The 45557-nt window shown below is 39.0% G+C and carries 55 protein-coding genes, 1 rRNA gene, 7 pseudogenes and 1 riboswitch; of the genes and pseudogenes, 28 read left to right on the top strand and 35 right to left on the bottom strand.

The genetic code is table 11. From position 1 onward, the window contains the following. On the bottom strand, positions 1-348 hold a 348-nt coding region (locus NLX67_RS17235), incomplete at its 3' end, for a hypothetical protein (protein ID WP_254312722.1). 274 nt (positions 349-622) lie between these two features. On the opposite strand from NLX67_RS17235, the gene NLX67_RS22895 reads away from it, so the two are divergent. Together NLX67_RS22895 and NLX67_RS17230 are read left to right on the top strand one after the other, a co-directional pair. Further along, positions 623-757, top strand: coding sequence for a hypothetical protein (locus NLX67_RS22895; RefSeq protein WP_256519954.1), 135 nt, complete (start codon positions 623-625; stop codon positions 755-757). Positions 758-1167: 410 nt separating this feature from the next. Continuing rightward, positions 1168-1635 (top strand): MerR family transcriptional regulator, encoded by a 468-nt coding sequence (locus tag NLX67_RS17230; RefSeq protein WP_254312721.1) that lies wholly within the window; start codon positions 1168-1170, stop codon positions 1633-1635. A 114-nt stretch (positions 1636-1749) separates the two neighbouring features. On the opposite strand, the gene NLX67_RS17225 is transcribed toward NLX67_RS17230, so the two are convergent. Both NLX67_RS17225 and NLX67_RS17220 read right to left on the bottom strand, forming a co-directional pair. Further along, positions 1750-2484: a hypothetical protein gene (locus NLX67_RS17225; protein WP_254312720.1), complete on the bottom strand. Its 735-nt coding sequence runs from the start codon at positions 2482-2484 to the stop codon at positions 1750-1752. Between the two features lie 1267 nt (positions 2485-3751). Then, the gene (locus NLX67_RS17220; RefSeq protein ID WP_254312719.1) at positions 3752-4000 is read right to left on the bottom strand and encodes a hypothetical protein; all 249 of its coding nucleotides are present in this window, start codon (positions 3998-4000) and stop codon (positions 3752-3754) included. A gap of 298 nt (positions 4001-4298) precedes the next feature. On the opposite strand from NLX67_RS17220, the gene NLX67_RS17215 reads away from it, so the two are divergent. The 7 genes and pseudogenes from NLX67_RS17215 (at position 4299) to NLX67_RS17185 (ending at position 9997) form a co-directional block, all read left to right on the top strand. Further along, positions 4299-4997 (top strand): hypothetical protein, encoded by a 699-nt coding sequence (locus NLX67_RS17215; RefSeq protein WP_254312718.1) that lies wholly within the window; start codon positions 4299-4301, stop codon positions 4995-4997. Between the two features lie 435 nt (positions 4998-5432). Beyond that, a complete protein-coding gene (locus tag NLX67_RS17210; RefSeq protein WP_254312717.1) occupies positions 5433-5582 on the top strand; it encodes a hypothetical protein in 150 nt (49 codons plus the stop codon). 108 nt (positions 5583-5690) lie between these two features. Further along, positions 5691-6818: a replication-relaxation family protein gene (locus tag NLX67_RS17205; RefSeq protein WP_254312716.1), complete on the top strand. Its 1128-nt coding sequence runs from the start codon at positions 5691-5693 to the stop codon at positions 6816-6818. 921 nt (positions 6819-7739) lie between these two features. Beyond that, positions 7740-8081 carry a hypothetical protein gene (locus NLX67_RS17200; protein ID WP_254312715.1) on the top strand — a complete coding sequence of 114 codons (342 nt, stop codon included), beginning with the start codon at positions 7740-7742 and terminating at the stop codon, positions 8079-8081. Positions 8082-8182: 101 nt separating this feature from the next. Beyond that, entirely contained in the window at positions 8183-8413 is a 231-nt protein-coding gene (locus NLX67_RS17195; protein ID WP_254312714.1) for a helix-turn-helix domain-containing protein, read from the top strand. A 148-nt stretch (positions 8414-8561) separates the two neighbouring features. Beyond that, positions 8562-9690: pseudogene (locus NLX67_RS17190) on the top strand (IS3 family transposase). 118 nt (positions 9691-9808) lie between these two features. Then, positions 9809-9997, top strand: coding sequence for a hypothetical protein (locus tag NLX67_RS17185; RefSeq protein WP_254312713.1), 189 nt, complete (start codon positions 9809-9811; stop codon positions 9995-9997). 154 nt (positions 9998-10151) lie between these two features. On the opposite strand, the gene NLX67_RS17180 is transcribed toward NLX67_RS17185, so the two are convergent. The 5 genes and pseudogenes from NLX67_RS17180 to NLX67_RS17160 form a co-directional block, all read right to left on the bottom strand. Next, positions 10152-10517, bottom strand: coding sequence for a PilZ domain-containing protein (locus NLX67_RS17180; protein ID WP_254312712.1), 366 nt, complete (start codon positions 10515-10517; stop codon positions 10152-10154). Between the two features lie 253 nt (positions 10518-10770). Then, positions 10771-11178, bottom strand: a complete 408-nt coding sequence (locus tag NLX67_RS17175) for a peptidoglycan-binding domain-containing protein (RefSeq protein ID WP_309143147.1) — start codon at positions 11176-11178, stop codon at positions 10771-10773. 47 nt (positions 11179-11225) lie between these two features. Beyond that, a pseudogene (locus NLX67_RS17170) lies at positions 11226-11624 on the bottom strand (M15 family metallopeptidase); the annotation flags it as partial. Next, positions 11621-12130, bottom strand: coding sequence for a phage holin family protein (locus NLX67_RS17165; RefSeq protein WP_254312709.1), 510 nt, complete (start codon positions 12128-12130; stop codon positions 11621-11623). The pseudogene NLX67_RS17170 and the gene NLX67_RS17165, both read right to left, overlap by 4 nt. A 38-nt stretch (positions 12131-12168) precedes the next feature. Next, positions 12169-12777: a DUF2213 domain-containing protein gene (locus NLX67_RS17160; RefSeq protein WP_254312708.1), complete on the bottom strand. Its 609-nt coding sequence runs from the start codon at positions 12775-12777 to the stop codon at positions 12169-12171. A gap of 182 nt (positions 12778-12959) precedes the next feature. Here NLX67_RS17160 and NLX67_RS17155 point away from each other — a divergent pair, with 182 nt between their 5' ends. Further along, entirely contained in the window at positions 12960-14048 is a 1089-nt protein-coding gene (locus NLX67_RS17155) for an ATP-binding protein (RefSeq protein WP_254312707.1), read from the top strand. Positions 14049-14054: 6 nt separating this feature from the next. Here the strand turns inward: NLX67_RS17155 and NLX67_RS17150 are convergent, their stop codons facing one another. The 3 genes from NLX67_RS17150 to NLX67_RS17135 form a co-directional block, all read right to left on the bottom strand. Continuing rightward, entirely contained in the window at positions 14055-14660 is a 606-nt protein-coding gene (locus NLX67_RS17150; protein ID WP_375143404.1) for a phage terminase large subunit, read from the bottom strand. Then, positions 14660-15433, bottom strand: coding sequence for a phage terminase small subunit (gene terS, locus NLX67_RS17140; RefSeq protein WP_254312706.1), 774 nt, complete (start codon positions 15431-15433; stop codon positions 14660-14662). Before terS ends, NLX67_RS17150 begins: the two co-directional genes overlap by 1 nt. A 74-nt stretch (positions 15434-15507) precedes the next feature. Further along, positions 15508-15759, bottom strand: a complete 252-nt coding sequence (locus NLX67_RS17135; protein ID WP_254312705.1) for a hypothetical protein — start codon at positions 15757-15759, stop codon at positions 15508-15510. A 120-nt stretch (positions 15760-15879) separates the two neighbouring features. Here NLX67_RS17135 and NLX67_RS17130 point away from each other — a divergent pair, with 120 nt between their 5' ends. Then, positions 15880-16050, top strand: a complete 171-nt coding sequence (locus tag NLX67_RS17130; RefSeq protein ID WP_254312704.1) for a DUF8096 family protein — start codon at positions 15880-15882, stop codon at positions 16048-16050. A 372-nt stretch (positions 16051-16422) separates the two neighbouring features. On the opposite strand, the gene NLX67_RS17125 is transcribed toward NLX67_RS17130, so the two are convergent. The 5 genes from NLX67_RS17125 to NLX67_RS17105 all read right to left on the bottom strand — a co-directional run bounded on the left by NLX67_RS17125 (position 16423) and on the right by NLX67_RS17105 (position 19231). Then, positions 16423-16992 carry a DNA-binding protein gene (locus NLX67_RS17125; RefSeq protein WP_254312703.1) on the bottom strand — a complete coding sequence of 190 codons (570 nt, stop codon included), beginning with the start codon at positions 16990-16992 and terminating at the stop codon, positions 16423-16425. A 2-nt stretch (positions 16993-16994) separates the two neighbouring features. Further along, positions 16995-17318, bottom strand: coding sequence for a hypothetical protein (locus tag NLX67_RS17120; RefSeq protein ID WP_254312702.1), 324 nt, complete (start codon positions 17316-17318; stop codon positions 16995-16997). A gap of 51 nt (positions 17319-17369) precedes the next feature. Beyond that, positions 17370-17456: riboswitch (cyclic di-GMP riboswitch) on the bottom strand. Positions 17457-17611: 155 nt separating this feature from the next. Then, positions 17612-18103 (bottom strand): sigma factor-like helix-turn-helix DNA-binding protein, encoded by a 492-nt coding sequence (locus NLX67_RS17115; protein ID WP_254312701.1) that lies wholly within the window; start codon positions 18101-18103, stop codon positions 17612-17614. A 14-nt stretch (positions 18104-18117) separates the two neighbouring features. After that, complete coding sequence (locus tag NLX67_RS17110; RefSeq protein WP_309143146.1) at positions 18118-18264, bottom strand: hypothetical protein; 147 nt, start codon at positions 18262-18264, stop codon at positions 18118-18120. 151 nt (positions 18265-18415) lie between these two features. Next, positions 18416-19231, bottom strand: coding sequence for a DUF5677 domain-containing protein (locus NLX67_RS17105; protein ID WP_254312699.1), 816 nt, complete (start codon positions 19229-19231; stop codon positions 18416-18418). 393 nt (positions 19232-19624) lie between these two features. Between NLX67_RS17105 and NLX67_RS17095 the strand changes: the two genes are divergently transcribed. Next, positions 19625-19792, top strand: a complete 168-nt coding sequence (locus NLX67_RS17095) for an aspartyl-phosphate phosphatase Spo0E family protein (protein WP_254312698.1) — start codon at positions 19625-19627, stop codon at positions 19790-19792. Positions 19793-19931: 139 nt separating this feature from the next. Here the strand turns inward: NLX67_RS17095 and NLX67_RS17090 are convergent, their stop codons facing one another. From NLX67_RS17090 to NLX67_RS17075, 4 genes are all read right to left on the bottom strand, one after another. After that, entirely contained in the window at positions 19932-20222 is a 291-nt protein-coding gene (locus tag NLX67_RS17090) for a hypothetical protein (RefSeq protein WP_254312697.1), read from the bottom strand. After that, complete coding sequence (locus NLX67_RS17085) at positions 20201-20524, bottom strand: IDEAL domain-containing protein (RefSeq protein WP_254312696.1); 324 nt, start codon at positions 20522-20524, stop codon at positions 20201-20203. The genes NLX67_RS17090 and NLX67_RS17085 overlap by 22 nt, the downstream gene beginning before the upstream one ends. 13 nt (positions 20525-20537) lie before the next feature. Then, the gene (locus NLX67_RS17080; RefSeq protein ID WP_254312695.1) at positions 20538-20972 is read right to left on the bottom strand and encodes a hypothetical protein; all 435 of its coding nucleotides are present in this window, start codon (positions 20970-20972) and stop codon (positions 20538-20540) included. Between the two features lie 645 nt (positions 20973-21617). Continuing rightward, positions 21618-22127, bottom strand: coding sequence for a hypothetical protein (locus NLX67_RS17075; protein WP_254312694.1), 510 nt, complete (start codon positions 22125-22127; stop codon positions 21618-21620). A gap of 167 nt (positions 22128-22294) precedes the next feature. Here NLX67_RS17075 and NLX67_RS17070 point away from each other — a divergent pair, with 167 nt between their 5' ends. After that, positions 22295-22486: a hypothetical protein gene (locus NLX67_RS17070; RefSeq protein WP_254312693.1), complete on the top strand. Its 192-nt coding sequence runs from the start codon at positions 22295-22297 to the stop codon at positions 22484-22486. 377 nt (positions 22487-22863) lie between these two features. Here NLX67_RS17070 and NLX67_RS22890 read toward each other — a convergent pair whose 3' ends face one another. The 6 genes from NLX67_RS22890 to NLX67_RS17045 all read right to left on the bottom strand — a co-directional run bounded on the left by NLX67_RS22890 (position 22864) and on the right by NLX67_RS17045 (position 25299). Continuing rightward, positions 22864-22986, bottom strand: a complete 123-nt coding sequence (locus NLX67_RS22890) for a hypothetical protein (protein WP_256519951.1) — start codon at positions 22984-22986, stop codon at positions 22864-22866. Positions 22987-23360: 374 nt separating this feature from the next. Then, on the bottom strand, positions 23361-23537 hold the full coding sequence (locus NLX67_RS17065) for a hypothetical protein (RefSeq protein WP_254312692.1): 177 nt from the start codon (positions 23535-23537) through the stop codon (positions 23361-23363). A 132-nt stretch (positions 23538-23669) separates the two neighbouring features. Further along, positions 23670-23891 carry a hypothetical protein gene (locus NLX67_RS17060; protein ID WP_254312691.1) on the bottom strand — a complete coding sequence of 74 codons (222 nt, stop codon included), beginning with the start codon at positions 23889-23891 and terminating at the stop codon, positions 23670-23672. A gap of 22 nt (positions 23892-23913) precedes the next feature. Beyond that, positions 23914-24072 carry a hypothetical protein gene (locus NLX67_RS17055; RefSeq protein WP_254312690.1) on the bottom strand — a complete coding sequence of 53 codons (159 nt, stop codon included), beginning with the start codon at positions 24070-24072 and terminating at the stop codon, positions 23914-23916. 249 nt (positions 24073-24321) lie between these two features. Then, positions 24322-24840, bottom strand: a complete 519-nt coding sequence (locus NLX67_RS17050) for a helix-turn-helix domain-containing protein (RefSeq protein WP_254312689.1) — start codon at positions 24838-24840, stop codon at positions 24322-24324. A gap of 216 nt (positions 24841-25056) precedes the next feature. Then, positions 25057-25299, bottom strand: a complete 243-nt coding sequence (locus NLX67_RS17045) for a helix-turn-helix domain-containing protein (protein WP_254312688.1) — start codon at positions 25297-25299, stop codon at positions 25057-25059. Positions 25300-25431: 132 nt separating this feature from the next. Between NLX67_RS17045 and NLX67_RS17040 the strand changes: the two genes are divergently transcribed. From NLX67_RS17040 to NLX67_RS17030, 3 genes are all read left to right on the top strand, one after another. Beyond that, on the top strand, positions 25432-25797 hold the full coding sequence (locus NLX67_RS17040) for a helix-turn-helix domain-containing protein (protein WP_254312687.1): 366 nt from the start codon (positions 25432-25434) through the stop codon (positions 25795-25797). A 67-nt stretch (positions 25798-25864) separates the two neighbouring features. Then, the gene (locus NLX67_RS17035) at positions 25865-26434 is read left to right on the top strand and encodes an NUDIX hydrolase (protein ID WP_254312686.1); all 570 of its coding nucleotides are present in this window, start codon (positions 25865-25867) and stop codon (positions 26432-26434) included. Positions 26435-26673: 239 nt separating this feature from the next. Beyond that, positions 26674-27261 carry an MEDS domain-containing protein gene (locus tag NLX67_RS17030; protein WP_254312685.1) on the top strand — a complete coding sequence of 196 codons (588 nt, stop codon included), beginning with the start codon at positions 26674-26676 and terminating at the stop codon, positions 27259-27261. Between the two features lie 402 nt (positions 27262-27663). Here NLX67_RS17030 and NLX67_RS17025 read toward each other — a convergent pair whose 3' ends face one another. Further along, positions 27664-28125: a hypothetical protein gene (locus NLX67_RS17025; RefSeq protein ID WP_254312684.1), complete on the bottom strand. Its 462-nt coding sequence runs from the start codon at positions 28123-28125 to the stop codon at positions 27664-27666. A 297-nt stretch (positions 28126-28422) separates the two neighbouring features. Between NLX67_RS17025 and NLX67_RS17020 the strand changes: the two are divergent. Together NLX67_RS17020 and NLX67_RS17015 are read left to right on the top strand one after the other, a co-directional pair. Next, a pseudogene (locus NLX67_RS17020) lies at positions 28423-28920 on the top strand (ImmA/IrrE family metallo-endopeptidase). A gap of 102 nt (positions 28921-29022) precedes the next feature. Further along, positions 29023-30051 carry a zinc-binding alcohol dehydrogenase family protein gene (locus NLX67_RS17015; protein ID WP_254312683.1) on the top strand — a complete coding sequence of 343 codons (1029 nt, stop codon included), beginning with the start codon at positions 29023-29025 and terminating at the stop codon, positions 30049-30051. A 553-nt stretch (positions 30052-30604) separates the two neighbouring features. On the opposite strand, the gene NLX67_RS17010 is transcribed toward NLX67_RS17015, so the two are convergent. Beyond that, positions 30605-31387: an SDR family NAD(P)-dependent oxidoreductase gene (locus NLX67_RS17010; RefSeq protein ID WP_254312682.1), complete on the bottom strand. Its 783-nt coding sequence runs from the start codon at positions 31385-31387 to the stop codon at positions 30605-30607. A 621-nt stretch (positions 31388-32008) separates the two neighbouring features. On the opposite strand from NLX67_RS17010, the gene NLX67_RS17005 reads away from it, so the two are divergent. Further along, complete coding sequence (locus NLX67_RS17005) at positions 32009-33307, top strand: ATP-binding protein (protein ID WP_254312681.1); 1299 nt, start codon at positions 32009-32011, stop codon at positions 33305-33307. 149 nt (positions 33308-33456) lie between these two features. Next, positions 33457-33726: pseudogene (locus NLX67_RS17000) on the top strand (ImmA/IrrE family metallo-endopeptidase); the annotation flags it as partial. Positions 33727-34042: 316 nt separating this feature from the next. Here the strand turns inward: NLX67_RS17000 and NLX67_RS16995 are convergent. Beyond that, positions 34043-34183: a hypothetical protein gene (locus NLX67_RS16995; protein ID WP_254312679.1), complete on the bottom strand. Its 141-nt coding sequence runs from the start codon at positions 34181-34183 to the stop codon at positions 34043-34045. Positions 34184-34204: 21 nt separating this feature from the next. Continuing rightward, the gene (locus tag NLX67_RS16990) at positions 34205-35914 is read right to left on the bottom strand and encodes a sensor histidine kinase (protein WP_254312678.1); all 1710 of its coding nucleotides are present in this window, start codon (positions 35912-35914) and stop codon (positions 34205-34207) included. Between the two features lie 644 nt (positions 35915-36558). On the opposite strand from NLX67_RS16990, the gene NLX67_RS16985 reads away from it, so the two are divergent. After that, complete coding sequence (locus NLX67_RS16985) at positions 36559-37857, top strand: ATP-binding protein (RefSeq protein WP_254312677.1); 1299 nt, start codon at positions 36559-36561, stop codon at positions 37855-37857. Between the two features lie 156 nt (positions 37858-38013). Beyond that, positions 38014-38187 (top strand): hypothetical protein, encoded by a 174-nt coding sequence (locus tag NLX67_RS16980; RefSeq protein ID WP_254312676.1) that lies wholly within the window; start codon positions 38014-38016, stop codon positions 38185-38187. Between the two features lie 94 nt (positions 38188-38281). Here NLX67_RS16980 and NLX67_RS16975 read toward each other — a convergent pair whose 3' ends face one another. After that, positions 38282-38461 carry an aspartyl-phosphate phosphatase Spo0E family protein gene (locus NLX67_RS16975; RefSeq protein WP_254312675.1) on the bottom strand — a complete coding sequence of 60 codons (180 nt, stop codon included), beginning with the start codon at positions 38459-38461 and terminating at the stop codon, positions 38282-38284. Between the two features lie 573 nt (positions 38462-39034). On the opposite strand from NLX67_RS16975, the pseudogene NLX67_RS23265 reads away from it, so the two are divergent. From NLX67_RS23265 to NLX67_RS22880, 3 genes and pseudogenes are all read left to right on the top strand, one after another. Then, positions 39035-39316, top strand: a pseudogene (locus NLX67_RS23265) (Arm DNA-binding domain-containing protein); the annotation flags it as partial. A gap of 51 nt (positions 39317-39367) precedes the next feature. Beyond that, positions 39368-40498 (top strand): IS200/IS605 family element RNA-guided endonuclease TnpB, encoded by a 1131-nt coding sequence (gene tnpB / locus NLX67_RS16970; protein WP_309143144.1) that lies wholly within the window; start codon positions 39368-39370, stop codon positions 40496-40498. Positions 40499-40658: 160 nt separating this feature from the next. Next, positions 40659-41204: pseudogene (locus NLX67_RS22880) on the top strand (tyrosine-type recombinase/integrase); the annotation flags it as partial. On the opposite strand, the gene NLX67_RS16960 reads toward NLX67_RS22880, so the two are convergent. After that, on the bottom strand, positions 41112-42209 hold the full coding sequence (locus NLX67_RS16960) for an MBL fold metallo-hydrolase (RefSeq protein WP_254312673.1): 1098 nt from the start codon (positions 42207-42209) through the stop codon (positions 41112-41114). The pseudogene NLX67_RS22880 and the gene NLX67_RS16960 overlap by 93 nt on opposite strands. Positions 42210-42374: 165 nt before the next feature. Here NLX67_RS16960 and NLX67_RS16955 point away from each other — a divergent pair. Continuing rightward, positions 42375-42497, top strand: a pseudogene (locus NLX67_RS16955) (IS1595 family transposase); the annotation flags it as partial. A 25-nt stretch (positions 42498-42522) separates the two neighbouring features. Here the strand turns inward: NLX67_RS16955 and NLX67_RS16950 are convergent. Then, positions 42523-42738, bottom strand: a complete 216-nt coding sequence (locus NLX67_RS16950) for a DUF6366 family protein (RefSeq protein WP_254312672.1) — start codon at positions 42736-42738, stop codon at positions 42523-42525. Positions 42739-42968: 230 nt separating this feature from the next. Then, positions 42969-43463: a hypothetical protein gene (locus NLX67_RS16945; protein WP_254312671.1), complete on the bottom strand. Its 495-nt coding sequence runs from the start codon at positions 43461-43463 to the stop codon at positions 42969-42971. Positions 43464-43720: 257 nt separating this feature from the next. On the opposite strand from NLX67_RS16945, the gene NLX67_RS16940 reads away from it, so the two are divergent. Together NLX67_RS16940 and NLX67_RS16935 are read left to right on the top strand one after the other, a co-directional pair. Next, positions 43721-44011 (top strand): Arm DNA-binding domain-containing protein, encoded by a 291-nt coding sequence (locus NLX67_RS16940; protein ID WP_254312670.1) that lies wholly within the window; start codon positions 43721-43723, stop codon positions 44009-44011. Positions 44012-44423: 412 nt separating this feature from the next. Beyond that, the gene (locus NLX67_RS16935) at positions 44424-45038 is read left to right on the top strand and encodes a restriction endonuclease (RefSeq protein ID WP_254312669.1); all 615 of its coding nucleotides are present in this window, start codon (positions 44424-44426) and stop codon (positions 45036-45038) included. A gap of 446 nt (positions 45039-45484) precedes the next feature. On the opposite strand, the gene rrf is transcribed toward NLX67_RS16935, so the two are convergent. After that, positions 45485-45557 (bottom strand): 5S ribosomal RNA (gene rrf / locus NLX67_RS23450); the annotation flags it as partial.

The raw sequence follows: 45557 nt of genomic DNA, 5'->3' as shown, positions 1-45557 counted from the left end.
AGGGTGATGCCGCATGTTCTCATGTTCTTGATTAGGGTGATGCCACATGTTAGCATGTTCTTGATTAGGGTGATGCCACATGTTAGCATGTTCTTGATTAGGGTGATGCCACATGTTAGCATGTTCTTGATTAGGATGATGCCACATGTTCTCATGTTCTTGATTAGGGTGATGCCACATGTTAGCATGTTCGCGATTAGGGCGATGCCACCAATTATTGGCATATTCACGATTAGGGTGGTGCCACCAATTATTATCACCCCAGTACTGTGTTGGTGGGACTTGCTGGCCTTGAACTGGCATAGATGATGGGTAAGGGAGCATTCCAGGCATATAATGAAGATACAATTTTATCATTCTCCTCTACATATTAGTCATGCCTTCATGATATGCCTCTGAATTAAAAGTGTATAAGCAAACGCATTAGAAGAAAAAGCCTATATATACAAGCCCTCCAGAAAAGATTCTCTCAAAATTCCCGAGATAAAAAGGTTGTCGCCAGCTTTTGGGTTGTCCATTACCAGATTTTTATTCTGATTAATGATCAAAAATATTATTCCGAATCGAGATAAAAGAAAGCTTGTCTGCTTTCGTAGAATCATTACTGTAGGAGGCGGATGCGATGAAAATAAAAGAGCTGCTTGAACTGACGCAGCGTGAAGGATTTATGTTGTATTCGATGTTGGGTTTTTTATTTGTTCTTATTGAAATCTTGCCCGCATTAGAAAAGAAAAATGAAGCAGCTACATTAGATTAGGCTGCTTCATTCTTTAGAGCTTTATCAATTGGTCAGGAAAGTGTTTGGTTCTCATAAAAAATTTTGCGTAAAAGTGTACTAATACACAACGTTGTTAGAAAGAAAGGCACTTAATACAGTACAGTGGCTGTTCTTCTGTATTAACTCTTGTGCTAGTTAAAACTCATAAATAGCGACAAATTTAGTCAAAGGACATTTGTTTCTATTCACCGAACTTAAAACATACGTGAACAACATACTTGGAAACCTGATCGAAAACTGCCACACACCTTTAGAATAGCGTCATATTAAGCTTTTTGTCAGGAACATACGTTGAAACGTATCTTGAAAGGATGATTAAAATCGCAAATCAAACACAAGATCAACGTGCTGAAAACCTAAGTGAAAACCTGGAGGAAATGCGCTTAACGGTGAAAGAAGCGGCTAAGTATGTAAATGAAAGTCCTGGTGTTGTCCGAAATTGGTTGAGGGAATTGAAGCCATACATTCCTACTGTTCAAGGGGAAAATGGGTACCACTACTTTGATAAGCCAGCATTAGAAAGGCTCATGCTGATCCGCCAATTAAACAGGGACCAGAACTATTCCATCAAGCAGATCGAATATTACTTTGCTACGGGTGAACTGAAAATTGAACCCGAGCCCATGGAAGAAAATTCATCGGATGATATGAGGAAGGATTTAGATACCATTTTGGAGCGGCTGAAACGGCAGGAGCAATTCAATCAGGCATTAGTGATCAAATTAGATGAACAGCAGCATTACATCAAAGAATCGCTCAATAAGCGAGATCAGCTTTTACTTGAATCACTTAAAAACACGCAAGAAGCCAAGAAAGCTGAAGTTAAAAAGAAACGTTTTTTTGGATGGTTTAATTAAAAGAACAAAACATACCTCCAAACCTAAATGAAACCGACCACATAGGTTTGGATAGTGCTATAAACTATACTTTTCAACAAAAAAAGCCTCAATTTTAATAATTGAGGCTTCACTTTATTTTGCTTTAGCTAAGACCAAATTCTTCCGTGCTTTTAGGCTTTTTTTATAAGGTGACTTGGTTTGTGTTCCACTAACCAGTCCAACTGGTTTAACTGGTTTCAGCAAATCCTCAAAGGAACGTCCATTAAGTAGTGCTTCAGCCTTCCTTTTCGCTCTTTGATACTTAACTTCATCCCGATTTAAGCGGTTGTACCAAGTTTTGACCATCTTTTTCATTTCTTCAGCTTCATCATATTGATCGGTTTTCTTCACACTGGTGTGCCGGCTGAACAGATTGTCACGTAATTGGTATGCGAAAGACGCATAGAGCCCAGAAGAAGTTTCAAGTCGCCCTAATGATTCTTCCATTAAGCGATTATATTTTTTAAATGATCTAGAATGCTTTACTAATCGTCTCCAGGCATTTGGATATTTCATGCGCGCATAAAATGGAAGGATTAATCTGACACGGTGATCGTCTTTTGCTTTTTCCAATAATGCTTGTAAAGTTGGAGACTGCATACGGCTTAGGTATTCAGTTTGATTTACCACCAGTTGTACTAAAGAACGATCAGTTGTCATGATCTTCACACCCTTTCGCGTTTTAAATTGCTCATGTTTCTCTAATACCTCATCTAATGTCTCATATTGAAGGGAATTACCTATTAAATCGGGCAACAAATATTCATATTCTGCCCGTAGTTTGTTTAAATCAACACTATCAAGGATTCCGGAACGAACCAAATCCATTGTGCCTTTAGGTCTTGATGAGAATAGTTTACTTAATATTATATCCTATGCACTGGCGATATACCTGTTATGCTAGCGAAGGGATACGTTAATAAATCTAAACGTTCTACAAACTCTTCCTTTGGGGAAGCTGCATTATTCCCTGTATGTCTGCGTTTAAAATAGTCTTTAGGTCAAGGGATTAGAACCTGTGTGAATACCTATTGGAAAGAAGCCACATAGGTTTGAAATTAGGCTTCTGTAGTAGTGTTAATAATTCGTATATGGGGATTTAATTAACGGATAAAGAGAGAGTTAAGCCATAGTGGATTACTTCATTCCATACGTACTTTTTCATGGAAAGCCAGCTTAATTTGTATTCCATTCTTAACCCTGAATATAGCTGCAGGGGTAAGAAATTAATTCGAATTCCCGTTGTGCCCTCTCATGCATCTGGCCCAATGCAGATAGATTTCCATTTTTTGCCAAACTATAATTGTGGAAAATGACGTATTTGCCGAACCGATCTCGCATCTCATCAATTGTTTCATCTCTACAAGGGAGCCTACCACCACATTCAACTCAAAGCCTCAGGGAAATCCGCCGGGAAAATTCTGACGGTATCTATGTTTATGTTCTTCATTATCCTGCATCTTACCGTTTCTATCATAAATAAAATTAAGCAAAGGCAGTTATATAAAATCAACCTTCATACGTGATTTGTTATCCATAGAAGATATGCTTATTTAATAGCAAACTCCGAATAAAATAGGGTATTTTAATCGGAAAGGAGCTTCTAATGTTTACTTCTCAAATTTTTAATCCTTTGTTCAATCTGTTTTTGTCTTTCTTCTGGGGTTATGACTTTTGGGTTCGTCTTTACTAATCCTTGCTTAGCTTGTAAGCGTGCGTTTTCAATCAGTTTAGAGTGTAAATCTCGATGGTCAGCCACCTCAAAAAAACCCCTTCGTCCCTTAGAATTGTCTTTCGCATGACGTTTAGATGTATTATTCTTCTTCAAAGGATTTTATCAAATCTATAAACAAAAAAACTAATCACAAAACTGTGTGAGAGCTGTCATCAAGTAAAATGGGCTCAACTTTAAAGAAGACGATTAATTTTTCATGCAGGAAACCCCTCTTTTTCAAATCAGCTTTTGAGTAACCTCTTTTAACTAAGAAGAAACTAACCAAAATATGCAGCCTAACATGCTTTGTCTACTCCCTTCACTCTAACTGAAAATGACTATTTTCTAAGGATCTTACTATATTCTCGTTAATTTAGGTAGTCATCTAGCAAAGCCTGATAAAGCTGTTCCCTCCGTAAATCCTACTTTAAAGGCTGTTAGCATTGCCTCATTGCAGGCTTCTTCAACAAGTTTCCTCGCCTCCTCAAGTTCAGCCGCTTTATTCTTTAGTAGTAATCCATCGAATGATTTGACCACATCGGCAATTAGTTCATCAGACAAATCCGACTCACGGCTTTCCATTCTCATCCGCATAAAAACATTTAAATTATTGGCGAAATCCTTAGTCAATTACAGCACACCCTTCAGTATATCCTATAAAGATGACTATAGTCTTCTTTATGATGATAACATAACTCATTTTCGCAGATTATAGTTAATATTTTTAACATGGCCTCCCTTTGTAGTGCTTACAAGAACTAAATTGAAACTGAGTTCAAAATTTTTCTAAGCAAGTACAAATTAAAAAATTTTTCATTCTTCATTTTTTGTCAGTTACATGCTTTGTAATGGGATTTAAACTGAATACAAACTTAATGAGATCAGATTAATACTCGATCTTTTTATGTGAAAAAAGGAGGAAAATATTTTGAATAACGATACTATTTATAAAGATGATGACGATTTTTTGTGGACAAAAAGAGATCCTAACAATCTAGAATCTCTACCCATCTATCCCCCTGCTACCACTTACTCCCAACTTAATGATCGGTATAACCAATTAATAGATTTAATTAAGTCAATTGATGAGGTCCAGGCAGGTACGATAAAAGAATTGTTTCAAATTAAGCCTATTTTAGAGGATATTTTAATGAAATCTTCGGAATATCAAACAGACATGGAGGAAATAAAAACGAAAGGGCCTCAAATGAGTGCTCAACATATCGACTTTTATACAAAAATGGAATTGAATTTTAACTTTCCTTATATGAAGAAAACCCGGGAAAATAAACGGAGTTATTATGAAGCAATCCGGACAGTATACAGCCGATTTATGACTGGTGAATTGGACAGGCAGCTAGAACATGAGCCTGTCGCAAGATACCCAAAATCGTTTGTTCTGATTGTGCATTATTTTAAAGGAAATAGGATTCAGGATTTGGACAATCACTTTTCCTCATTCGTCTTTAATGTCTTGCGCTATAAGAATTTAATAGAAGATGACTCATGGATGAATATGTCATATATGGAAAAAGGACTTCCGGCTGAAGAAGGAAAGACAGAGCTTTATATTTGTAATCAATCAGATGGAATTGATTTATTTGAAACATTAAAACTAGGTCAGTGATGACAAGAAAGGGGTGTTTTCCTCTTTTCTTTTAAGATAATAACATATCGAATGGATATGAAAATATCCCTAAAATTTAGGTGGATTCTTATGGCTAACCGATAGGCTTTTTTTTGAAGAGCGGTTTAGCCATAAGAAATCCTTTACGGAATGGATATGATAAATCCTATTATATCAAGCCTACAGCTTGAATTTTTAGTAATAAGCTTTTACTACACCGGATTAGATATGAAAAACTCCTTATAAATACCAGTATATAAGGGTTTTGGTGAAAAAATCCGAATGAAGCCCAAAGGAATAAGTATAGAGTGAGTTACCTCCAGTGACGAGGGATATACGGTTTTTATGCTATGTTCGAAAAATGGGTAAGGTTGTGGCGTTTTTAAGATTCGTTCGTAAGTAGGAACACATAAAGGGATCGAAGAGATAGGAGTTTTGAGGGAGTGGAAAGAACGCTTCAGCGTGAATGGAACGAGGGAAATGCGACTGGAAGAAAAAAGTACAAAATATCATGGGGATTGGGGCGTTGATGGTGAAATAGCAGTTGGAGATAAGCGGTATCTTGAGTTGATGCTGCTGGTCTAGTGAAGGAATGAAATCCTGAGAAAGTGGAAAGAGAGCTTGCTCGACTGGAACGCAGGAAGGATTTCATGAGTGAATGGATAGTAAAAGGATAAAAGGGAGGAAATAAGGATGGATTTCATTGATGGACGGGGCAAAAAGACAAAATATAATGTTGAAGAGATTTTAATAGATATATACCGGATGCGGGCCTTAACCATCGGACAGATTGCTGATGTATTTTTTGGCGGCAGAAAGCATTATGTGTATAAAAAGCTGAAAAGGATGCAGGAAGATGGGTTAATTGCCGATATGCCGCATCATGAAAAAGGTGGACGGTTGATCCAAAAACTCTATTATGTAACGAACAAGGGCATTGACTTGTTGGAACAGAAAGGTTATTTGACCGGGAAAAAGAGGCTTGAGCGGTTTAATAAGCCGGAGAAAAGCAAAGTAGACTACGTCATTTTAACAAATAATATATATGTGTTGCTGAAGAAACATGGGATTAAGATGATTGACTCTCGGCAATGGAAGTCCGAAAAAAAACTTGACCGAAATGCAATGGTCCGTGGGGGAATTGTGTACACAGAAGAAGAGCAGTACGGACTTTATGCTTTTTTCAATGAAATCGGGGAACAAAGTGAATCTGAAGAAGAGAGATATGTATCTCAAAAAACGATCCAGCGGTTTTTAAAAGAGTTAGAGAACAAGGGAAAAACTCAACGCTATATCTGCCTTATTTACGGGAAAAACATGTATGAGCAGCTGGAAAAGGCGATTAAGAAGCATAGACCTTCTATTTTAGAGTTAAATTTACTTCCTTGTAGGAAAAATAGATTTGCTTATGACCTAATATGTACTTATAAAGGCATAAATGCTCAAAAAAACCGGTTCCACAGAATTTCAGGAATAGTTCCTTTAAATGATGACCGAAATGCTCAAATTAACCCAAATCAGTCCTTTTTCAGCTATATAGGCAAAGTTAGCAGCGGAGAAGAAGTATATGTAGTGGATTACTTGATGATGAACATTATAGCAATACAGGCATTGTACAATCACTATTCCCATGAAAAATACCTTCGTGACGGGCGAAAAGTCTATTTATTTTGTTGGGAACCGATCAAAAACGGCCTAAAAAAGGAATTTCAGGCGTATCCTCACATTGAAATCATTCCGGTCCCTATTGAAATGGTGAAAGAGTGGAAAGGAGAAAAACAGATCGGCAGCCAACAGGAAGAAGAAATATTTAGTTTGTGAAAAACACGCGCAATCCTTATCTGGGTAGACCGGCTTTTAAAAAGAGAGTCGGTTTTTTTTGTGATGCCGCAAGTGTTGCCGCAGATGATGCAGCATCATACAACCCTTGATAAAACAACAATTAGAGGGGGTTTGTCCATTCACTTCGTTTTGTTGCGGCAGGTGTTTACGCATATGTTGCGGCAACAAGTGCGGCATGGTGCAGCTACACATGCGGCATCATATGCCGCATAGTTGCCCGCCTTTAATGCCGCAAAAAGAAACCCTTGATGCATCAAGGTTTAGCGGTTAATGAAAAGATGCTCCTCAGAACTGCCGCTTATACTGTATGTAATAGTGCCGCAGATAAAGCCTCATTATCTCTCGCGCATTCCAGCAAATAGTGAGGCAGAATATGTCGCAGATACTCTCTCATAAAAAAAAGATAGTTGAATGAAGCGATTTTGTATATTGATTGGTGAATTTCCCATTCCTTCCCTTCATTATCCACTCAAATGATCATTTAGGTAGCCCACTAAGTTCTTATCCGCCTTATTTGGACATTTATAAAGAATGCTGCAGCTCATACTCTATTCTTCCAGTCTCCCCACACCTTTACTTTGTTCTAAATACTAAGGCGATTAATGTTTCTTCCATTATTGGCTGAGAATTTACGAAAAACACTATGCTGCATATATTCTTGCTTTTAATGCCGCAGATAATGCGACAAACATTCTCGCAAAGTGCGGCTGATAAAGCGGAATCCTATTAAAATGGCATTTCCCACTCGATTTTTTGTCAGTTACAGCGAGAAGACCTGTCCGTAAAATAGAGATATAAACAGTAAGGCGTGAATTAATGCCGCAGTGTCTGCGACAAAATCAGCGCACTGTACTTAATGGTTGTAATTCGTGTCACAGTCTAATAAAGGGTGGTGAGGAAGTGTCATCATACAAGGAAGTATTAGAAACGTTATGTAAAAAAATGACGAAGGAAAGCCGGGCGTTGTTATTCACCGTTCGAGAGAAACCTATGAATAAAAAGCAAATTTGGGAAGTGGCTAATCTTGACTATTTGAAATTACAGCAGGAAAGGTCTGTTCCTGAGCCGAAAAAGCTTATTACCTCTCGTTATTGCCTGGATTTAAATATGGCTCGTTTAGAGGGAGCCATACTGGTGAATGTGCGACACCTAGGGGTCGTAGCGGTCTATAATATTACTGAATTAGGGAAAGAGGTTCTCTCTTATTTTTTTCAGCTAAATCGCACAAAAATACAAAACTAGGGGGCAAAATATTATGACGAATATTTATCCCTTTTGAAGACTATAGTACGTAGACTATTTGTAACATTTTTTCAATGATATTCATTGAAGAGGTGTTGACCATGAAGATAGAAGAAGCATTTGGGCTAGTTTTACGAAAATACCGTAAAGAAGCAAAAATTACTCAAGAAAAGCTTGCTTTTGAAACGAAACTAGATCGAACGTTTATTAGTCTTTTAGAAAGAGGGAAAAGAAGACCTACCCTGACAACTTTTTTTATTATCGCCAAACATCTAAAGGTGAATCCAGAAGTCTTTATTGCAGAAATCCATGAATTGCAAGATGAGATTTAAAAACCTTTTTCCCTGGTAGGTAGTTTAATCAATTTCATTTTATAATTTCCTACAAGTAAAAAAGAGTATTATGGAGCGTCTACACTTATCTGGACAGAAAAATTAAGGTCACGTACACTTGACCTAAAACAGATGAGGAGCTTTAACTATGACAAAGCGAGAACGCCGCACATTCACGCCCGAGTTCAAAAAACAAATGGTGCAGCTGTACCAGAATGGAAAAACAAAACGATCCATTATTGATGAGTATGATTTGACTCCGTCATCCCTTGATCGCTGGATCCACCAGGATGAAACCTCCGGTTCTTTTAAAGAGAAAGACAGCCGGTCTCCTGAACAGCAGGAGCTTTTAAAACTCCGCAAGGAAAATAAGCAGCTATTAATGGAGAATGATATTTTAAAGCAAGCCGCGCTGATCATGGGACGAAAGTAAATGTCATCAAGCGAAACCAAGACAAATACTCGGTATCAGCAATGTGCAGCGTCCTGCAAATCTCACGTAGTACGTATTATTATGAGGCCAAACCAAAGAACGGCAGTCAGAAGACGACGTAACAGGCGCTGTCATCGAGATTTTTGAACAAAACCGAAGTGCCTACGGCACCCGTAAAATCAAAGTCGAACTGCACAAACGTGGATTTATGGTATCAAGGAGACGTATTGGCCGCATCATGAAGGAACAAGGACTTGTTTCATCCTATACGGTAGCACAGTTCAAACCACAGAAAATGCCATGTAATGAATCAGCTGAGGCAACAAATGAATTGAAACGTGAGTTTCAGCAGACAGAAGCGAAAAAAGTGGTTGTTAGCGATTTAACATACGTCAAAGTCAAAAACAAATGGCATTACGTATGTATCTTTGTCGATCTCTTTAATCGCGAAATTATTGGCTTCAGCACAGGACCAAACAAAGATGCGAACCTTGTCGCACGGGCTTTCTCTTCCATTCAAGGTGATCTGCGGGATATCCAGCTGTTCCATACTGACCGTGGCAGCGAGTTTAAAAACCAGTTAATTGATGAGACATTAGCAGCCTTCCAGATTGGCCGCTCTTTAAGCATGAAAGGCTGTCCATATGATAATGCCGTGGCGGAAGCCACGTTTAAAATCATCAAAACAGAACTTGTCCGCCAGATGAGGTTTGATAGTCTAGAACATCTCACACTCGAATTTAGTGACTATGTTAACTGGTTTAACAAGCTACGAATTCACGGAACACTAGGCTATGTAAGCCCAATTGAATACAAGCAATCGTCCCTTAAAAAAGTTGTCTGATTTAGTGTTGACAATCCAATATTGTGACGATCAAATTTGCAGATGGGAAGTAAGTGATAAATCACAACTTTACTAGTGATAGCTAAGCCGCCATCTTTTGTGTAAAGGAGCTGACTGTATGTGGGACCAAAAAGAAAAGATCATTATGGTCTGTCCCTTCTACCAAGAAGAAATGCAAGAGACGGATCATGTGGGGATAACGCAAATACACAGCATCGTGCACTTATATTGCGGTGCTTGGCCGCGTCCGGGTGAACATGTTATCGAGGAAGGCCAGTTTGAAAACATAGCGAAGAAGTTTTTATGACCGGCTACGACCGGTCTTTTTTACTTTTATCACATCCAAAGGTGCTTATTTGATTTTTAACTTAGAATACATTAATAAGAAATAACTTCTGATGTGGTATGTTTCTAAAAATCAAAAGCCCTACTCGAGTAAGCAGGGCTTTAATATACTTATGTTATTGAGCAACTTTTGTTATCTTATGGACTGGTTTTGTTAGGGAAGCTATTGATTGAATATATCCCATATTAGCGGATAAAATCTCAAATCCATATGTAAATTCATTCTTATTTTTTCTTTGCCACACAATAGAACCTAGAATGCGATTTTCTATTCCAAATAGTTGAAATTCTATGGATAGTATCAATCCTGTCATGACAGGAAAGTCTAAAGATGACGATAAACGCAATCCCTTTAAACTAAAATTTTCTACATGAATTAAAGCGGACTTACCTGATATGTATTGTTTTTGAAACTTATATATCCCTGCCTTTCCTATCACAGGGTATTTTAACTCTCTCCTTTCATCTCTACGATTTTCCATAAGAACCTCCTTCGATAATTGGCTAACCTATTCTTTGTTCACCTTGGCCTCTATAGTTTTGTGCCATCATTTTTCGTTTAATTTTCGTTCCCGAACAATAATTGGGTATATTTCCATTATAATTCTTTTTACCCATTTTACAATCAAAAAAAGCGGAATTATTGAATCTAAATAATCACTACAATTTAACCTTAAAAATGATTTATACAACAAAACCCCGTATCGAATGATGACCGGGGCTTTGCAGTATTTATTAGGCACTTTCATTGCGAATTTTCAGATTGTATCCATGTTCAGCATTGATAAGTGCCCGTGCTTCCTCTGCTGATTCAAGCGATGTAAAGACGCCTGTATAAACTCGATTGTCCTTTTCTCCTTTGAATGCATTGAAGCTGATTTCTTTTGCAGCTGCCTTGGCTGCTTCGGGCGTGCCAAAAGTGCCGGTCACGACACGGAATACGCCAGGCGTTCCAACGAGTGATTTATCTTTAAGCAGCTGATCGATCTTGGCCAAGGTTGCATTACCAGCAATGCCATCGATCACCAAGCCAGTACGGCGCTGCAGGATCATGACTGCATTGGTTGTTCCTTTTCCATACACGCCGTCGACGCCGTTTGTATCCAGACCCAGCTTAACCAGTTTTTCTTGCAATGTTTTGATTTCGTTCGTGCTTAACGTATTGATCGGCGCTGCAGCAGCTGTGGTCAGAAGCTTATTGTTCCATAGTCTTTGTAATTAAACTGCAAGTGCGGAGCATCCCATCCCCACCGGTACCCAGATTCAAAGCCCAGTTTTTCTGCGTATTCAATGGCGGTTAGGAATGGCCGTTTCGCATAGTCCGCTTTTGCCCACAACGCTATCCCATTTTTGACCGGCATGAAATCAAGGGCTTGTCCAACGAGATGGTAGGACTTCATTGTTTTCGATTTTTTATTTTTAATGTTCTCCCGCTGTTGCGCAACGGTCCGGATTGTTTCGTAAATGAGTACATCAATTTTGTTATCAATGCAATACTGATACCACTTCATGGCGGCATTGCGTGTATTCGGTGCTAGATCTTCCAGATTCCCGAGGTTTCGTTGATGATAATAAGGTGTCCAGCTCATTTATCGTCACCACCCTGCACGTCTTTTTGTGTGATTTCTGTTTTTGTGACGACTTCAACCACTGGAGCAACCTTTGTTTCATTCTCCTCTTTCAGCTGCGCGAAAACGGAACTGATCTGCTTCGGCACTTTTACACCAAGGTGGCCAAGATTCTCGATGAAGCTGATCCCTTCCATTCCGATCAAAAACATGATCATCGTATTACGCATAAACTGCCCGCCAGTGCCACTGATGTTGTCCATCTGTACCGCCACGACAACCGCCAGCATCATAGCTGCCTTTTTCATCAGCCCTTTAAATCCAATCGCTGAAGACAGTGTTTTATTATCAATAGCAATCATGATGCCTGTTACATAATCGGTAATCATCATAATAACGAGCGCGTTAAACAACTGGTCCATCCCTCCAACTAAATAGGCAAGAGCTGATAAGCCCCCGCCAACAATTGTGTTATATAAAGTGTCTGTGTTGTGTTGCATCAATAAATCACTTGTATTATTCTTCATTTTACACTCCCCTTTCGATTTTAGACATAAAAAATAGCTTACACCGGTTGCTTGTAAACCATTGTTTCATCGTATTGTGCCTGCGTAATCCAGCCTTGCTCAAGTGCGTTATCGATCTGCCCTTGAGAAAACATGCTTGCCGCGTATTCTTTTATCGCCACTTTCGGGCCCGCTCGTCCTCTGTCCAAGATGGCAATGTGGTTAATATCAATGTTTCTTTGCACATATCCGTACTCATCACCTTGATATGTGCCACGCTGCTCCACAATATCGCTCATAAAGCCGATACTGATTTCACTTTGTTCACCGCTGAAGATCCGGTCCATTAAAGCAGCATCCGTGATCGTCATAGAAACAACCAGCATGCCACCTTCTACACGGCTGTCTGTATGTGTCATTCCTTTTGAATAACGGCTGATATTATCGACTGTTACTTCTTCACTTGGATGTCCGTCCGTCACTGGCTTTGCCCGTGCTGAATAAATCGCTAAATCACTGAATACATCGTCTGGCAATTTCGCTTCATATTGGATGGTTCCATCTTGCCTTTGGTAAGGGAAAACCCCTGGCCGTGTGATAGGTGCTGTCACGGTTAAAAAACCATATGAATCCGTAATCAGCATTTTGTCATATCGTTGTACCTTCACAATGTTCTCACCCCCTTTCAGGCAATAAAAAAAGACCGATTCTCGGTCTTCTGACATTTTTCAATACAAAATGTAGTCATATAAAGGAAACATAGCGAAATATATTGTATAATCTAAAGATATTTTATCGATTATTATGAATTGAATTTATTAACCATTAATATAAATAGAGGATGTTATGCATGGATCATTACAACAATGAAAATAATCAGAATATTAATAACAATCAAGTTGATTACAAGCATCTTATCCCAAGACAAAATGGGTTTGTGTTTAAATTTATAAAGAAAGATAAAGATTTTATCCATACGTTCGTTGAAGGTGATTTTCTAGAAAAAGTAGGGCTTTCTCCTGCATGTATTATTGGTAAAACTTTGCACGACTTTTTACCTGAAGATCGGGCAAATCAGAAACATTATTTTTATGAAATAGCTTGGAGCGGCAATACTATTAACTGTGAAGGAAGTGCAAATGGATTCCATTACCTTGCTTCGTTAACTCCAGTAATAATCAATTCACAAGTTATTGAAGTAAATGGTACAGCTATCGAGACTACAGAACATCGAAAGAACGCCTCCAAGATTCAGGAACTAGAAAAACTTTCATTAGTCGGTGAATTAGCAGCGGGAATTGCCCATGAAATTCGAAATCCTTTAACATCTGTAACAGGTTTTGCTCAAATGATTAAGGAACTTTCAAATGACGAAACAATAGATAATTACATTGAGATAATGCTTAATGAATTAAATCAAATTAATACCATCGTTAATCAATTTATGTTTATATCTAAACCTAAAGAAAACATGGAGATTAGAGATACGGATATGAAGGCTTTGGTCTCCCAAGTTATAGAATTTATGAAACCCCAAACAAATCTAAAAGGTCTAAACTTTATCGAATTTATTAGTTCTGATTCTATATTTACTGCACATTGTGACCCCAATCAGATAACACAAGTTATAATGAACCTGATACAAAATGCTATTGAAGCAACGACCGATTCTACACAAAAAATAGCGGTTTCGCTTAAAAATACAAACGAAAATAGCCTCTTAATAGAAATTACTGATAAAGGGTGCGGGATTTCACAAGAAAGACAGAAAAGACTATTTGAACCTTTCTATACAACAAAAGAAAAAGGAACAGGATTAGGGCTTATGATGTGTAAACGAATTATAGAAAACCATGACGGCACGATAGAAGTTAACAGTCAACTTGGTGAAGGCACGACTGTCAGAATCATTTTACCCAAGGTCTCTAATCATCATTAATGAGCTTCAATTATCATCAAAAACAGGGGTAGCAGTGCAGCGGCAATTATAATCAGTGCCAGGCAAACCAACAGCCGGCGGATCAGCATATTCAAATACCTGCCCTTCCAGCTTGTCGTGCGAATCACGTACCTTTTCATCGTTTGATGTGCTCCACTTGAATTTGCTGACGCCCATTGCCTTATGCCGCTCAGCGGTCATCTGGCCAAGAATGCTACCTGTCTGATCCCGAGCAATGAATTTCGTCCGCTTCTCTGACATGCCAGTGCGCTTCACCAGCTGATCCCGAATCTCATTCGGACTGCTGCCGTTTTTGACACCTTGATAAATGATAGATTCGATTTTCGGAAAGTATTCATCCCGAATGGTGCTGATATAACTGACATTAACTAACTCCTCCAGCAAAGAATACGTTGAATCCCGGTGCGTATCGTATACCTCACGCACAACGAGAGCGGTCCGTTTTTCTTCCAGCAACTTTAAAATGATTTTCAAGGCAACGTGATAGCTTTTACTGCTACCATAGCCGCCTAAAAGAAATTGAAATTTGGTTGACCAATCGAATAAGAAATCATCGAAATGAGGATTAACTTCTTTATTAACAGCAACCATCATTCATCCCTCTTTTTTCGACTAATCATAATTTCAATTGGACCTTCATTAGTGTTGCCGGATAGCTTCTCCACTTCCGCTTTTGTTTTATCAATGGCCACACGCATCTGCTCCAGCTTCAAGCGGCGCTCGTCGTGAATATGAGCCAGCTCGTCAAACTTCTTTATTAGGCTGCGCAATTCTCCCATAGCCCGAGACTGGGCATTAAGGAATGTCGCCTGTCGATCCCAGGCGAATTGAAACTCGTGTTCTTCCTCAGTTACCGACTTTTCAAAGCCGCCTTCCTCTTGCGGATAATACTCATACTTCGCTTTTTTAAGCTCTTTGATCATTTCTCCTTTATCATTTACCCACATAATCTGCTGAGAGCGGATGATCGCGGCAAACAGAATCTGTACCTGCTGCCATATTAAATCAGCAGCGGAAAGATCGGTCATCGCGTCCATGATCTCTTTTGCTTCGTCGGGGAGAAACTTCGAGAACAGCCCGTGCTTCTCAGCTGCTTTGTTGCGTTTCGGAAATTTAGTAGCTGGCTTTGGATTTCCCTTGTTGCCTGGTTGTCCGCCGTGCTTTTTCTTGATTGCATCCTTCTGTTTAATGGTTGCAACCTTTTCACTTTTGGTTGCATCCTTTTTCGTTGGATCCCTGGACCAGCCTTCACGGCTTTTCCTGCTTTTTAAGGTGCCGAGTTTTATATCATGCTTTTCCGCTAATGCAGCAAGCGTGATCTTGGTTGTTTCCCATTCTGCTCTGATATCCTCCCAGTTTGCCACGTCACATCACCACCACCTCCGAGATTGTTTTTAGACAAAGAAAAAAGCACCGCAATGGGCGCTTATCTTTCTTCTTATTGTTTCCTTAGAAAATCAGCAATTTTTGTTTCGACACTCGTATAAATATTTCTGGCCTCTTCTGCAGAAATATTGAATTCACGGCTGACGATTGCGGTGATTTGAGGATCTTGAACTTCAGCGTCGTCATCAGCACCATAATTCATCGTTCTGTCGTACTGATCTCTCATGAAGCGATAAACATCTCTTTCGTGCTGACTAAGCTCACCAATGAAATTTTCAGTGCCCGGATCTCTTTCAATTCCCATTTCGTTTACTCTCCTTTCAACTTTAATTTTTATATTTCCCTAAGAGAATAAAAATTTACCTGCATTCTGCCAGCATAAATTCTGTTATCATGTTCAAGTGACTTCAAAGGAGTGTTCAGCATGGAAACAGAACAAAAAATTGATTTAAGCGTGACCTATAACATTCTGGAATACCCGGATATCAAAAGCGGCCGGTGTGATAACTGTGATACAGCCAAGTTTAAAAGTTCGATTAAGCATAGTATCTTCCTTCGTGAGTGCCGGAATTGCGGCATGAAGAAGATTGTTTAACCCTGTCATGTGACGGGGTTTTAATTTTTCATTTCTCATATATACGTCATCTGTACGACAAAAAACGCCAGTAAAGGCGCTTTTTGTGCACTTCATGTTTTCACTCGAACTGGGCAAAGTATACCCGACTAAGAAAGAAGGGAGTGAGGGCATGGAGTATATTTTGCGGTCATTTTGCACAGGTTTGTGCATAATTTTACTTACATTTATTTCCATAGTTCCATTTACAAAGGTGCTTTAAATGGTCGAGGGCTGGTACCCCTCTTCCTACCTTTACAATTAGTATGGTCAAAAACGGCTGACATATGTAATTAGTTAAATAAAAAAACATCTTTTCCCGAAACTAGAAAGAGGCTGCCGTTTTTCCGGTTTTTAATTATTTTTACAACGTGTATAACGACGCTCGACGCTAATTCTGCTTCTACTCAGTTTTTCGGCAATCTCTTTGAAGTTTACCCCTTCTTTTCTCCACTTTAAAAGGAGTTCAATTTCTTTTGTCGTCCAGCGTTTGTATGTCTTTATTATCTTGTCTGTATTAGTCTTACGAGCTTCATCTAACCACTCTGGTTCAGGAGGCAGTGCATGTTTTTCAACGATACTGAAATCGAGCTTCTCTGGGTTTTGTTCAGCCCATTGCCAAAAAGAATTAATATCAACTAGACAGAATTTCCGCTCGTAACAAGTGATACGTGATATTGCTTCAAGTCCATGAAACCGAATCCAATGGTGTACGGTTTTTCTGTCCACATGTAAGGCTTCTGCCAGCTCACTGCTTGTTAAGAGACCAGTAGCGTTTTTGGTGTTCCTAAGACCCATTTTCTTTAATTTCAACGAAACAGCTGTCTCGCTACGGTTAAGTTGTTTAGCGATGGCTGATAAAGAGCAGTTGCCAACACGTTTTTGTAGAAAGAAAACGTCTTCGTCTGTCCATGTTTGCCCCATCTTTATTGCCCCACCAGTTTACTTTCATGAATAGATTGGAGTCTGCTTTCTGCTTCTTGAGGATCCATCGACAAACCAGTTAGAAACGCTAACATGTCATCTTTTTCTGAAAGCTTCCTCATCGTATAGAAAATATTAGGTTTATGTTCTTTTATCAATGTCATTAATTCAACAGTGGGTAGCGCTTTTTTTCGAGCATCCGTTCTTAAAAAAGATCGCAAAAATCTTACAAATACTAAAGTTGAATCAAAGTCATCCGGATAGTTTTGTAATAATAAAAAAAACTTTTCAACGTTCACTTGTAGTTCATTTGTTTCTCTCCGCATTTTTCACCCTACCTTAAACAGTTTTGATCCAAATACGGAGTTACACCCTTATTTGGAAACCCGGCTGTCATAATTCATAAGAATGTTAGACCCGTGGCTTTGCGTCCTATCCTTTCGGAAAGTTTGCCTTTATCATTAAGAACTAATTAAATCATGTCGAATTATGTCGAGTCAATTAAACTAGTGATTTGTTCACAAATAATTCGGTTTATTTATTTTACTTATTCAGGGATTCAAAAGGATCTTCTTCCTTTTTTCTTTTAATTTTTACTAGGTATAAAAACTAGCCTCTTTCATGAAACAAGAAAAAGGCTGCCATTTTTCCGATCTTTAATTTTCCGCTCTGCCCGTTCTAAGTACGTTTGGATAGATGATTTTGTAAGCCCCAGTAATTCCGCTGTATAATCGAACGTCAATCCTTCCGCTTTCACCAATGTAAACACGTCTTTTTCCCTCATGGTTAAGTCTGCCAAAACGTCACCCAGCAGCCATTTTTCATCTGCTGTGATTTTCCGTCCTTCTTCCATCACTTTATTTGGAACAAACGCTTTAATCAATTTCGGATCCAATGTATAAGCTCCTGTCCGATCCGCTCCACGTCTTGCATCAGGATTTCGTCCGGACATCATCCACTGAATTGCAAATTCCACTTCGCTGATCATGCTGTTAATGAGCGTCTTATCCTGGAGATCCTGCTCCAACAATTCCGGTTTGGCTTCGACGGCTGCCTTCATTTCCTTCAGCGCTCGTAATGATTGTTTGTATTCGTAAATGAGTGTCCGCATGTCCAGTCCTCCTTTTATTTGTAGGCGCCGCCTCTGCCACGCTTAAGTGTTCTCATATTGGTGTTCATCAAATGTTGCAATTCGCGGTCAGACATCTTTTCCTGCTTTTTCTCGGGCTGTTTCTTCTTCGGTTTTTGCTTTTGTGTCTTCTTTTTCTCTATCGGCATTCCGTTCACTTTCGTCCACTGCCGAAGCTGCTCTTTCATCGTTTTCATCTGCTCCACTCCTTTTCGACAAATAAAAAAGGACACTGAACAGAGCACGAATTATCGTGTCTGTTCAGTGTCCTTCAGATGGCTGAGAGAACTTTAATTATGGAAATAAACTGATGTTTTGATCACTCAGTTTTAAAAATACTTCCTTATAATATTCTTTTTCACTCGGATGAAAATATTTTACAAACTGTAGAAGCGCCATAGTTGCAATATGCTTACTCAAAACGTTTCTAAAATCATTATCTTTTCCGTTTCTAACGTGATTAAGATAACCCCAATCTTCACCCTCATCAATCAAAGAATTTAAAATATTGAGGGAATGCGTTTGATAAGAAAGTTGGCTATATATATTCTCATAAAAATATCCATAATCTAGGTCTTCACATAACTGTTTTAAAGATGTCGGCCCTTCATACAAGTTGTACCACTTTATATATTTTCTTCTCTTTCTCACCTTTTCCCATTCGCGTTTTATTTCAGTGAAACTTTCATTATTAATTCTAGAATGAAGCCATTCAATTTTCTCAGTAATAGGCTCATCTATTTGGTTAACTTCATCTTGACTTTCGCTGATAATCTTTTCAAGCTCATTTATTTCTTCTAAATAAGTTTGATAAACATACGCTCGAGCATACCTGGCATCGTCTTTTTTTATCATAAAAAACAAATAGATATAGTTTTCAAATAAGTCTCTGAAGATAGAATCAGAACTTTTCCCAATTTTATGTTCGAAGAGTATTGTTAACGCATCGAGCTTTTCAATTATATTCCAAAGCAGCAGATTAATAATTGGATTTTGATATTCGATTTCTTCTTCCTTTCTCGTTTTCTCGATAAATATTTGTTCTACTTTATAAAATTCTATAACTGATTGATCGTATATTCTAATCAACTCATCTAAATTAGAAGTCAAAACTCTTCCCCCTCTTCCCGCCTCATCCGCTTCACTTTGCCCTGATGCGTGACTATTTTATACTCCCCACGCGGGAGGTAGCTCTCTGATCTTGACCTTCCCTTCACAGACCACCAAAACGCATGTACTTGGCATTTCCATTCTATCCAATTCCAGCTTCATTGTGGAAGGATCAATTGTGATATCTTTCATAGTCGAGAAGCCCCCAGTCTGTTAAAATAGAATTGCGAGTAATATTTTAAGCGGCCGGGGACATGTTCTCGGTTTTTTTTATTTTGTCACAGAAAATTTACAAATTCCGAAAAAATTACAAATCCCGAGGTAAAACCCTTAATTTTTACATATTTATGTTTTATACTCTTTTAAAACCCTTTACAGACTAAGGAGGATCACATGGAGCAAAGCCAATTAAATTCTACTAGTCTAGATTCACAAATTAACGATCTTCGATTTCTGATGATTACTGCTGGGCAGCAACATGGCCTTAGCAGCCCTGAAACCTTACGATACAGCGAAGAATTGGATAAGCTAATTCTTGAATTTCAACTACAATATAGATAATTGAAACTTGTAATGAATCTTTCTGTGCTTTTCTGAATAATTTTTTATCAAGTGGTACATACTGGTGCTGTCAGTTTAAAAACCCCACTCCTTCAACTTGACAGCCTTTCTGCAGTCAGGCCCCCGCCTGGCTGTTTTTTTATGCTAACCCCCACCGCTTCTTCGCCATTTCCAAGCGTTCCGGCGTTAAATCCTGATACTTTGCTAAAATGTGTTCATCACTCAAGCCTTTTTCCATGAACCGCATGTATTGAGCTTTACTGAGATTCCCGTTTGAATTGACGGTCCGTTTACGTTGAGAGAACCTGTTACCTGCTCGCTCTTCTGCTTCTTTAACATAGGCTGGGCGCTTTGCTTCAAACTTCTTGCAATATGCTGCCATTTCTTCCGGCGTCCACTGCTGCTCAATTACTGCTCCACGATAGGCCATTTTAATTTTCCTCCCGTCAATTCTTCAAACCACTGTTCATCTTTCGTCAGTAGCGCCAGATCAATCAGCGCTGACCTATCCTGCAGCTTGTCCCAAAAATCACCGGCCGGCTCCAGCTCAACAGGGCTATAAATGTCTCGCAATGGATCTTTGATTTGAGGCTCTCCGCCAATCACATACACAACTTTTATCAACTCAACCTGTTCGCCGTGAAAACCGTGCTGCATAATGTTGCTCACATATCCAATTGCCTCGAGGCATCCGCCGATTTTGACTTTTCTCCAATCTCCTATTCTCAACAAGGCTGCCACCCCTTTAAAATAGTTTCATTTGTTCAAAAAACACCGGTTCTTCTGGCGAATCGTAATTCTCAAACCAGTGAATCGGATAACAGGCAAGCATTCCTTTTAGATCTTCCGTTTCATACACTTCTACATGTGTTCCAGATCCGCGCGCTATGACAAAGTAGGTTTTTCCAACCATTTCTTTTGAATGCTCCCGGCACCAAATGAGTTTTGCGGAATAGATTGCTTGGCATTCGATAGAATCCGTTCGGTTTGGGGGCTCTAGCTTCCGTTCTGATGTTTCATTTATTTCCTTGATATCAAAGTGCTTCTTTTCGTAACAGCCCGTATGTGCGCCTTTTCGTGGGAATCTGGATGCATAAACAAGATCGTTTCCGTCTGGAAAAAGATAAAACGTTTCATACGTCGGCAGAATGTCCAGATACAGGCATTTTCCTTGCAGCATGTTACAGTCCTCCTTCCGACTATTTTCGAATGCATATTAGTTTTAATATTAGCACTAATATTAGTACTGATATTAGTGCTAATAAGGACGTTAACGACCAATATTTTTTGGACAAATTAATAAAGCGATTAAGGTAAGAAATGCAAGCGAGTCTAATACTTTACACTTGATCAATTTATATTTCAGGAGTATGATTCTTTCACTACCTAGAAATATAGAAATGGAGGGGATACAATGCATTGGCTTCGCTTAATCCCTATTGCTTTTTTCTCTTTATCAGCTTTCTCACTGCTTACATTTCAAGCTGAAGGAATTGTACAGTCCATTCAGGAATTTATGACATTTTATAAACAGAAGCCCTAACCTCTTCCATAAAAATCCCTTTAAAGGGATTTTTTAACTTTTTACTCCTTCCCATTCTTTCTTGAACTGTTTCGGTCAACTGCTGATTACTGCTTGCACTGATCCGCCATGTCCAAATGCATTTCTGCCCGGACCAGGTTGCCGGCTTTTTCGTGATTGGCTGCCTGCGCCATGTGGTATTGGTATTGAGTCATTATCGTTTTCTCCTTCATCCTGCTTTCGTGTATTCCATTATGGTTACTTCCTATCTAACCGCCTATTCTTGTCAAGGCTGCCACCCCTTTAAAATAGTTTCATTTGTTCGAAAAATGTTGGTTCTTCTGGAGCAACGAAAATATCTTCTTCAACGACTGGCTCTGATGCGGTTTCTACGCTTTCGATTTCTTCCGGGTGATCGACTGCTTCGAAACTTTCAAACCAGTGAACCGGATAACAGGCAAGCATCCCTTTTAAATCGTCTGTTTCGTAAACATCAACGTGTGATCCGGATCCGCGAGCTATAACGAAGTAAGTTTGACCAATCATCTTCTTGCTACTTTTCCAGCGCGAAATGAGTTTCGCTGTATAAATTACATTCAGTTCGACCTCTACCGCCCTTTTTGTCGGTTCTGGCGGCCATTCTACCGGTTCAATCATTTCAATGATCTGAAACCTGTCCTTTTGAAAACAACCCGTATGCGCGCTTTTACGCGGGAATCTGGATGCATAAACAAGATCATCTCCGACCGGAAAAAGAAAGAATGTCTCTCCCACTGGTAGAATCTCTGAATCAAGGCATATTCCTTGCAGCATGTTACACCCTCCTTACGACGCATATTGAATGTACTGTTAGTCATTTACATGTGTAATCTACTTTTAACAGGGGTATATATGCTTATAGATTCAATCATTTGATCCTTTACACGAATTTTTCTCTACTCCTTTTATGGTAAAGAGAAATTTTGGTGGGGGGTGATGAAATGAGAAGGATCCAAGGCATAAATAATTTAATTCCTTACCTTGATTCGATCGACTTCCTACTAACTCATGAGGAAATTCAAGACCTAATTGCTCAAAAAAAGCTTCCTCACAAAAAACCGGTTAGTGGAATTTTCATTTTTGATTTAGACCACATCGATTGGTGGGTCAACGGAAACCGAATCAAAGAATGATGTTTTGGAGCCCTACTTCTTAGTAGGGCTTTAATGCTTTACAAACTCTGGATGTACTGATAATTAAACAAATGCAACGACCTCTTCCTCTTCTTCATCAAAGGCCACTATCCAAGGAACTGTTTTAGGTTTCTTCCCGCAATTCTCACATTCCAATTCTTCATATAAATAAGTGGATTTTTTTGTTATCTACAGCATCTCTTAAATCATAATCAAATCCCATACGCTCTTTGCACTTGGGACATGGAAAAGTTAATATTGGCAAATTCTTTCCTCCTCGCATTTTGGACGAACTGTTGATTACTCTACTAATGCTTCCTCTGCGTAATCTCTAGCCATTTTTTCAATCCCTTCACCTTGAAAGTTTGAATTTCTTTTTATTGATGTTCGATTATTGAAATCATTTCGGCTACCATATGTCTGTCAAAGAACAAATTATATTCTTCCGCTTGCTCCATTTGCCGCTTCCATTCTTCAAGTTTGTCGTTTAAATCGATCATCTTCACTCCTTTACTGTTTGTGTCTCACACTGTGAATTAATTTCATTTAAATTTCCTATCAACGCTAGGTACTAGAAACACACCATATTTTTAAGCGAAAATATAATGATAATAAAGAAAGGCTGTGAAAATAGTGAGTTTACAAGAACATGATATTACTGATGACGTTATTTCCTTGTTGGATGTTATCACCATTCTGTTACTTGAAGAGAATCCCATTCTGGGAATAGTTCTAGTAGCTTTACTCAAAACAGTTACTGAAGACAGACTTGCCCGGATATCACTAATTCTGTTAATCATCACTTTAAGCACAACTAGAAGTGGACAATAAAAATAGGGATTTTTTCTCCATTAATTTATTGCATAGTTTCGGTCTACTGTTTCAGTTTCCAATCTTCACAATATGGATCATCCGTAAAGTCACTTTTGTACAGTTCGTCATAACAAAGAGTTTTCCAAGTATATCCTGTTGTGCGGATCTCAACGATTTCTACTAACATACCTTCATTAAAATTTTTTGCTCCTGTGATAATGTCGCCTGGACCAAACATTTCATTCGCTCCTTCACAGTTTCGGTCAAATGCTGATCATCCTTTCCCGCTCTTTGAAGGACGTTTTTTTTTAGCTCTGTATGAGCATTTGCCGCGACAGCCATGTCATACGTTTGTGGCGTGTATAATCCATCAGTACCACGTTCCTTTCGCTGTATACTGCCGGTTCTGTCCGTTTAGGAAGTGAACATCAATAGCTGCTTCCTGCGGATTAGATTGCACCTTCACGACGCTTCCAAGCCCGTACTGATCACGTTCGTTGCTTGTTAATGATGATAAATGCTTTTGATGAGCCTTGATGAACACCCTCTGTTCAGCGTCGGATAATTTTTCATAGCCTGCGATTGGTGTCACGCCGTTTTCCTCCCTTGCTGATTTAGATATGTTTCAAACATCCGGCTGCCAGCCATACCTCTGCTGGATCTGTTTTTCCGTAAGTGACGATTAATTCAACGATTAATTCAACCGTGCTCATTTCTTTGCCGATGTTCTCATAATGATTTTTCAGCAATTGATAAACTTCTGATCGGTTCATGCCGCATCACCACCTGTTTTTTCTTCTGCATCAAACCGCTGCCGAGCTTCGTCCAAGTACTGTTTAAAAGCAGCGTCTTTTTCCTGCTGCTTCAAGAAACGATTTACTCATACATGTTCTCTTTTCCATTTGATCGAGGTCCCACATGAAAAAAGTTTCGTGGATGATTTCATCTAATTTTTCATTGATATATCTTTTGACTTCTTTTTGATCTACATTGATTTGAGCGAATTCCATGTTTTTCACTCCTTACTTTTCATACTTTTTTGCCTTAAGGCTGACCCTCCACTGCCTAAATACTGCTTTCATTGAAAAACCATTCTCCTTGCAAAGTGCTGCAACAAGATTCAGCATGCTGGTAGCTGCATCAAGCAGTTCCATAATCACTCGTTGAACCTCTTCCTTTTCCAACTCACTCCGTTGATCAGAAGGCTTAAACCAGCATGTTTTTTCAACATGCTCAATGGCTTCCACCGTTTCTGTCCTGACGAAGTGAACCATCGCAGCCGATTGATGAACGATGCCTGCACCATCAAGGTATGGGATACTGACAAATCCCGTTGTTTCTTCCCACACTTCAAAATAAGTCTGGGGATCGTCAATCGCTCCTGCTAACTTTGGATAAAGCTCTTTTGGCAAGTTGCGTGTGCCTAACTCCGCCTTTCCAATTGCTTCTTTTGAGTAGTGGACACCATCTTTTTCAGATAGGTCTTTTTGCGATAAACCTGCTCTCTTTCGGCCTTCTGCAAATACTTTTCCGATGGTCACTCAAACTCCCCCTTTTGTACTGCTGAATGCATTTCGAAGGTGCATGTAAACTGGTATAATTTTCTTAAATAATTGCTTAGCATTGCCGGCAAAATAACCTATATGCTCTAATAAGAACAAATCACTCTACATAAAGAACGGTTTTTTTACAGCAAATTTCGCCGTTTGTGGAAGGTGAGGCTTAAAAGCGCCTCTATTCTGGATCACCTTCCTTTCTTAGCTGACTTGCTTTTTTAAATACATTTCATTTATAACGGATTCCGTTAGTTTATCATTTAAAAAAACAGCGACTTCAACATCCAAAACAACTGCGATTACTTTAATTCTTTCCACATCTAATTTTGTTTCGCCAGATTCTGGATATCTGTATCCTTGTAAAGATAACTCAAGAGCGTTAGCGAGATGTGTTTTTGTAACACCCTTTGCTTTTCGTATTTCAGCAACATTTTCATTTACCATATGATCACCCCCAATCCGACTAACGTTTTCCGTTGTTGCCAACAAAAGTTATCACATTTATCTCAAATACCGTTAGTTTCATATCCAAATCCGTTAGTTGGTGATAAAATTTAGTCGAAAGGAGCTCTCGAAATGTCTATAAACAATAGGATTAGGGAGTTGCGCAAAAAAATCGGCCTAACTCAAAGAGAATTAGCTGAAAAGATTAGCGTTTCTCCTCAAGTGATTTCAAACTGGGAAAGAAATTATACTAATCCAGATCACGCTGATGTAAAAAAGTTGTCCGAAATATTTGAGTGTTCGACCGACTATTTACTGGGCACCTCCGATTCACATTTTAACCCAGCTCAATCTGATAAAAAAGAAATGAAGGAATTCTTCAGCAATCCAAGGCTGAATGTTTTCTTCAAGGAAATGGCCGATTCACCAGAGGAACAGCTTGAAGAATTGCAGGAGTTCTGGGAGATCATCAAAAAACGAGGATTAAATAAAAAATAACACGCTGCGGCGTGTATTATTTTATACATAAAAAAGTGTCAGAATTTTAATTAAAGGGGCGAAAATCATGGAGGTTCGTTATTGTTTGTCTTGTGGACATCAATTAGAAATTCGCAACATAGGCGGAGAGAATCGGAAAGCATGTCCTAGTTGCAGTTACGTCTTTTGGGGGAATTATAGTATTGGTGTTGGCGCACTTATATTAAAAGATGAAAAGATCCTGCTAGTTCGCCGATCTCAAAATCCAGGCAAGGGGTTATGGACTAATCCCGGTGGATATATCGAACAACATGAAACTATTGAAAAAACGATTATTCGTGAAGTAGTCGAGGAAACAGGAATTACTGCAAAAGTGAATGGAATTATAGCAATAGGAGATATGCCTCGCGAGGTGCATAATGTTTATCTTGTATTTTTAATGGATTATGTCGAAGGAGATCCAAAACCGGATAATGTAGAGGTAGACGGTGCTGGCTTTTTTAATTTGGAAGAGATGGATTCTATGAACGTAGCTGAGTTAACTCGTGAGCTTGCACGTATCGCATTTGAGCAGCCTTCTCACGGATTAAAATATAATCCCGTAAAAATGGTTTCCCTCCCTACTTATGGTTTATACGGAATACAGTCTTTGGTTTAACCCTCTACTGCTAAATTGACGGGATTGTTGAAGGGATAAAATTCTGTTTATAGGCAGCCTTCAAGTTAAAATGATAGATCCGTTGAAGGAAATCCAGCAGATTTGGGAGATCATCAAAAAACGAGGATTACATAAAAAATAACATGCTGCGGCGTGTATTATTTTTACATATACGTCGTTGCTTTTTTTATGATATGTATGAATTACCCAGACTAAAAAGCAGGCTAAGGGGTGATAAAATGGAAAACGAATTTTCCAAATTGATTAAGGAGAACGACAGCGTCCATATTTTTTATAGCATGACTGAGTTACGGCCTTATATAAATAACCTTGCTTCCTACATCCTTTCAGCCATTAAGCAAGGCGAACATGTTTTGGTTATCGAAAACGAAAGGGTAACCTCTTTAATGTACAAAGAGTTGAAAAATATTTTAACTAAGGATCAACTAACACATATACACACTATCAATAATTTTGATTTTTATTTTTCAAGCGGGAGTTTTCATCCGCCGGCAGTTTTAGACTATCTTTCTCGAGCGTTAAAACCTTTCTATGAGAAGAAGGTTTCCTTTCGAATCTGGGCACATGCTGAATGGAGTGACCAGGGAGAAGGTTTAACATTGCTACAAGAGTATGAAAATGAAGCAAATCGGATGATCCGTGAACAGGGATTATTTGTAGTCTGTGCTTATGATGAAAAACGAATGTCTAATTCAATTAAAACCATGTTAATGAAATATCATGAATACATACTGTCTGAAGATGGAATAATCCCTTCCGACCTGTACCAAAATACGAAAAAGCATGCTGATTTAACTTCTTTCTAAAAAATGGTCGGTTCACCAGAGGAACAGATTGAAGAATTGCAGGAGTTTTGGGAGATCATCAAAAAACGAGGATTAAACAAAAATAACACGCTGTAGCGTGTATTATTTTTCATATTTGCTTCCTCCTACTTCTGAAAAAGCAACTAAAAAACAAAGCTGGATTCCTTACCCCTCCAGCTTTGTTTTATTTTATGATTCTACAACGCTAGCAGCAGCAAAAAGCAGCAAAATCGCTCATTTAGTTAGAATCGGTCTACTAACAGAACACTTTTACAAAGTATTTTTTACTTATAAGGAATACTTACACCCTGCAGGAGAAATAAAAGTACTTTCTTGGAATTGCTAAAAAGCCACTAAGCAGTGGCTTTCAACTAATCGTTAAACATCTCTTTTATACTCTGTTTAAAAAAGAGTATATTCCTCTAGATCCTCTACTACTTCATCAAACGTTGTATCGACTTTAAATTTAATTTCATCTTTCTGAAGCTTCTTCAGCAAAGCCTTCTTATCTTCGTTATCTATATATGGAGAAGCATTTAATTTAGCAATAACTTCAGCTGTTTCATAGACTTTAACAGGATCTCCTGGAACTGCATCTATTTCTCTGACTTCTTCAGCATCGAGGTCATCCAACTCCCCCATATCGTAGTCTTCTGCTGTCTCTCTTCTTTCTTGATAATTGTATTCTTCTAAAGAGGAAATATTATCTGCGAAAATCGACATGTTTTTAACCTCTATTTCATTCTTCCGACAAATTTCCAAACGGTTTCTTGTTTCTATCTTTTTAAAAGGTTTGTAACAGGCTACTGTAAACTGCATTGCTAAATGCCTAGCAGTATTATCATAGCTGACACGTTTTTTCATTTGCTTTCTTCACTTAATTAAAAAGCTAATTTTCACTGTTCTTCCTCTGCATGCTCTTCTGTCTTTTTTAGGAGGTTTAATTTGTTTAGGTCCCTTTTGATATATTTAATGCCATTTTTATGACCGGTAATAACTGCTCAATTGATTTATCTTCACCACATACCAGTTTTGCTTAATCCTCTTCATTTTATTGATATGTGAATTTCATCAATCTTTCTTTCCATAGACAGAATTTTATTGTATAATTGTCCCGAACATACATTCCTATAACTGTAAATTGGAAAGAAGGCGTCCCTTATGACCTATGTAAAATCCCATCTTGAAGACTTTATTGAGAATTTATACACAAAAATATTAATTACTTCTCCTGATCAGCTAGATATAGAGCTAATTGCTAGGAGGCTCAACATTGAGGTGGGATATAGTCATAAGAAAAGCAAGTGTGCAGAGATCGGCGGTATTATGATGATCAGGCTTAATGAAAACTTGCCGAAAACTGAACAATGGCAGGAATTTGCTCATGAAGTCTGTCATTTATTAAGACACTGAGGTAATCAAACCGAGCTGCCCTTCCCTTTTATTCAGTTGCAGGAGTGGCAAGCAAATACATTTGCCCTTCATTTTTGTATACCGACTTTTATGCTCCAGGAGCTTGAATTGCCGTTCCATAAGCAGATGGCTATTACCGAGGTATCTCAAGTATTTGGCGTAGAATATCGTTTCGTAGAAGATCGTCTCTCGCTTTATGAGATTCAAATGATGGGTGTTATGTATACTTCTCCTTCTCTTTTGTGATGCAGGGGTTCTTCAATAAGTTAGGTCTATCTAAAGTTAAGGCAGCAGCATTTTAAGTTACTACTCAGAGGGTATACTACTAAAGAAAGGATGTGGTTTATCATGGATACAATGAAGGCGGTAGGACTAACCCGGTACCTTCCAATTGAAGATCCAAAAAGCCTGGTAGATGTAGTTGTAGAGAAACCAAAAGCGACGGGTCGTGATATTTTGGTTAAAGTTGTCGCCATATCGGTCAATCCGGTTGACACCAAGGTGCGGGCGCCTAATGACAGAGTTGAAGAAGTTCCTAAAATTTTAGGCTGGGATGTAGCAGGAATTATTGAAGATGTGGGGCCGGAATGCTCATTGTTCCGTCCGGGGGATGAAGTTTTTTATGCTGGCAGTATTGCACGACAAGGAGGAAACAGTGAATACCATCTGGTCGACGAACGAATCGTTGGGCGCAAGCCCGCTTCCTTGAATTTCGCGGAAGCGGCAGCCCTTCCCCTAACCTCTATCACAGCTTGGGAAGCGTTATTTACCCGAATGTCTATTTCCCAAGATCCAGGTGCCAACGAAGGAAAAGCCCTGCTGATCATTGGGGCAGCCGGGGGTGTAGGGTCCATTGCCACTCAGCTTGCAAAACAGGCTGGGCTTACTGTAATCGGGACTGCTTCCCGATCAGAAACTGTCAGTTGGATTAAATCAATGGGCGCCGACTATACCATTAATCACCATGACCCGCTCCTTCCACAGCTTCAGGCAATTGGATTTCCAAACGTTCCGTACATTTTCTGCCTGAATGCTTTAGAGAAACACTGGGCTGGCATCAGCGAAGCCGTTTCTCCCCAAGGGGTCGTTTGTGCAATTGATGATCCTACTTCTCCGCTTGACCTTACACTGCTCAAGCAAAAAAGTGTCACCTTCGTCTGGGAGTTCATGTTTACACGCTCGCTTTATGAAACGGATGATATGATTGAGCAGCACCGGTTGCTTAATCGCATCGCTGATGCAGTGGACCATCAAAAATTGAAGACAACGCTCGCCGAAGTGCTTGGGCCCATTTCAGCAGAGAATCTTCGTCAATCCCATAAGTTATTGGAGAGCAACCGGACGATTGGCAAGGTTGTTCTAGAGGGGTTTGTTTAAAAACCTATTTGTGGAAAGTACAAAAAAATAAAACCCCATTGCCCGATAAATCGGTGATACGATTCAATTATTTACAATGGTCAATAATAAAAGGCCGGCTGTTAATGGCAGTCGGCTTCAATCTTGCAAAGAGAAGCTTGCAGTTATTTGTGATATGGTTGGGTATCTTTTATTCTGTTCTACTCCACAGCGAATTGACTGAACAATAAAAGAGACTGGATTCGCGCATGAATTATGTTACTTTTTAAGCCTTTCAGGGAATCAAACCGGGCTGTCCTTCCCTTTTGTTCAGCTGCAAGAGTTGCAGACCCAAGCTTTTGCTTATCGTTTTTATGTTCCTACTTTTATGCTGGAAAAACTAAATTTGCCGGATACCGACTGAGAGAGGACTTGGTCAGTAAAAAATTAATAAAAAAGAACAAAAGGCATCCGAATAGGCTTATTCGGAATGCCTTTTGTCGACAAACTGAACCCTTCTTAAGCAAGGAGGGTTTGTTGGTATTTTTATTAAAAGTGGTTCAACCCAATTTTCTTTATTTCTTTATTTCTTTATTTATTTTCTTCTTTCCTTTAACCAGCTTTCAAATTCGGTTGCCACAATTCGTTCACCTGTTATTCCTTCAGATTGCTCCGAGGCAAGAAAAACAATTGGTTTTGCCATGATTTCTGGTTTCAAAAGCTGGGATTTTCCTTCCAGTTCCTTTTTCACTTCATCAGGTATCATTCCTGTTACTGTGGCGCCCCCAGGAAGGAGCATGTTAACCGATACACCATACTCTCGCATGTCTTCCGCCATAATATAGGACAGAGACTCAGTAGCAGCACGTGACGGACCATATGGAACGAATCCTTTTCTTTTCATTGTTTCGTAATTCATCGAAATATTTATAATTTTTCCTCTTCCTTGCTCCGCCATTAGAGGGGTGAATCCTCGGGAAGTCAGAAAATAGCCGGTCACATTTGTATCCATTAAATTTCGAAACTCTTCCGGAGATACATGAAAGAATGGCTGCGGTTTTGTAAGAAACTTTGGGTTTACCGTCCTCATCCCAATGCCTGCATTGTTTACAAGGACATCAATTTTACCCCATTCCGCTTTTACCCATTTCACCGCATCTTCAACAGATCCCTCCGATCTAACATCCAATGGAAGTTCAAAAACCGTAGAATATCCCTTATCTTTAAGGTTTATTATGGCTTCAGTTAATTTTGGTCCTGGACGGGATGCTAAAGCTACCGTTGCCCCTTCACTTAGAAGTGCTTCTGACATGGCATAACCTAAACCGCTTGACGCACCGGTAACGACAATATGTACATCCATTAATGCTTTTTCCATTTTATCACCTCAAAATAATTATATATCGTATCCTTAATTTGTCCGAATCTATTGACTGACTGGTTTATTATGCACATTTTTATTAAAAAACCCGTATCACAGCACTGAAAATTAAAATATGAAGTACAATAAATTTCCAATGAAAGGAGAGCTTTATTATTAGGACAATTCCTATACCTTACCTATTGTGCAGCTGCAAGAGTGGCAAGCTAAGACATTCACCCTCCACTTCTGTATGCCGACTTTTATGCTTGAAAAATTGGACCTGCCTTTTGATAAACGATTGGCCCTCAATAAAGCTGTAGAGTCATTCAATGTAGAGTATTCTTTTGCGGAAGAGCATCTTGCTCTGTGGGAGATTCAAATAATGGGCGTTATGTATGGGGGGAATACCCCTTCCTTCATATAAGTTTATCCTTAAAAAGAAATTATCTTGTCGATATTTGTCGAAGTAATTATGTAGAATTCATTGTTTTATTGTAGGAAAATAGAAGGAAATACCTACCTTACATCGTCGTTTTCATTAAAAATACAAGCTATATCAACGTGAACGATTGAACCATTCCTTTTGCCTGTTAAGCACACTAGCGGCTGGCGAAGAAGTGGTAGAAGTAATATGAATTGATAAATGAGACTGGAGGCAAGAAGCTGAATACCTTGGTTGATAACATTCAGACCCTTTTATTGAACATCTTTGTTGTTTATTTTTTCTTCACTTTCTATTTCAAGTTTATTGAAAGAAAAACAACCCAACTAAAAAATGAGATTATTATCACTCTTGTTTCTGCTGTGTCAATTATTTTGTGTATGAGTTTTCCCGTCCTCAACTTTTCAGGCATTACCCTTGATTTTCGCCAAGTCCCTTTAATCATTGGTGCATTGTATGGAGGGCGCAGGGTCGCTTTTGTATTGGTATTGGTTTTACTGACGTATCGTTTTTACTTAGACATTTCTAATTTTCACATTGCTCTCTTTGTTTATTCTCTGTTGCTCATTTCATTATGCTTTGTCGTTCCACACTTCAAAAATACAGTTAATCTGCAAAGAAAAGTAAAACTTGCCGTATTAGCTACTTTATTTGGAGTAGGAGCCAGGATGGCAATGATGCTTCTATTTTATTCAGAAAGACCAGCTTTGGATTTCCTTATTGCTTTTACTCTTATCTTGTTTTTGCAATTAATAGGTGTTGTATTTTTTGTGGTTGTTAACGAAAGAACCAGACGAGATGCGTTGCTTTCCAAGGAAGTTATGAAGCTTGAAAAACTTCGTACGGTCAGTGAATTAGCTGCGAGTATTTCTCATGAAGTACGAAATCCTTTAACGGTTACAAGGGGATTTATTCAGCTTGTGCGTGAGCCTGGTCTTACAGATCAAGAGAAGAATCGATATATTGAAACAGCTCTGGAGGCTTTGGATGAAGCGGAATCAACGATCACGGACTATCTTACATTCGCCAAACCTTCATTAGAAAATGTAGAGATCTTAGATTTGCATAAGGAGCTAACTTACATCGAAAAGTTTGTTAAACCTTATGCCGCCATGAATAATGTAGAAATTGAAGTGAGTTTAGAAGAATCTCTCTATATTGCAGGTGAAGCTAAAAAGTTTCACCAGTGCCTGATCAATATTGTGAAAAATGGGATTGAGGCCATGCCCCAGGGTGGAACATTAAAAATCGACATGAAGCGATTTGAAGACAGTGCTATGATCACAATTACAGATACTGGTATTGGAATGAATGAGGAACAGCTCGAACGTTTAGGAAACCCGTTTTTTACAACAAAAGATATCGGCACCGGTCTTGGCACGATGGTTGTCTATAGCACGGTAAAGGCTATGGATGGTGAAATACTTGTGGACAGTGAACCTGGAAAAGGTACAAGATTTGCAGTTTTTATTCCATCGGCTGAAGTGATTTAAAAACCTTGTAAAGTAGTGTCTGCCTCCCCTTCTCTTTTATGAGATGGGGTTTTATTTCAAAATGAAAAAGAACATACAATCGGATCATTCAATTCTAACTATTGTCGTTATTTGTCGAACGAAAAAGATAGCTACCTTTCGCTCATGAAGTTTGCCACTTGCTACGCCACACAGGCAACCAAACAGAGCTGCCCTTCCCTTTCGTTCAGCTGCAAGAGTGGCAAGCAAGTACATTTGCCCTTCATTTTTGTATACCGACTTTTATGCTCCAAGAAATTGACCTACCTTTCCGCAAACAATGGGCTATTGCCGAGGTTGCACATACATTTGGCGTTGAATATCAATTCGCAGAAGAACGGCTTGCGCTTTATGAGATTCAGATGATGGGCGTTATGTATAATTCTCCTTCTCTTTTATGATGGCGGTTTTGTTTTAACAAAAGGCTCTTTTAAACGATAATATTGATTTTTTCTCAAAAGAAAAAGGACCGTTTTTGGTCCTTTGCTTTATTCCTTCTTCAACTTAAGCACCCGTTAGCCATCCATGCAACACAACCACTGCACCACAGATTATGTAAGGAAACTCGTTTTTACATGGGAGTTTAAGTACAATCCTTCACAATCTGGATATCAACAGTATCCAGGACTAATAGGGACTCTTAGTTTAATACCAAACAATTATATTTTATTATTCTTTCATTCTAAAGTCATAAAAAATCCAGAAGTCTTCTCGCAATTACAAACCCGTCGCCGCCGTTATTTCCTCCTCCGCCACCGTTGCATCCGCATTTTCCATCAGCACCACACTGGGCAATCCGATCTCCTCTATCGTATACCTGTCCATTTCCTGCATTTCCCTTTGGCCTGCCACATACATTCCGCTCACTCCTTTTTTCTTTTACCTCCCATCCTTAGGCTGACTATTTTGCGCGATTGGAAGGGCAATTGTAAAACTAGTGCCCTTATTCTCTTCACTTTTCACCTTAATCTCTCCGCCCATGGCTTTAACAATGCTGTAGACGACCATGGTGCCAAGTCCTGTGCCTTTGTCTTTTGTTGTGTAAAAAGGCGTTCCCAGCCTCTCCAGCTGCTCCTCGCTCATCCCTGTTCCACTGTCGGTAACACTTAGCCATGCTTTGGAGCCCGTTTTCTTTAAAGAGACACTGAGCTGTCCCCCTTCAGGCATCGCTTCAATCCCATTCTTGATTACGTTAATCAAGCATTGATGAAGCTTGGCGGCCTCTCCGGAAATATACAAATTTTCCTCCCAGGATACTTCAATATGTACATTATTCATATTTGCATATGGGCTTACAACCGTTAAAACATAATCCAATTCTTTAGCCAAATCCAATACCTTTACGTTCTCGAGCGACGGCTTCGCAAAGGTCAGATAATCGGTAATAATATGTTCGGCACGCTCCAGCTCATCCAGCGAAATCGCGAGATACATCATCTTATCTTCCTCAGTAAGATTCCTCTCCTTTAACAGCTGCAGAAACCCCTTGATTACAGTTAAAGGGTTGCGCACTTCATGCGAGATGCTCGCGGCTATTTCACTGACTGTCTTCAATTTTTCCAGCTTCCTCATCTCTTTCGCCAATTTCCTAAAATTATTCGTAAAACGGATGATGATAAATACAGAAATGACGATCGCGATGATAACAACAAGAGAGCCTATGATCAAAAGATTGTGGCCAATTTGATTCGCAGATGCCGCCAAATCTTTTTTTTCAATGATAGATATGTATTTCCAGTTATTATTTTCCGAAGTGATAACATGTAAAACGGATTCTTCGCCGTCTACTTTTGCCTCAAAGGTGCCATCCTGCCCGATCGCTCCCAACTCGGGAATGTTCAATTCAGAAATTGATTCAAGATTCAATTCGGGCTTTTTAGGATGCGCAATAATCGTGCCATCGCTTTGCGTCAGAATCACATACCCACTTCCGCCTATTTTCACATCCTGAATCAGGCTCGTCAGCCCATCCAAACTGACATCCAGCCCCATGACCCCGATTCTTTTGCCATTGCGTTCAATCGTGACGACATTGCTGACTATTTTATGGGTTAATCCCGATGATGTATAAGCACCTGTCATCAATACTTCGCCAGGGTCCTCCAGGGCCGTTACATACCAGGGCCGCATTCTTGGATCATATCCGGGGAGCGTGGGCCCTTCAGGATACTGGACATAACGGCCTTCCTCAGTGCCCATATACACATACGTTGCATCCGGATGGTTTTTTCCAAAGTGGGAGAAGGCCTCATAGATCTCCTTTTCCACTGCCCCATTTTTGCTTGGGGTCATCTGGACGAGTGGGCCATTCCCTTTAATATCTTTATATGTCATTATGCTGCTGTCCGCTTTCAGCATCCGCGGGTCAGTCGCCAGCGTATTCAAATCCTCCTTTATTCCCTTAAAGTACATCGAGATCGCATTATCCACTTTTTCGATTTCCCTCAGACTGGAATTCACATACTCCCGTTCAGTCGTTTCCCGGACCTTTCCGTTCGCAAAAAACATAATAATGGAAAGGGGAATTAATAAAAGAAGGAGCGAAAATAATATCAGCTTCTTCTTTACTGAAAACCATTTAACTTCCATGATAAACTCCTTTTATCGCTAACTAGATACTTTAAAGCGATGCTAATATCCGGGCATTTTCTCCTATTTTAATATATTTGATTGATAAAAACATGTATTTGTTTTAAATTTTTTAAAAAATCTATTACATTTTATTGATGTTCCAGCGAAATCCAACTGCTGCAGAAGAACGAGTTAATACTTTTCCTACGTCTTCTAATGCTTTTAACTGTGACGAACCAGCTCAATTTCTTATAGCACTAACCTGCCACGTTAGTGCTATAAGAAAATCAATATTATTCTTTTTTATAAAGAGAATCAGGAGCTAGGGTGATTGTTGTGGGGGTACCTTTCCATAAGGAACTACATATAATAAATCTTTATTTCTCACTCTATCCCTCCCTTGTATGAGATGGGGTTTTGTTTTATTGCTTAAAAAGCAAACACATTGTCGATATCTGTCGAATAAATCATGTAGAATTCTATCTTTTTTTATAGGAAAATAGAAGGAAGCGCTTACCCTACATAATTTGATCTTATTTAAATGGAAGCTCTGCGAAGATGAAATTGTAGAGTGATCCCTCCCCTGTCTTTTAAGCAGTATTAGCAGCCGGCACAGGTGTTGTAAAAGTAATATGAATTAATCATGAGACTGGAGATAATTAATGAGTACCTTATTTGATAATATTGAAACCATTTTATTAAAAATTCTCTTAGTTTATTTTTGTTTCTCAATTTATTTTAAATTCATTGAAAGAAAAACGAGAAAATTAACCAATGAGATTATCCTTGTTCTTGTCTCTGGTATCTCCATCGTTCTATGTATGACATTACCTATCATGTTCACTACCGGCTATACTGTTGATTTCCGACAAGTGCCTTTTATCGTCGGGGCACTATATGGAGGGCGAAGAGTTGCTGCCTTTTTACTCTTTACTCTGTTGGCCTATCGCTTTTATTTAGGTCCTAATTTTGAAGTAGCTGTAATCACATATTTTCTATTGTTTCTTACATTGTGGTACATCATTCCCAAGTTTAATAAGGCTGTTACTATTAGAAAAAGAGTATATCTCGCCACATTAGCGTCTCTCTTTGGATTGCTTTTTAAGGTGATAGTAAGCTTTTTGATCATAGCAGACCTTACCTCGGAATCCTTTATGTTTCTTATTTCTTTCCTTATCACTCAATCTATTGGGGTTATCTTCTTTGTATTCTCTAATGAAACATTAAGAAAGGATGCCCTTCTAGCGAAAGAAATCGGCAAGCTTGAAAAGCTAAAGACAGTCAGTGAATTAGCAGCAAGCATTTCTCATGAAGTAAGAAACCCCTTGACGGTTACAAAAGGATTTCTTCAATTATTACGTGAGCCGGGTCTTACAGATCAAGATAAAAATGGATATGTTGAAACCGCACTGGAGGCTTTGGAGAACGCAGAGACGATTATTACGGATTATCTTACCTTTGCAAAACCTTCATTAGAGAACATAAGGATATTGGACATACATAAAAAATTAACTAACATCAAAAATTTTACTATGCCTTACGCTATGATGAATAATGTAGAAATTGAAGTGAGTTTGGAAGAAAATATTTATATTGTCGGTGAAAAGGAAAAAGTTCATCAGTGCCTTATAAATGTCGTGAAAAATGGGATTGAAGCAATGCCCCAGGGAGGAAAGCTAAAAATAGGGCTGAAGCGATCTGGGGATAATGCCATGATCACTATAGCAGATACAGGGATCGGAATGAATGAGGAGCAGCTTGAACGTTTAGGAAACCCCTTTTTCACAACCAAAGATATAGGCACCGGGCTTGGAACAATGGTTGTCTATAGCGTCGTGAAAGCCATGGGTGGTGAAATAAATGTGGACAGTGAACCAGGGAAAGGCACAAGCTTCTCTATTCTCCTTCCGGTAGTTGAAAACTCAGACCTATCATTCGAAGAAATTGTAAAATCGAGCTAGCCTTCCCTGCTTACTATGCGAAGCACGACCGCGATAAAGATGGATGGCGAAAGATAATTAAATAAAATTCTAGTTCTCACCCAACCTGTCCCTTTTTGAGACAGGTTTTTTCTTTTATAATCAAACAGAACAAACATTCTTACATAAGAGTGAATAATGGAATCTGAATTTGAAAGAGATCGTCGAGCAAAATTACTTCGCGAAGCTGGCATTGAGGTTGATGACAAGATTGATCCTAACATTCCTATATTTAAAAGGATTTATATGAAAGCTGGCGATTTGCATTATGAATTGAAGGCGAAAATATTTCTAAAAAATTGGCTGTGTTAAAGGCCAATGTTGACTTTAATATATGAAAACCCCACTGCTATTAGATTTCCATGAAACATGAGTGTATTCAAAATTTGATGGCAATAAGATTTCTCTATTTTCCATGTATTAACTTTTCATATTCGTTTAAAAGTTCGTTTAACTCTTGACTCACAGATAAAACTTCTTCATCAAGAAAATCTAAACCTTTATTTGTAGCAATACGGACCATTTTTTCACGCAGTAAGGCAATTTTATTCCAAAGCTCGTTCTCTTTATGCAGTTTCTCATTCATTTTAACACCACCTATTTGATAAATTTTTAACATTATCTAGTATGTTGATAATGCCTGTCGTTTATGTATTTAAAAATAATTAGCCACTCCTTAATAAATGCTTTTGTTTTTGGCCGTGTTAAAATTCAAATTTCGAATTCGAAAATACGGCTGTATCAAAGGTGTTGGAGTAACTTAAAGCTGAAAATACAGTTCACTATTTAACTGTCAAAATAAACAACAAGCTTTAACAGAACCAAAAAATTAAGCGAGTACCGTTTGGAACAATACCAATCCAACAGAAAATAAGATTGAACATATTTCCCAGCATGATTTAGGTACAATTCATGCTATAGTTCCCATGCTGAGCACAGCTACTGTCTCTCAATTGTCTCTTTTTGCTGATTGCATAGGTACATTAAGATTCACCTATGCTTATTCTTTAAGGAGGTGGTGCCCTACTTATCTTCTCGTATACGCGCCTGCCACGCTACGGAGGAGAAACTAATGAAAAAATATAAATCGAAAAAAGAACCTGACGTATATTACTACTTTGACAAAAATGGAAAGAAAAAATGATGTTACCGTTATCGTTATTACGACGCATTCAATAACCGGCGTGAGAAATCTTCACAGGGATTTTCTACTGAAAAGGAGTGCTTAAAAGCATTACTGGAGGTAAAGTCGTCTATTTTGAATGGGGACATAAAAAGTGTGGAAAGTGACCAATTGACTGTGGCTGACTGGATGGATCTATCAGATTTTACCGAAAGAGTACCCCCACTTCAATCATGTGATGGGCGAAGACCAATGATAAGTGGCGGGGTGAATGTCGGTTTGCGAAGCACAAGCTTTTGTTTTTTATTCCAAATTTAATAAAATAATACTTAATAATATTGAAAATCGAAGGATTGGAGGTATGAATTAATGTCAGTCAATAAAGCGTATAAATTTCGTTTGTATCCAAATAAAGAACAAGAAATAGTAATGGCCAAAACAATTGGATCGAGTCGCTTTGTATTCAATCGTTTTTTATCGTTGTGGAACGAAAGATTTCAAACGACTGGAAAGGGTCTTTCTTACAGTGCTTGCTCCAACCAGCTTACGAGTTTAAAAAAAGAATTGATCTGGCTGAAAGAAGTCGATGCCCATGCTTTGCAGTCCTCTTTAAAAAACCTTTCGGATTCCTTTGACCGTTTTTTCAAGAAACAGAACGATGCTCCGCGTTTTAAAAATAAACGAAACAAAGTCCAATCTTACACGACCAATATTGAAAAGAAAAATCAGCAGCCAGACGTCAGTATCTCCGGGAACCGTTTAAAGCTGCCGAAACTGGGCTGGGTTCGTTTTGTGAACAGCCGCAAAGTAGAAGGTCGTATTCTGAATGCAACGGTGCGAAAAAACCCTTCTGGAAAATACTTTGTTTCTCTTCTTGTTGAAACGGAAGTAAAAGAGAAGGAAAAAACAGGTTCTACTGTTGGTATAGACGTTGGTTTGAAAGACTTCGCCATTCTTTCGAATGGACAAGTGTACAAAAACCCTACGTTTTTCCGCAAATTAGAAGAAAAACTGGTGAAAGCACAACGCATTCTTTCCCGACGTCAACGCTTCGCCATTCAGCAGAAAAGACCGTTATCAGAAGCAAAAAATGTGCAAAAACAACGAACCAAAGTGGCACGTATCCATGAACAAATTGCAAATGCACGTACTGATTACTTGCAGAAAATCACAACCGAAATCATTAAAAACCACGATGTGATCGGGATTGAGGATCTAAAAGTATCCAACATGTTGAAAAACCGTACATTAGCCAAAGCAATCAGCGAAGTTTCCTGGTCCGAGTTCCGTACAATGCTGGAATACAAAGCGACATGGTATGACAAACAGGTCATTGCTGTTGATCCACACTGCACTTCTCAGAAGTGCCATTCATGCGGTCATACAGCGAAGGAAAACCGTCAAACACAAGCCGCATTTATTTGTGTTTCCTGCGGTCATTCCGAGAATGCCGACATCAACGCTTCCCGGAATATTCATGAGTTAGCGATGGCACATTAATACCACTTGATTGACCGCAGGAGACTTGCTACAAAGTCGTTTGTACTGCCAACCGTCGGAATGACGGGTGTAGCCTAATGAATTAGAAACCGATAGGTTTCTTTACTTAGGAATCCCCCATGTTCAACGAACGTAGAGAGTAACTGGGGGTAATTCAAGGTATGAAACGCATAAAAACGAGTGGGAAATTACCTCTCAAATTCAGCGGGAAATGGCTATCAGATTGCATATAAAACCGCTTCTCGGCAACTATCGTCTGCAAAAATTGGATAAAGCAACATATAAGCGTGAATTCATGAACGAGTTGTTAAAATCGCACGCGCCTGGAACCGTCCAATTGTTCCACCGGATTTTTAAAATTGCGGTAAATGCAGCGGTAGATAATGAAATGCTTCCCCGCAACCGCTTTTCAAAAATTACGATTACGGATCTGGGTGAAAAATCTAAAAACAACTTTTTGACAGCTGCTGAGTTAAAAGTGTTTCTGGCTGAAGCTAAACAGCTGGATCACCATACAGATTATGCGCTGATTCTGTTGCTCGCTTACACTGGTCTCAGAAAAGGTGAGGCATTAGGTTTAACGTGGGATGATATCGATTTTGAAAAAAAGACCTTAAACGTCAATAAGACCCGGGACAAATATGGAACGAGAACACCAAAAACAGAGAAAAGTTACCGGACCATTCTGATAGATGATTTTCTCCTGTAGCATCTGGCCACGTATCGAACCTAGTGTATAGAAACAAAATTCCGATTCAGATGTAATATAATTGGTCTTGCCTGCTTCAAGAATATAGCCATCAGGGAAATTATAGAATGGGCTGCCTTGAACACTCTCAAGCGTCCAGCCGCACAAATCAATATTCTGAGTGCTGCTGTTTTTAATTCCAACGGTTTCTCCGTCTAAATCTTTGCTGGCAATTTCAATTTGGCTATCATCAATCGGTGTTGATTCATCAGGATCTTCTTTTGTTGGTTCTTCATCGATTCCTTGGTCGATATGAAGGTCATTTCCCTGCGTCCACATTTCAACATCGCCTTCTGGTGTTGACCATACAAGAATATTAGAAAGAAATAAGCGTTTTAAGATATCTGAATGTGGATGTCCATATGGATTATTTCCCCCATATGACAACACTGCATGCCTTGGCTGAACTTCTGCCAAGAAAGCATCCGATATTCCTGTACTTGAGCCGTGATGAGAAACCTTGACTACTTCTGCACTCAAGTCATACTTAGCCAGGAGTTCTTTTTCCACTTCTATGCCTGCATCGCCAGTTAGCAAAAAATCGATTTCTCCGTAAGTGACCTTTAATACAATAGAGCCTTCATTTAAGTCCGCTGCTTCACTGTCGACATGAAGGACTTTTACCGAAACAGATGGATCTGGCGAAAGATCTTGTCCTTCTTGAGCAATTTTAAATGCAGCTCCTTCTGATTGAACAGCCGTTAAGTAATTTAGGTGGGTTTGCGTAGTATGGTCCTGGCCAGGATCGATGACTGTTTTTACGCCAAATTCTGTGATCACGGCGTCTGCTCCGCCAATGTGATCAGCATCTGGATGTGTCGCGACAAAGGTATCCACCGTAAAACCAGGACCAAATCCATTCACGGCTTCATTGATTGCAACATCAGATCGGCCGGCATCGACTAGCATGGTTTGGCTATTTGGAAACCCAAGTAGAGTGGCGTCACCCTGTCCTACATTCAAAAAGTCTACCTCATAAAAACGGTAACTCTCTGGTACGTCTTTAAATGATGCTGCCTCGGCAAATGGCGCAACAATGCCCAGTGCAAATACTGCACTCGATAAAAAAGCTAAAGGTTTTTTAAATTCATTTCCCCCTCCCTACAACAATTTAATTATACCTTTCACTATTGGTTCCGTTGGCTTGAATTAGGAAAGGATTTAACATTCGATAAAGGTGTTGAGCAAATGCTTATTTCAGCGTGTCAAAAATCAAATTATACAACTGTGAAATTGTTAAGAAGTGCATAATAAAAGACCCCAAAAAGAGGTCTCCTTACTTTAAGAATATTGATGCGGCTATAAAACCTATTATGATAACAAGGATAAGTATTCCAGTACCCTTCCAGCCTAAACTACCTACTAAATCAGCAAGGTTTCCAGTTTCAGCCCTATTAAACGCATCGTTCATATTTCCAGTTGGGTTTCTTTTTAATTCTTCTTGTCTTAGTCTTTCTCTTCTTCTTTCAGGTGTTTCTTTGTCTTCGCTCATTATTACACCCCCATTTTCTGTAATTCTAACATATGTTCCTTAATACTGTTTAGATAAATCTTACCTTAAGATTTATAACACAATTTAACATATTATGGTAATTTAATAAATTTTCATATTTAAAAACAACAATCTTTTAGAAAACAGCCAAAGCAAAAAAGACCTTATGGTACTTTTGATAAAAGTATCCTTGCAAGGTCTTTTTTGATGGCAGCATGCATATCCTTGGTTTAATGGTCGTCTCGCTGCTCAAGCCGGCCGTCTCGCTGTCCCGCTAATTCCATTTCATGAAAAAGCGAGAGTTCAGACAGGTCAGTATGTTCGCCAAGGTCGACTTTGTTGGTCAGATAGCCTTCATAGCGTGTGTCCATCATGCTGATAAACCCTTCCGGTTTGTCTAAAACAGCCTGGCCGGTTAATTCATAAACAGGTAGCGCAGTTTGAACAAAACGCATTTTTTCGTGATGGGTAAAGTTGCCCCATTCCGTCACGGAAAACGAGTGAAGGGTTTCTTTGCTGATGGTCTGTTCACCCCAAAAACCGGATTTCTCCCCGCCTGTATTTTCAGAAGCGACAAAGGATTCTATTTTTCCAAACAGGCTGGAAGAAGACCATTCTTCCACTATAGAGGATAAGCTTAACCCCCCAGTACTTAACAGTACCGCAAAAACCGGCAACAGCACCATAAAAACCGGCATAAGCAGCAACGTGAGTACGTATTTCATAAGAGGCACCTCCTTTTTTACGTAGTGTGCTAGGTGTCCCGATGCAAATAGATGCCGGGGATTTTTGCCTTGCTGTTTTCTCATAAAACAAAGGCGTCGTTCCCCCGTAACCCCTATCTTTTCTACAAAAGCGGAAGTTTATTCAAAAAATATGAAAAATATCCCTTTTTCGACAGCCCAGTTAACAGGGGGCACAAGAGGAAAAGAAAGAAAAGACGGTTCTCTTTTTTATATCCCCATGATTTGTGAAAAGGTGGTTGTTACAGCAGGGGTCTGTTGCAAAAGGTCCAGACTGCCGCCTGTTTCTGTCTTTGTTAAAGTATCAGACGAAACAGGGAGAAAAATGGCTTTTCAAGCTGGACATCGGAAAAGATCCGGCTACAGGTCAGCGAAGAACGACAACAGGAAGAGGATTTACTAAAAAGAAAGATGCAGAAGCAGCCGCGAATGAGCTTCTTGCCTCGCTGCGGGACAACACGTATGACAATCGAAAAATAACATTTGAACTGGTGTACCAGGAGTGGCTGCAATATAACAAAGACACTTGACGCGTGAATACTTCACTAAACCCCAGGCAGCCTCAAACGGTTTTACTTATATTGTCACTCCTCTTTATCATGGCTAATCACCTTACAAGTGATTTGAATTTCAATTCCATTTTTTCTTGCTCTTTCTGAGTGGTGTTTGACAGACATCATCTCCAAAAAAACGGCAAAAAAAGAGCGAATTTCAATGCATTTCAGAAAAAGAGATGACAAAGAAGAGAACGTCCTGCTGCTTATAGCAGCCCGTTACTTCTTTTATTATCTGTATATGAATGAAAAATTTGCCCAAATTAGTCTTATTTCAATTTTGTCCGCTGAGACTTACTTCACATAAGCTTATGAAAAAATGAATCATAAGATCGAATAAAAAAGAATAATGTAGCGGAGGTTAACTATTATAGAAAGGAATGACTACATGGCTAAAAGAAAACACCAAAGAAAAACAAATGTACTTTTCAATCAGCCCCTTTTCGGTTCACTTGTCCTTCTGCTCGTTCTTCGTTCTGCTTTCGAATATCCACTAGCTGCAGGTGTTGTTCTATTGATTATAGTCACTTTAGCTGCTATGATCTTTTATTTTCAATGGAAAAAGCGCCATGTAAAACGAAAAAAATTGCTTCAATCCCGCATTACTGAAATTGATGCGATGACTGGAATAGAATTTGAAAATTATTTAGGTGTGTTATTCGAAGCAATGGGTTACGAAGTGGAGATGACTCCCTCTTCAGGTGATTACGGCGCAGATTTATTGATCACAAAAGAGAAGGAATTGATCACTGTACAAGCCAAGAGATACAGCAAAGCGGTCGGAATTTCTTCCATTCAAGAAGTATTTTCTGCGAAAATGTATTACCAAGCTAGTGAAGCCTGGGTTGTGACAAACAATACGTTTTCACGAAATGCCAGCGAACTTGCCAAAAAAAGCGGGGTGAAGCTGATCGCGAGGGAGCAGCTTATCAATTTGATTACCGAGAACATAGTCGACACTCCTCCCCCCGTGTTCACCATTCATACTTGGAACGAAAATTAAAGGGAAGCGGCGCTTGCCGCTTCTTTTTGATTTGAACGTATTTTTTTCATCCCTTCATCCTAAAATCAGAGGAAGAGAAATGTATGAACTTCATCTCAAAATAAACAGAAAACCATTTTGAAAAATTTTCTTTTGCTCTCTTAATCGTGCTGTACTTTTTATACACTCAAAAGAGAGTCAAATGCAGGTATATGAAGAATCACCTTCCTTAATCAGTCGATAAATAAAATCAAAGTCAATTGCCGCCTCGATTCTATGGACCAGATGATCAGCTAGTACAATCTGGTCGAGCGCGACAAATTCTAATTAATTTCGATGATTTTTCAGGCGCTTAGACAGCATACAAATCCCCCCACAAGGTTTTGATGCTTCTATTGTACAAAAAAAAGCCTGCAGACATCATCTTCAAAGTGAAGACTTTGTCTACAAGCTGTTCTTTTTAATTTGCCTGGCGGCGTCCTGCTCTCACAGGGGGAAACCCCCAACTACCATCGGCGCTGAAGAGCTTAACTGCCGTGT

The sequence above is a fragment of the Domibacillus sp. A3M-37 genome, from assembly GCF_024213455.1.
In the GTDB taxonomy this organism is placed as follows: Bacteria; Bacillota; Bacilli; order Bacillales; family Domibacillaceae; genus Domibacillus; species Domibacillus tundrae.
The sequence above is the reverse complement of the archived record's forward strand: the minus strand, read 5'-3'. Positions and strand labels throughout refer to the sequence as shown.

What these genes read in the sequence shown, in the direction of transcription:
- NLX67_RS22895 (WP_256519954.1), top strand. Translation starts at nt 623, where the DNA reads ATGAAAATAAAAGAGCTGCTTGAACTGACGCAGCGTGAAGGATTTATG.
- NLX67_RS17225 (WP_254312720.1), bottom strand. Translation starts at nt 2,484, where the DNA reads ATGGATTTGGTTCGTTCCGGAATCCTTGATAGTGTTGATTTAAACAAA.
- NLX67_RS17205 (WP_254312716.1), top strand. Translation starts at nt 5,691, where the DNA reads ATGGATTTCATTGATGGACGGGGCAAAAAGACAAAATATAATGTTGAA.
- NLX67_RS17195 (WP_254312714.1), top strand. Translation starts at nt 8,183, where the DNA reads ATGAAGATAGAAGAAGCATTTGGGCTAGTTTTACGAAAATACCGTAAA.
- NLX67_RS17185 (WP_254312713.1), top strand. Translation starts at nt 9,809, where the DNA reads ATGTGGGACCAAAAAGAAAAGATCATTATGGTCTGTCCCTTCTACCAA.
- NLX67_RS17180 (WP_254312712.1), bottom strand. Translation starts at nt 10,517, where the DNA reads ATGGAAAATCGTAGAGATGAAAGGAGAGAGTTAAAATACCCTGTGATA.
- NLX67_RS17165 (WP_254312709.1), bottom strand. Translation starts at nt 12,130, where the DNA reads ATGAAGAATAATACAAGTGATTTATTGATGCAACACAACACAGACACT.
- NLX67_RS17155 (WP_254312707.1), top strand. Translation starts at nt 12,960, where the DNA reads ATGGATCATTACAACAATGAAAATAATCAGAATATTAATAACAATCAA.
- NLX67_RS17150 (WP_375143404.1), bottom strand. Translation starts at nt 14,660, where the DNA reads ATGGTTGCTGTTAATAAAGAAGTTAATCCTCATTTCGATGATTTCTTA.
- NLX67_RS17135 (WP_254312705.1), bottom strand. Translation starts at nt 15,759, where the DNA reads ATGGGAATTGAAAGAGATCCGGGCACTGAAAATTTCATTGGTGAGCTT.
- NLX67_RS17130 (WP_254312704.1), top strand. Translation starts at nt 15,880, where the DNA reads ATGGAAACAGAACAAAAAATTGATTTAAGCGTGACCTATAACATTCTG.
- NLX67_RS17125 (WP_254312703.1), bottom strand. Translation starts at nt 16,992, where the DNA reads ATGGGGCAAACATGGACAGACGAAGACGTTTTCTTTCTACAAAAACGT.
- NLX67_RS17120 (WP_254312702.1), bottom strand. Translation starts at nt 17,318, where the DNA reads ATGCGGAGAGAAACAAATGAACTACAAGTGAACGTTGAAAAGTTTTTT.
- NLX67_RS17115 (WP_254312701.1), bottom strand. Translation starts at nt 18,103, where the DNA reads ATGCGGACACTCATTTACGAATACAAACAATCATTACGAGCGCTGAAG.
- NLX67_RS17095 (WP_254312698.1), top strand. Translation starts at nt 19,625, where the DNA reads ATGGAGCAAAGCCAATTAAATTCTACTAGTCTAGATTCACAAATTAAC.
- NLX67_RS17090 (WP_254312697.1), bottom strand. Translation starts at nt 20,222, where the DNA reads ATGGCCTATCGTGGAGCAGTAATTGAGCAGCAGTGGACGCCGGAAGAA.
- NLX67_RS17080 (WP_254312695.1), bottom strand. Translation starts at nt 20,972, where the DNA reads ATGCTGCAAGGAAAATGCCTGTATCTGGACATTCTGCCGACGTATGAA.
- NLX67_RS17075 (WP_254312694.1), bottom strand. Translation starts at nt 22,127, where the DNA reads ATGCTGCAAGGAATATGCCTTGATTCAGAGATTCTACCAGTGGGAGAG.
- NLX67_RS17070 (WP_254312693.1), top strand. Translation starts at nt 22,295, where the DNA reads ATGAGAAGGATCCAAGGCATAAATAATTTAATTCCTTACCTTGATTCG.
- NLX67_RS22890 (WP_256519951.1), bottom strand. Translation starts at nt 22,986, where the DNA reads ATGATCGATTTAAACGACAAACTTGAAGAATGGAAGCGGCAAATGGAG.
- NLX67_RS17065 (WP_254312692.1), bottom strand. Translation starts at nt 23,537, where the DNA reads ATGTTTGGTCCAGGCGACATTATCACAGGAGCAAAAAATTTTAATGAA.
- NLX67_RS17055 (WP_254312690.1), bottom strand. Translation starts at nt 24,072, where the DNA reads ATGAACCGATCAGAAGTTTATCAATTGCTGAAAAATCATTATGAGAAC.
- NLX67_RS17045 (WP_254312688.1), bottom strand. Translation starts at nt 25,299, where the DNA reads ATGGTAAATGAAAATGTTGCTGAAATACGAAAAGCAAAGGGTGTTACA.
- NLX67_RS17040 (WP_254312687.1), top strand. Translation starts at nt 25,432, where the DNA reads ATGTCTATAAACAATAGGATTAGGGAGTTGCGCAAAAAAATCGGCCTA.
- NLX67_RS17035 (WP_254312686.1), top strand. Translation starts at nt 25,865, where the DNA reads ATGGAGGTTCGTTATTGTTTGTCTTGTGGACATCAATTAGAAATTCGC.
- NLX67_RS17030 (WP_254312685.1), top strand. Translation starts at nt 26,674, where the DNA reads ATGGAAAACGAATTTTCCAAATTGATTAAGGAGAACGACAGCGTCCAT.
- NLX67_RS17025 (WP_254312684.1), bottom strand. Translation starts at nt 28,125, where the DNA reads ATGAAAAAACGTGTCAGCTATGATAATACTGCTAGGCATTTAGCAATG.
- NLX67_RS17015 (WP_254312683.1), top strand. Translation starts at nt 29,023, where the DNA reads ATGGATACAATGAAGGCGGTAGGACTAACCCGGTACCTTCCAATTGAA.
- NLX67_RS17010 (WP_254312682.1), bottom strand. Translation starts at nt 31,387, where the DNA reads ATGGAAAAAGCATTAATGGATGTACATATTGTCGTTACCGGTGCGTCA.
- NLX67_RS16995 (WP_254312679.1), bottom strand. Translation starts at nt 34,183, where the DNA reads ATGTATGTGGCAGGCCAAAGGGAAATGCAGGAAATGGACAGGTATACG.
- NLX67_RS16990 (WP_254312678.1), bottom strand. Translation starts at nt 35,914, where the DNA reads ATGGAAGTTAAATGGTTTTCAGTAAAGAAGAAGCTGATATTATTTTCG.
- NLX67_RS16985 (WP_254312677.1), top strand. Translation starts at nt 36,559, where the DNA reads ATGAGTACCTTATTTGATAATATTGAAACCATTTTATTAAAAATTCTC.
- NLX67_RS16980 (WP_254312676.1), top strand. Translation starts at nt 38,014, where the DNA reads ATGGAATCTGAATTTGAAAGAGATCGTCGAGCAAAATTACTTCGCGAA.
- NLX67_RS16975 (WP_254312675.1), bottom strand. Translation starts at nt 38,461, where the DNA reads ATGAATGAGAAACTGCATAAAGAGAACGAGCTTTGGAATAAAATTGCC.
- tnpB (WP_309143144.1), top strand. Translation starts at nt 39,368, where the DNA reads ATGTCAGTCAATAAAGCGTATAAATTTCGTTTGTATCCAAATAAAGAA.
- NLX67_RS16950 (WP_254312672.1), bottom strand. Translation starts at nt 42,738, where the DNA reads ATGAGCGAAGACAAAGAAACACCTGAAAGAAGAAGAGAAAGACTAAGA.
- NLX67_RS16945 (WP_254312671.1), bottom strand. Translation starts at nt 43,463, where the DNA reads ATGAAATACGTACTCACGTTGCTGCTTATGCCGGTTTTTATGGTGCTG.
- NLX67_RS16935 (WP_254312669.1), top strand. Translation starts at nt 44,424, where the DNA reads ATGGCTAAAAGAAAACACCAAAGAAAAACAAATGTACTTTTCAATCAG.